The sequence below is a fragment of the Chelativorans salis genome, from assembly GCF_025336525.1.
In the GTDB taxonomy this organism is placed as follows: Bacteria; Pseudomonadota; Alphaproteobacteria; order Rhizobiales; family Rhizobiaceae; genus Chelativorans; species Chelativorans salis.
This window is the reverse complement of record NZ_JAOCZP010000002.1, coordinates 667,753-722,847: the sequence shown is the minus strand read 5'-3', so window position 1 is coordinate 722,847 and position 55,095 is coordinate 667,753. Positions and strand designations below refer to the sequence as shown.

Sequence of the window (55,095 nt, the reverse complement as noted above, 5' to 3'; positions counted from 1 at the left end):
GCTTCCGCGCCGGCGCTCGCCCTTGCTTGAATACGTCATCGGGATGTCGCTTCTCTTGCGCTTTCGGTCGCCGCTTCGTTGTCCGCGCACCGCGCGACCGGTCATGATACCGGTCAGCGCAACGCATAGCGAGGCATCCCATGACCATCCCCGACGCAGCCGCCGAGGCACAACCCGAGGCCGGCCGCACACGGCGTGGCGGCCGTGCGGCAAAGCGGGGTGGCGGTGCCGGCGCTTTCGACCAGCCTCCTTTCCGACAACTGACGGTTCCCTTCCCGCCGACGGAGATTGTCTCCGAAGACGAGCTGGAATCGATCCACCTTGCCTCGCTGCGGGTGCTGAAGGAAATCGGCATCGAGGTGCTGCACGACGAGGCGCGCGCCATCATGCGCCGCCATGGCGCGGATGTGCGCGAGGACACGCACCGGGTGCATTTCGACGCCGACATGGTGCTGGAGCTGATCGCCCATTGCCCGTCCGAGTTCACCGTCCACGCACGCAATCCGGCGCACAACCTGCGCATGGGCGGCAACAATATCATCTTGGCGCAGATCGCCTCCGCGCCCAACTGCTCCGATACGGACCACGGGCGGCGGCCGGGAAACCAGGCCGACTTCCGCAATTTCGTGAAGCTCGCCCAGATGCACAACATCATCCACTGCCTGGGCGGCTATCCGGTGGAGCCGATCGACATCCACGCCGGCATCAGGCATCTGGAATGCCTGCGCGACATCACCACGCTGACCGATAAGACCTTTCACATCTATTCGCTCGGCAAGGAGCGCAACCAGGATGGCATTGAGATTGCCCGCATCGTCCGTAGCGTGAGCGCCGAACAGTTGCGCGACGAGCCTTCCTGCTTCACCGTCATCAACACCAACTCGCCACTGAAGCTCGACATCCCGATGTTGGAGGGCGTCATCCAGATGGCGGCCCACGGCCAGGTGGTCATCGTCACGCCGTTCACACTCGCCGGCGCCATGGCGCCCATCACCGTGGCCGGGGCCCTGGTTGAGCAGAACGCCGAGGCGCTCGCCGCCCTTGCCTTCGCGCAGATGGTGAGGAAGGGCGCGCCGGTCGGCTATGGCGGCTTCACCTCCAATGTCGACATGCGCTCCGGCGCGCCGGCCTTCGGCACGCCAGAATCCATGAAGGCGCAGCTCATCGGCGGCCAGCTCGCCCGCCGCTACGGCATTCCCTATCGCAGCTCCAATGTGTGCGCGGCCAACACGGTGGACGCGCAGGCCGCCTATGAAAGCGTCTTTTCGCTATGGGGCTGCATTCACGGCGGCGCCAACCTCGTCAAGCACGCGGCCGGCTGGCTCGAAGGCGGACTGTGCTGCTCCTACGAAAAGATGATGCTCGACATCGATCTGTTGCAGATGGTGGCGGAGTTTCTCACCCCGCTCGATCTTTCGGAGGACGCACTCGGCGTGGAGGCTATCCGCGAGGTGGGTCCGGGCGGCCACTTCTTCGGCTCGCCCCACACCCAGGCGCGCTACAAGACAGCCTTCTATTCGCCGATCATCTCCGACTGGCGCAACTATGAGACCTGGGCGCAGGCCGGCGGCCCTACCTCCATCGAACATGCCAACCGGCTGTGGAAGGAGCGCCTGAAGACATACGAGAAACCGCCGATGGACGAGGCGATCCGCGAGGAGCTGGATGCGTTCGTGGAGCGCCGCATCCGCGAGGGCGGGGCGCCGACGGATTTTTGAGATGAAGCGGAATGGTCGACCCCCCACTCCGAGCCGCTCCGCGGTGGAACCAACGTCTTCAAATACGGACATAAGCAAATGAAAACCCATGCAAAAGCGGTGGTCATCGGCGGCGGCGTGGTGGGCTGCTCGGTGCTTTATCATCTGGCGCGCGCAGGCTGGACGGATGTGCTTCTCATCGAGCGTTCGGAGCTGACGTCCGGCTCATCCTGGCATGCCGCCGGCGGCTTCCACACGTTGAACGGCGACCCGAACGTGGCGAAGCTGCAGGCTTATACCGTGCAGCTTTACAAGGAGATCGAGGAGATCTCCGGCCAGTCCTGTGGGCTGCATCTGACGGGCGGCGTGATGATGGCTGACAGCCCGGAGCGTATGGACTTCCTGCGGCTTGCTCACGCCAAGGGGCGCTATCTGGGCATGGAGACGGAGCTGATCACCCCGTCCGAGGCCAAGGCCATGTTCCCGATCATGGACGAGACCAACTTCGTCGGTGCCATGTGGGACCCTGTCGAAGGCCATCTCGACCCCTCCGGCACCACGCACGCCTATGCCAAGGCAGCGCGCAAGCTGGGGGCGGAGATCGAGCTGAGGAACCGGGTGGTGGAGCTGGCGCAGGAGGCCGACAGCACCTGGAACGTCGTCACCGAGAAGGGCACGGTGAAGGCCGAGCATGTGGTCAATTGCGGCGGCCTGTGGGCGCGCGAGGTGGGGCGGATGGTGGGCCTGGAGCTACCGCTGCTTGCCATGGAGCATATGTACCTGCTCACGGAGCCGATGCCGGAGGTCGAAGAATTCAACCGCGCCACGGGGCGCGAGATGATCGGCGTCATCGACTTCAAGGGCGAGATTTACACGCGGCAGGAGCGGAACGGCATCCTGCTCGGCACCTATGAGAAGGCCGCAAAACCGTGGTCCGAACGCGAAACGCCGTGGGACTTCGGCCATGAGTTGCTTCAGCCTGACATCGACCGCATCGCGCCCTCTCTGGAGGTTGGCTTCCGCCATTTCCCCGCACTGGAAAAAGCCGGCATCAAGCAGGTGATCAACGGCCCCTTCACCTTCGCGCCCGACGGCAACCCGCTGGTGGGTCCCGTTCAGGGGCTGACGAACTTCTGGTGTGCCTGCGCCGTCATGGCCGGCTTCTCGCAGGGCGGCGGTGTGGGGCTGGCGCTTGCCAACTGGATGGTCGACGGCGATCCGGGCTTCGACGTGTGGGGCATGGACGTCGCCCGCTTCGGCGAATGGGCCACGTTGCGCTACACCAACGCCAAGGTGCGCGAGAACTATTCGCGGCGCTTCTCCATCCGCTTCCCCAACGAAGAGCTGCCAGCCGCCCGGCCGGCGCAGACGACGCCGCTCTATGATATCATGGTGCGGGACAACAACGCCGTGATGGGCGATAGCTGGGGGCTGGAAACGCCGCTCTGGTTCGCGCCGGAAGGCACGGAGGCGAAGGACATCGTCTCCTTCCACCGCTCCAACGATTTCGAGCATGTCGGCAACGAGGTGCGCGCCGTCAGGAACGGTGTCGGCGTCACCGAGATCGCGAACTTTGCCAAATACCAGGTCTCCGGACCCGGCGCGGCGGCCTTCCTCGACCGGCTGATGACCAACCGCATGCCGAAGACGGGCCGCATCGTGCTGTCGCCGATGCTCAATGCGTTCGGCAGGCTGATCGGCGATTTCACCATCGCCCGGGCCGGCGACGAGCGCTTCATGATCTGGGGCTCGTCGGCCGCGCAGGTCTACCACAAGCGATGGTTCGAAAAGCACCTGCCGAAGGACGGCTCGGTGCGCATCCACCGCTTCGACCAAACGCTAGTGGGGCTTTCCATCGCCGGGCCGAAGTCGCGCGCGGTGCTGGAGAAGCTTGCCGACGTGGACGTTTCCAGGGAAGCCTTCCGCTTCATGGATTTCCGCGAAATGGCGGTTACGGGTGCGCCATGCGTGGTCAACCGGCTCACCTATACCGGCGATCTCGGCTACGAGATCTGGATGCCGCCAGCCTATCAGCGGCGCGTCTATGACGGCATCAAGGAGGCGGGTGCGGAGTTCGGCATCGTCGATTTCGGCATGCGGGCGCTTCTGTCCATGCGGCTCGAAAAGAACTTTCCCACCTGGTTCCGCGAGCTTCGCCCCATCTACGGGCCTTTCGAGGGAGCGATGGAGCGCTTCGTCAGGCTGGAGAAGAACGACTTTATCGGCCGCGAGGCGGCGGCGAGAGAGAAGGCGGAAGGACCCAAGCTGCGCCGCGTCTCCTTCATCGTCGAGGCGCTGGACGCCGACGTGATGGGCGATGAGCCGATCTGGGCGAAGGTGGGGAGCGAGGATTTCGGCACGGTGGAGAAGCCGCATGGCTTCGGGGCACCGCGGTTCGAGGCCGGCGGCGAGGCGGTTCGAAGAAGCGGGACTGCTGCGTTGAGCGGCGAGGATTCGGCGCATATCCGCGGGATTGAAGACGGCGAATGGCGCGTCGTCGGTTGGGTCACCTCCGGCGGCTATGGGCATTTCGTCGAAAAGTCCATGGCGCAGGGCTATGTGCCGGCGGAACTGGCGGAGGATGAGAGCGAGGGGCTGTTCGAGATCGAAATTCTTGGGGTACGCCGCCCGGCGCGCATCAACCTTCTGCCGCCGTTCGATCCGGAAGGGGAGCGGATGCGGGGGTAGGCCGCCCCGCCCCTAACAGTTGAAATCAGGATGGTCAGCGCCCCCCTCTGTCCTGCCGGACATCTCCCCCACACGGGGGAGACTGCGCTGGCCGCTTTGCCGGCGCTTCCCCGCAACACAGGCGACTGGGCGAAACCTTCTCCACGGCCAATCTCCCCCTCGTGGGGGAGATGTCCGGCAGGACAGAGGGGCGCGAAGGGGCTCGGCGGTAAACCACACCTGTAAAATCAAGCAGGAGAGAGATGACCGAGCGTGCGCCGGAGGATCGCCAGGTGCTCCCCACCTGTCGCCCTGCTCGTGATGAAAGGCAATCCCTTCCGCCGCGCCGTCCACCCGACGACCACCAGGCCGGCGGATGCGGGCCTGAAACGCCGGATGAGCGCCCAGGTCCGGCAGTCGACAGCGCAGATGTCCGCCCTGCCCTCGGCCACCGCAAGCGCGGCGGCGCCGTGCGAGCCTGTTTGCACACACTCGGAAAACAGCGATACCCCCTCACCCATCGCCTCCAGATCGCGCTTGAGAGCGAGGAAACCTGACATGGAATGGGGTTCGTTATAGGCAAGGCGCTTGCCGAGCAGAGTCTCCAGCGGGATTGAGGCGCACCCGTCGGCGGGAGGCGCCACCGCCGGCGCATCTTGGCGCCGCATCAGGATGGCGCTTGAATAGAGCGGCCCCTCGCCGCCCTCGTAGACTGAATACGCAGGCTGGCCGACCACCTGCACATCCGATTCAAGCCCTGCCTCCATCGGCCCCCAGCAGGTTTGCGCCAGGAGGAGCCGCGGATGCCGCCACAATGTTGCAAAGTCGAGCTCGTCCGGGGGCAGCGTCGCCGGGTCCGGTGCGATCTGTCGGCCTTCGGCATCCCGTATGCCGCCAGGCACCGCCGGCAAATCCGCGTTGCGGCGGGCAAGCCGCACGGGTGCATCGATGCCGACCATCTGCAGAGCGTCGCGGAACCGCGCCCACTCGGCATCGGTTTCGGCCCTGGCCTCAGGCCAGTCGTACATCGGAAGGGCGGCGATGAGACTGCTCATGATGCGTTATCTTCCGACAGCGCCGGAAAGGGCAAGGCTGGCCTCTATTCTTTCACGGGCCTCGCCGGCACAGGCACGGTACCCGCTCCCGTCAGCGAGCGGCCGCGGGCGCGCGGGCGGAAGGCGCGCGGGCTGTGCGGCTCGCGCTGCAGGACGGGGTGCGGCACCGGTTCCTTGGCGCGGAAGGCGAAGTCCCTCAAAAGCGCGAAATAGCTCGGATAGGCGTAGCCGCCGTTCATGGACAGCCACTCTGTGCGCTTTTCCCAGTAGTTCTCGGGAAGCCGGTACCATGGGACGGTAGGCAGCTTGTGGTGGACGAGGTGCAAGTTGTTGTTGAGGAAGAGGAACGACAGCGGCGAGCGCTCGACGATGATGGTCCGCCCGTCCGGCCGCTCCGACCACTGATGCTCGGCGAAGGTGCGCACCGAGATGAGCGACTGGCCAAGCCACGCCGGCACCAGGACGTAGAGCCACAGAGGCATGCCGAAGCCGTAGACAACGATGGGCAGGACGACGGCCAGCCCCGCCGCATGCAGCGCCCAAGCGCGGCGCACGTCGCGGTCGCCCCCGGCGATCAGCTTCGTATCCGAGGCGAAGAAGGCGGCGTTCATGATGAGCGGGCCGAGGATGAAGCGGCCGATCATCGTGTTGTTGATCTTCAGGACGAATTTGATCGCCGCCGGCAACTCCTCATATTGCCACAGCGCACGATAGTAGCTCTCCGGGTCCTCGAACGGATCGGTGAGGCGCTCATCGGCGTGGTGGCGCAGGTGCAGCGCCTTGAAACGGCGATAGGGATAGACGAGGCCGATGGGCAGGCCCACCAGCGCCTCGTTGACGAGCGCGTTGCGCGTCGGGTGGCCGTGCAGGCATTCGTGCATGAGTGAGGATTGCAGGGCGATCGTCACCGTGAGCACGGCAAGCGCGGCGAGCGGCCAACCGGGCCACAGAAGGACGCCCGCCGTGCCCCAGGCGGCATAGCAAAGGAAAATCAAGACAATAGTCGGCCATTCAATCGCCGGACGGCCGCGCCGGCGCTTGTCTCTCGGTTTCATTGCTATCTCTGATCTGCGGCGCCAAACCCCATGCCCGGCACCGCGTCCGATTCCTGACACATTGATGTCAGGAGGGGCAAAAACAGGCAACGCGAGAACGCGCACAAAACGTTGCTTTTCGAAAGCATGCACCGCAATTGTTGACTTAAGTGAACAAATGCGGGAGTTTAACCAGCCGCGCCTATTGCAATTCGGCAGGAGACGGCAATGGAAAAGATCGTCGACAAGCGCGACCTGTCCGGCACGTTCCGCGAGCGGCTGAAGGTGCTCATGCTGCGCTCGGGCCTCAACCAGTCGGCTTTCGCTGCCGCCGTCGGTATCGACCGCTCGGCACTATCGCAGCTTCTCGCCGGCAGCTCCACGCGCCTGCCGCGCGCCGAGACGCTGATGAACATCGCCGCCCGGCACCAGGTCTCGCTCGATTGGCTTCTGGGCCTCAGCCAGGACGAGGGGATCACCGGCGAGCTGCGCGAGAACATGGAAATCGCGCAAGCCGAGGGCGGCTTCGACAGCACGCTGCTGGCCAAGTGGCACGCAGAGGCGGTGGGCACGAAGATCCGTTACGTGCCGTCGGGCATCCCGGACCTCCTGAGAAGCGAGGACGTGATCTACTTCGAGGCCGACGCCGCCAAGGTCAACCGTGAAGCCCAGCGCGACGAGGCGCAGTACCGGGTGGACTACAACCGGCGGCCGGAGACCGATATGGAAGTGTGCATGCCGCGCCAGACGCTAGAGCTTTTCGCCAGTGGCCTGGGCCGCTGGCACGGCCTGCCTCGGGACGTGCGCGCCGCGCAGCTTACGCATATGGCGACCCTCATCGACGACCTCTATCCGACCTTCCGCCTGTTCCTCTTCGACTGGCGCGAGCGCTTCTCCGCCCCCTACACGATCTTCGGCCCTTATCGCGCAGCGATCTACATGGGCGGCATGTATCTGGTCTTGAACACGCGCCAGACCGTCACCACGCTGACGCGCCACTTCGACGGCCTGATCCGCATAGCCGAGGTGAACGCACACGAGACAGCGGCCTTCGTGAGGCGCCTGGAGTTGGAATAGGCCGCGGTTTCGCACGCGCCGGTGCGGAGATTTCATTGACGACACATAAAGACTTCTTTATATCCTTATCCAAGGACCGAACGCGCTGGACACGGTTGAAAAGGCAGCTCCCATGCAAAATCCCATTGATGCGCTGATTGCCGAAAAGGGCGTGCTCTTGGCCGACGGTGCGACGGGCACCAATCTTTTCGACATGGGGCTGGAGTCGGGCGAAGCGCCGGAACTTTGGAACGAGTCCGCTCCCGAGAAAGTGGAGGCCCTGCACCAAGGATTCATCGATGCAGGCGCCGACATCATCCTCACCAATTCCTTCGGCGGTACCCGCCATCGGCTGAAGCTGCATCATGCCCAGGACCGGGTGTTCGAGCTGAACAAGAAGGCGGCCGAGATCGCCTGCCGGATGGCCGCAAAGGCCGGACGGCGCGTCATCGTCGCCGGTTCCGTCGGCCCCACCGGAGAGCTTCTGGTGCCGCTCGGCGCCCTCACCTATGAAGAGGCGGTGGAGGCTTTTGCCGAGCAGATCGAAGGGCTGAAGGCGGGTGGCGCCGAGGTCGCCTGGATCGAGACCATGTCGGCGCCGGACGAGATCCGCGCAGCGGCCGAAGCCGCCATCCGCGCCGGCCTGCCCTACACCTATACCGGTTCCTTCGACACCGCCGGACGCACCATGATGGGTCTGGCCCCGAAGGACATCCACGGTGTGGCCGAGGTGCTGCCGGTGAAGCCGGTCGCCGTCGGCGCCAATTGCGGCGTCGGCGCGCCGGACATCCTCGCCGCCCTCCTCGACATGTCGGAGGCGCGGCCCGACAGCACCATCGTCATCAAGGGCAATTGCGGCATTCCCGAATTCCGCGGCACGGATATCCATTATTCCGGCACGCCGGAGCTGATGGCCGACTATGTGCGGCTGGCGGTCGACGGCGGCGCCAGGATCGTCGGCGGCTGCTGCGGCACCTCTTTCCAGCACCTGGCTGCCATGCGCAAGGCGCTCGACGAACACAAGAAGGCCGCCGTCCGGCCCACCGTCGCCGACATCGAGGCGCGCGTCGGCCCGATGCGCAACAAGGGCGCGGCCCAGAGCGGCGCGGGAAGCGTTCCCGCCGGCCGGCGGGAACGTCGCCGCGCGCGCGGCTGAGGGTCGGGCTCGCGCAGCACCCGGAACTAAGCGTTCTCATCTGTGCCTTGGTAACGCCTTACAAATCGTTCAGCTCGTCGCGCGCCTTCTTCAATATCTCAAGCGCCTTCTTTGCCTGTTCGGTGCTCATTTCGCCGCTGCGCACCTTTTGGAAGAGCGTGTGGCGTAGGGACGTAAAGGCTTCGCCGAGCGCAATACCCTGCATATCGGCCGAGACCTCGTCGAGTTGCGCATTGATGCGCTCGAGTTCGTCCTTGTGTTGGTCGAGAAAGGCGCGGCCCTGCTTCGTGATCGTGAAGAGGCGCTTGTTTCCCTCCGTCTCGGAAGAAACGAGGTCGGCCTCCTCCAGCATCTGAAGCATCGGATAGATTGCGCCCGGGCTGGGGCTGTAGGCGCCCTGGAAGCGAGCTTCCAGCGCCTTGATGATGTCGTAGCCATGGCGCGGCTCTTCCGCGATCAGACCAAGGACGACGAGGCGCAGAGCACCCGAATCGAACACCCTCCTGCCGCCTCCGCCGAATGGTCCGCCGCGGTGGCGGCCGAACGAACCGCCCCTGCCGCCTTTGAAACCGCCGTGACGGCCACGCGATGCCGCAAGTGCCCAAGCCTCCCGGCATCCGCGGTGTGTGTGTCCATGCATACCGTGCATGAAATTTCTCCTAAGCTATGCCTTACATGAGCTATATCTACCAAACGATATATCTTTTGCAAGAGACATCTCCAGCAATTTCCGGGAAAATGGAAAACCTGTTTTTACGTCCGTGATCGCGGCAAGGCAGAGGGTTGAAATCGGATCATCGATCCGTGAAACGATGATCCGATCTGACGGACGCGCGTCGGCTCACCAAGGGCTCATGCCGTCCATCTCGATGCGCTCGTCGGATTTCAGGTCGAAAATCTCGAACAGCCGCGCGTTAACGCGGAGCTTGGTATTATACTCACGTGAACGCGTCCGGCATCGATTCCTTGCGTTTGGCGATGAAGTCCCGGAGCGCCTCGTCCACGCCTTCGTCAATCGGCGGCGCCTGATAGGTCTCCAACCAGCTTCTGGCGAGCTGGTTGGCGCGCTGGGCCGCGGTCTTCTCGCCTTCCGCCTGCCACTGCTCGTAGGAATTGTTGTCGGCGATAGACGAGCGGTAGAAGGCGGTCTGGAAATTGGCCTGAGTGTGGGCGCAGCCGAGATAGTGGCTGCCCGGCCCCACCTCACGGATTGCATCCATCGCCAGGCCGTTCTCCGACATGTCGATCGGCTCGCACAGGCGCTGCTGCATGCCGAGCTGGTCGATGTCCATCATGAATTTTTCGTAGGAGGAGACGAGCCCTCCCTCCAGCCAGCCAGCCGCGTGCAGCACGAAGTTGGTGCCTGCGAGGATGGTCGAATTCAGCGTGTTGGCACTCTCGTACGCCGCCTGCGCATCCGCCACCTTGGAGGCCGTCAGCGAGCCGCCGGTGCGGAACGGAAGCCCCAGCCGGCGGGCGAGCTGGGCTGCGCCGTAGGAAACCAGCGAGGGCTCGGGCGTGCCGAAGGTGGGAGCGCCGGACTGCATGGAGATCGACGAGGCGAAGGTGCCGAACAGAACCGGCGCGCCCGGCCGCACGAGCTGCGTGAAGGCGGCACCCGCCATCACCTCCGCCAGTACCTGGGTGAGCGTGCCGACCACCGTCACCGGGCTCATGGCGCCGGCCAGGATGAAGGGCGTGACGATGCAGGCCTGGTTGGCGCGGGCGTAGGTCTTGGCCGCGCCCAGCATCGTCTCGTCGAAGACCATGGGCGAGTTGGCATTGATGAGGTTGATGACGACGGTGTTGTTGTCGACGAAATCCTCGCCGAACAGGATCTTGGCCATCGCCACCGTGTCCTCGGCACGGTCGGGCGCCGTCACCGACCCCATGAAGGGCTTATCGGAAAAACGCATGTGCGCGTAGACCATGTCGAGATGGCGCTTGTTGACCGGCACGTCCACCGGCTCGCACACGGTGCCGCCGGAATGATGGATGGACGGTGCCATATAGGCGAGCTTCACCAGATTGCGGAAATCCTCCAGCGTGGCGTAGCGGCGAACGCCGTCGAGATCGCGCACGAAGGGCGGCCCGTAGACCGGGGCGAAGACCGTGGTGTTGCCGCCGATCTCGACCGAGCGCTCGGGGTTGCGCGCGTGCTGAGTGAAGGAGGCGGGCGCGGTCTTCAGGAGTTCACGGCAAAGCCCCTTCGGAAAGTGAACGCGGTCGCCCCGCACATCGGCGCCGGCCTCCTTCCACAAGGCAAGCGCCTCCGCATCGTCGCGGAACTCGATGCCTATCTCCTCCAGCACCGTATCTGTGTTGGCTTCGATGAGGGCGAGCGCTTCCTCATCGAGCACCTCGTAGGGCTGCCGGGCGCGCCGGATATAGGCGAGCTGCTGACCGGGACCACCGCCACTGCGCGCCGCGCGCCTGGCGGCTGCGCCGCCGCGCTCTCCACGGCCACCACGGCCGCGCCTGCCCTCGCTCGCCTCCGCCGGCATATCCTGGTCCATCGGCACGCTCTGATTCATCGTTCTCATCCTCAATGCGAATGCGCCGCACGCTTCGCCTCATTTAGGGCGAAGCACTATCGAGTACATCGTATCCAGCCAAACGGCGGCAAACGTTCCGCAAGCGCCAGACCGTGTCGCATTGAGAGCGTTGGCCGGGATGGACTGCAGTCGGTGCGGTTATTTGCGGTCGCCGGTCGTCCAGCCGTCGTCGCTTGCCCACTCGGCATCGTTGGTGGTGGGCGCGCTCATGCGCGGGTCGAGGCCGCGCTTGAGAAGCTCGACCTCGAGCTCCAGCCGTTGCAGCTCGAGCTGGTAAAGGCGGTCGCAATCCAGCCTCGGGGGCCCCTTGCCCATCGGCACGACGACCCGGCCATAGGCCGAGAGCGTGCTGGAATTGTTGTTGAGGCCGCCGCCCACGACGCCTGAATCGAGATAGGCGCCCCGCCCTCCCATGGAAGACCGGCATGTCGTGCCGTCGGCGGCCCTGATTTCATCGAAGCCGTTTGGCATGGTGACGCCCGGCAGGTTCAGCCCCGTCTGGTTTTGGTTGATGATGTACTGGCCGCTGTCGGCCAATGCGGCGCCCGGCACCAGCCATCCCATGAAGAGCGCCGTTATCAGCGCAAACGACGGGCGACAAAACGTCCGCATATCTGGGCCTTTATCCTGGTTTTCTCATGTGGAAAGGGAACGCTTTCGGCACACACCCTGACGCGCCTTTGGCCTGCACCGTCGAACTTCACCATGGCGACCACCCGACGCGAGGCGCGGCTTCCCAGCATGATCTTGGCGGGCGTCACTTTCGCAGCGACCGGGCGGAAGTGCTCGTCATAGACGCGCACCTCCACCTGGATGCGGTGCGGGTATGGGTTATAGGGGGTGACCCGCACGGCGAATTCATCCGTAAAGCTGGTGATTTCGCCGCGCATCGGCGTCATCGACTGTGCCTGCGCCTGGCTGGCGGCCATAAGCGCCGCCAGCACCGCCGCGATCCCCCCTCGCCCGCTGCCGGCACCCATCGCCCGGTCCTATTCGCAGGTGACCGTGACCTCGGCCATGTAATCGCCGGCGGGGAAGGTTCCCGTAGACTTCGTCGCCATCAGATCGACACTAAGGTTGGTCAGTCCCAGGCCGAGCGGCGAAGCAAGCGAGCCCACGACGTCGGTGAGCGAGGTCACGCCGTTGGCGCTGTAGCTGGAGGCGAAGGTGACGGAATCGCCGCCGCCGGCGGGCGCTGTGGCAAAGGCGCTCGGCGAGTCGGTGGAAACTTCGTATCCTGCGCCCGTGGTCAGGATCGTCACCGTGCCGGAAGTCCCGCCTGCTTCGGTGGAACTCAGTTCCGTATAGTCGGCGCTCGCCACCAGCGTGCCCGGCGTGCCGACGTTGATAAGGCAGGTGGACGTGATCAGGCCGTTGAAAATGACTGTTTCGGCATTGGCCGGCTGAATTGCGATTGCTGCGAGGAACGCGGCACCGAAAAGCGGCTTTGTCAGAGGTCTCATCATTGTCTTCTCCATACGAAAGACGATGCATGCCCCCAAAAAGATATTAGCAGTCACTCTATGGGCGGTCTCGTTAAATAAACCTTAAATTGTAGAAGCAATCGCTATACGCCTTTGAAACAGGTGTTCTTTGGCGAATTTCTTGACTATAGATAAATGACAATTTCTCCTAATGGGTGTACCACCCGCGCCGCGCCGAAAAGCACCAAGAGCGGGATTTCCAGTCGCTTTCCTTTTGCATCACGTCGCAATTTGGCTATGGAAGCCGGCAAAAAGCGGATTATGTACGTGCGAACATGCATTTGGCCGATTTGCGCGCGGCAAGAACGGCAGGAGCCAGCGAATGTCCGATGAAGAAATCATCCTTTCCGAGCTTCCCGACGACGAGCTCGTGCAGCAGATGCACGACGACCTTTACGACGGGCTGAAGGAAGAGATCGAGGAAGGCACGCGCATTCTCCTCGACCGGGGCTGGTCGCCCTATGAGGTGCTGACGCAGGCTCTCGTCGAAGGCATGCGCATCGTCGGCGAGGATTTCCGCGACGGCATCCTCTTCGTGCCGGAGGTGCTGCTATCAGCCAACGCCATGAAGGCCGGCATGAACATCCTGCGCCCGCTCCTGGTGGAGACCGGCGCGCCCAAGCAGGGCAAGATGGTCATCGGCACCGTGAAGGGCGACATCCACGATATCGGCAAGAACCTTGTCGGCATGATGATGGAAGGCGCCGGCTTCGAGGTGATCGACCTCGGCATCAACAATCCGGTCGAGAATTATCTCGACGCCATCGAGAAGCACCAGCCGGACATCGTCGGCATGTCGGCGCTTTTGACCACCACCATGCCCTATATGAAGGTGGTCATCGACACGCTGAAGGAAAAAGGCATCCGCGACGACCTGATCGTGCTCGTCGGCGGTGCACCGCTCAATGAGGAGTTCGGCAAGGCCGTCGGCGCCGACGCCTATTGCCGCGATGCGGCCGTGGCGGTCGAGACGGCCAAGGAACTGATGAAGCGCAAGCACAATGTGAGCGCTGCAGTCTAGAACGGCTGTCGGTAGCTATATGCGGCCGGCGGTCAGTACTCTGCCGCGCCACCGACATTTTGGCCCGCCTGTTGCGTGGCGTCGACCACATTGGCCGTATCCTGCCCGACGCCGCGGATGGTGTTGGCGCAGCCGCCCGCGAGGCCGATGATGGCGATCACGATGGCGATGCGCGAGAGAAAGCCCGTGTACATGACGCGTCTCCCATTCGGTATGCGCTATTATGGTGCGCGGAAAAAAGATGGCAATGACCGAAGAACGAACCCGGCCTGAAAAGGTTCTGGTTATCGCCTGCGGGATGATCGCCCGCGAGGTGCTGGCCGTGCGCGAGCGGCTGGGGCTCGACCATCTGGAGCTCACCTGCCTGCCAGCGGAATTCCACTACCGCCCCGACCGGATTGCACCCGCCATGGACACGGCCATCGCAGAGGCCAGGGAAGAAGGCTACAGTCATATCTTCGTCGGCTATGCCGACTGCGGCACGGGCGGCCGGCTCGACCGCGTGTGCGAGAAGCATGGCGTCGAGCGTATTGCCGGACCGCACTGCTTTGCGTTCTATCAGGGACTGGAGGCCTTCGCCGAGATCGGCGAGGACGATATGACGTCCTTCTACATGACCGACTTTCTGTGTCGGCAGTTCGAGGCGTTCTTCCTGAAGCCGTTGCGCCTGGATGAGCATCCGGAGCTGATCGCGGATTACTTCGGCAACTATGAAAAGCTCGTCTATCTGGCGCAGACCGACGATCCCGCGCTGGAGACGGTGGCCCAGGATGCGGCAAAGCTGCTCGGCCTGTCCTACGAGCGCCGCTTCACCGGCTACGGCGACCTGGCCAGTGCCCTCGTCGAGGCGGCAGGCAAGGCGCCAGTGGAATGAGCGCGCTACCACAAAAAGGCTCCAATCGGCGGCTTGTCTGGTATGATGAAGACAATGCCCTCCAGCGCCCCCTCCGCTTTCCTTGCGACCACCCTCAGCGGCCGCGATAGCTTGCCCTGCCTGTCATGAAGACTTAACTGCTGCAGGGGAAAATGTTTTCAGACCACATGACAGGAAAAACGGATGTGAAGGCGGAGGGAACGGGTCTGGGCATGGTGTCACGACGGGTTGCCGCAGACCTGCCGCCGCGCCGCCTGTCCATGATTTTCGAGGAGCTGGCAAGCAACGCCGAGGGCACGGTGACGGTGGAGCAGCTTCGCCAGGCGCTGGGCGACCGCAGCTTTGCGACGCTTCTGGTGTTCTTCTCCTCCATCAATTTGCTTCCGCTGCCGCCGGGCAGCACGCTGGTGCTGGGCATTCCGCTCCTGCTTTTGTCCATCCAGATGGTGTTTGGCCAGCGCACGGTCTGGCTGCCCCGCTTCATCCTTCAAAAATCGCTGAGTGCTGCACAATTCCGCGGCATGAGCGAGCGGCTCATCCCCAAGATCAAGTGGGTCGAGCGGCTCATCCGTCCGCGCTACTGGCCCTTTGCACGCGATCATGCCGACCGCTTCATCGGCATCATCGCCCTCATCCTGGCCATCGCCGTGACCCTGCCGATCCCACTCGGCAACTGGTTTCCGGCGTTTTCCTGCGCCCTGGTCGGCCTGGCGCTTTCCGAGCGCGACGGTATCCTTCTGACGGTTGCCGTGGCTAGCGGCGCACTTTCCCTCATCGTCATCGCCGTCGTCATCGGCGCGGCCGGCATGCTCGCCAGCGCCCTCATGGGCTAGCTGCCTCGACGCCCCGTGGCGGGCGTCGTTTTTGAAGGCACGCGCGTCGTCTCGCAGCAAGCGGGCCCATGGCGCTTGCGGCAATGCTCCACTCAATCAAGGGAACAAAGGCAAGATGGCCGATCTGATCGTGGTTTACTGGCGCGACATTCCTGCACAAGTCATTGTCAGGATGGGACGTAAAACGGCCAAGCGCGAGCTGCCCCTGCGCTTCACCGAGGCAATCGACATGTGCGCCATGCGCGTCGGCGCCCGCGACACCGATGCCTATCTCGCGGAATGGCGGCGCGGCACGCCCCAGGCGGTCAGCGACGATCTCGAGGCGGAGGCGGACAAGGCGCTGGCAAGCATCGAACGGGAATTTTCCGACGAGCGGCTGAAGGCTCTCGTCAAGGCAGGCGGACATGTCGCGGACTGACGGGCGGCCAACGCGGAAATCCCGCGTCACACAGGCGACGCTGGTCAGAAAGGCGCGCGCCCTTCTGGCCTACAAGCCGGCGGACGTTTCGCCCCAGCGGCGCGTGCAGCGGCGCTACACGATGCGGCTTTGGTCGGTGCGCCATGCGCGTTTCCTCGAATGGTTCTATGCACGGTTCGCGGACCTCTTCCTGACGCTGCATCCCTTGTGGAACGCGATCGGCTACCGCCGCGCCGAAAAGCCGGTGAAATTCGTCGAACGGAATGTGAAGGGGCTCATGTTCGACTGCCGCATGTGCGGCCAGTGCATCCTTTCCTCGACCGGCATGTCGTGCCCCATGAACTGCCCCAAGCAGCTGCGCAACGGCCCCTGCGGCGGCGTGCGCGCCAACGGCAACTGTGAGGTCGAGCCAGACATGCCCTGTGTCTGGGTGAAGGCGTGGGAAGGGTCGCAGAAGATGCGCAATCACGACGCCATCCTCGCCGTGCAGAAGCCTGTCGACCAGTCGCTGCGTGAGACATCCGCCTGGCTGCGCGTAACCGCGCAGGCTACCGCCCAGCGCGAAAAGGCACGGGAGACCGCATGACACGCCGCCCGCCTCAGCCCGATGAGAACCCGCATGGCGTCGACCTGCCGCTCGAGCCGCTGCCCGGCCACTCCTCGCGCGGGCGGTTGGAGCGAATCCTGAGACGCGGCGAGTTCGCCGTCACCGCAGAGCTCAACCCGCCCGACAGCGCCAATGCGCAGGACGCCTATGAGCGGGCAGCGGTGTTCGACGGCTGGGTGGACGGCATCAACGCTGTCGATGCTTCCGGCGCCAACTGCCACATGTCGTCCATGGGCATCTGCGCACTGCTCACCCGCATGGGATACGCGCCGATCATGCAGATCGCCTGCCGCGACAGGAACCGCATAGCCATCCAGGGCGACGTGCTGGGCGCGGCGGCGATGGGTGTGGGCAACATCCTGTGCCTGACGGGCGACGGCGTGCAGGCGGGCGACCAGCCGGGTGCCAAACCGGTCTTTGACCTCGATTGCATGTCGCTTCTGGAAACCGTGCGCACCATGCGCGACGAGGAAAAATTCCTCTCCGGCCGCAAGCTCTCCACGCCGCCCGCCGTCTTCCTGGGCGCGGCCATCAACCCCTTCGCCCCGCCTTACGATTTCCGCCCCTTGCGGCTTGCCAAGAAGATTGCCGCGGGCGCGCAGTTCGTCCAGAGCCAGTACTGCTTCGACGTGCCGATGCTGAGGGAATACATGAAGCGAGTGCGCGACATGGGCCTTCACGAGCAATGCTTCATCCTCGTCGGCGTCGGGCCGCTGGCTTCGGCCAAGACGGCACGTTGGATCCGCTCCAACGTGCCCGGCGTGCATATTCCCGATTCCATCATCGCCCGCCTCGAAGGTGCGGAGAAACAGAAGGACGAAGGAAAACGCCTGTGCATCGACATCATCAACGAGGTGAAGGAGATCGAGGGCGTTTCCGGGGTTCACGTCATGGCTTACCGGCAGGAGGAATACGTGGCCGAGATCGTCCACGAATCGGGCGTCCTGAAGGGCCGCCGTCCGTGGAAGCGCGAGCCGGGCCTGGACGACGCCCTGGTGGCCGAGCGCCTGGACCACATTCTGGAGACGCCAAGCGAGAAGCCGATCGACATGGTGAAGGACGCGGCTGGATGAGAGGGAATAGCGAGATAGGGAGCAGCGAGTGGGGGAAGCCTCAATTGCCGTTTTCCAGACGGGTTTGCTGTTCGATCGCCGCCCGGCTCCCCTACTCACTCTCCCGCTTGAAACCCATCAGATAACGATATAAAGAAGTCTTTATATCCCTTGGAGGACTGTGAATGACCCGCACTATCGTTGCCTCTGCGACCAAGGAAGTCGTCATCGGCTTCGACCAGCCCTTTTGCGTCATCGGCGAGCGCATCAACCCGACCGGCCGCAAGAAACTCGCCGCCGAGATGGTGGCCGGCAATTTCGAGACGGTGAAGAAGGACGCGCTCGATCAGGTCGCCGCCGGCGCCACCATGCTCGACGTGAACGCCGGCGTGACGGCGGTGGACCCGAATGCCACCGAACCGGATCTGCTCGTGCAGACGCTCGAGATCGTGCAGGGACTGGTGGATGTGCCGCTTTCCATCGATTCTTCGGTCTCGGCGGCCATCGAGGCAGCGCTCAAGGTGGCCAAGGGCCGGCCGCTGATCAATTCCGTGACGGGTGAGGATGAGAAGCTGGAAGCCATCCTGCCACTCGTCAAGAAATACGACGTGCCGGTGGTGGCGATCTCCAACGACGAGACCGGCATTTCGGAAGACCCGGATGTGCGTTTCGAGGTGGCCAGGAAGATTGTCCAGCGCGCTGCCGATTACGGCATTCCCGCCCATGACATCGTCGTCGACCCCTTGGTCATGCCCATCGGCGCCATGGGCACGGCGGGCAAGCAGGTCTTCGCGCTCTTGCGCCGGCTGCGCGAGGAACTGAAGGTCAACACCACCTGCGGGCTTTCCAACATCTCCTTCGGCCTGCCGCACCGCCATGGCATCAACGCCGGCTTCATCCCCATGGTCATCGGCGCCGGCATGACCAGCGCCATCATGAATCCCTGCCGTCCGCAGGAAATGGAGATGGTGCGCGCGGCCAACGTGCTGAACGGCACCGACGCCAACTGCCACACCTGGATCATGACCTACCGCGACCACCAGCCGGCCGCCGCCGGGAACTCCAGCGCTTCCGGGGAGTCTTCCCAGGGAAACGGCAATCACGCCGCTTCCGCCGGCCGGCGCCGCGGCGGGCGCGAAGCACGCATGGCGCGGGTGGGGCGGAATTGAGATACGTTCGGAGGTGACAGTGCCCTTTTGCGCCCCCCTCTGGCCTGCCGGCCATCTCCCCCACGAGGGGGGAGATCAGCTGGCCGCGACCACGGCACTTTTCCAGGCGCGCTTGCCGGAAAGGCGGGATGGGCATGACGGTCAATCTCCCCCCTCGTGGGGGAGGTGGCCGGCAGGCCGGAGGGGGGCGCGAAGGGGCGCCATCCGTCGGCGTATTCCGGAACGCCGACTCCAATGAACGCGCCGCCCAACATAGCGGACCACCTGGTCCTCTTCATGCCCTCGGGCAAGCGCGGACGGTTTCCGAAGGGCACAACGGTACTGGATGCTGCGCGGCAGCTCGGCGTCTATGTCGAGAGCGTGTGCGGTGGGCGGGCGACCTGCGGGCGCTGCCAGATCGAGGTGCAGGAAGGCCACTTCGCCAAGCACAAGATATCCTCGTCCAAGGACAGCATTTCAGCAATTGGGCCGAAGGAGGCGCGCTATGCCGAAAAGCGCGCGCTGCCGGTCGGCCGGCGCCTCTCCTGCTCGGCGACCATCGAAGGCGATCTCGTCGTCGACGTGCCGCAGGATGCCATCGTCAACGCGCAGGTCGTGCGCAAGGACGCCGACCAGAGGGTGATCGAACGCTATCCGGCGGTGCAGCTATGCTATGTCGAGGTGGACGAGCCCGACATGCACAAGCCGCTGGGCGACCTCGACCGCCTGAAGGCGGCGCTACGCGAGGATTGGGGTTTTAACCGCCTGGAGGCGGACGCTCATCTTCTGAGCGAAGTTCAAAGTATCCTGCGCCAGGGTAAATGGGCCGTCACCGCCGCCATCCATCACGACGACGAGGGGGATGCGGCGCGCATCATCGCGCTCTGGCCGGGCCTGAAGAATGAGGCCTACGGCATCGCCTGCGACATAGGCTCGACGACGATCGCCATGCACATGGTCTCACTGCTGTCGGGCCGCGTCGTGGCCTCGGCCGGCGCGTCGAACCCGCAGATCCGCTTCGGCGAAGACCTGATGAGCCGCGTCTCCTACGTCATGATGAACCCGGACGGCAGGCAGGCCATGACCAAGGCCGTGCGCCAGGAGGTCGGCAAGCTCGTCGACAAGGTGGCGACCGAGGGCGGCGTGGATCGCTCCGACATCCTCGACGCCGTCTTCGTCGGCAATCCGATCATGCACCACCTGTTCCTCGGCATCGATCCGACGGAGCTCGGCGGCGCACCCTTCGCGCTGGCCGTTTCCGGCGCGGTCAAGGCGCGGGCGGGCGACCTGCGCCTGAACCTAAACCCCGGCGCGCGCCTCTACATGCTGCCCTGCATTGCCGGCCACGTGGGCGCCGACGCGGCGGCCGTCACCTTGTCGGAAGGCCCGCACCGTCAGGACGAGATGATGCTGATCGTCGATGTCGGCACCAACGCCGAAATCGTGCTCGGCAACCGGAAGCGCGTGGTCACCGCCTCCTCCCCCACCGGACCGGCCTTCGAAGGCGCGGAAATCTCCTCGGGCCAGCGTGCGGCCCCCGGCGCCATCGAGCGCGTGCGCATCGACCGCGAGACATTGGAGCCGCGCTTCCGCATCATCGGTTCGGAATTGTGGTCGGACGAGCCGGGCTTTGCCGAAGCCATTGCCGCGACCGGCGTCAGCGGCATCTGCGGCTCCGGCATCATCGAGGTGATCGCCGAGATGTATCTTTCCGGCATTGTCTCCGAGGACGGCGTGATCGACGGTGCGATGGCCGCCAAAAGCCCGCGCGTCTTTTCGGAGGGTCGCACCTTCTCCTACCTGCTCCACGACGGCGAGCCGCGCATCGCGGTGACGCAGAATGACGTGCGCGCTATCCAGCTCGCCAAGGCGGCGCTCTATGCCGGCATAAAGCTGCTCATGGAAAAGCAAGGCGTGGAGACGGTCGACACGATCCGCTTCGCCGGCGCCTTCGGCTCTTTCATCGATCCTACCTATGCCATGACGCTAGGGCTGATCCCGGACTGCGAGCTCGACAAGGTGTCCGCCGTCGGCAACGCCGCCGGCACCGGTGCGCGCATGGCGCTGCTCAACCGGAACCACCGCCGCGAGATCGAGGAGACGGTGCGCAGGATCGAGAAGATCGAAACCGCGCTTGAGCCGAGATTTCAGCAGCATTTCGTCTACGCCATGGCGCTGCCCAACAAGGTGGATCCCTATCCGAAGCTCGCCGGCCAGGTGACATTGCCGCCGCGCAAGGTACTCAGCGACGGCGGCACGGAAGGGCCGCGCCGCCGCTCGCGCGAGGAACGGGCGGCGCGCAGGCGGCGGTAGTAGCAGGCTGAAATTGCAAAAGCCTCAGAACCGCCCCGTATCGTGAAACAGCTCGAAAGCGGCGCGGATGTGGTCGGCGGCGGCGCGCACCGGGGCCGAGGCGTCGGGCGCGACCACCATGCCGATATGATAGTTGCCCATCTTCGGCAGGCCATCCTGCGGGCCGAGCTCCACGAGATCGCCGCCGATAAAGGACTTCGGCAGCGGCGCCACGGCGAGCCCGCCGAGGATCGCTGCCCGCTGGCCGGCCGTATGCGCGCTCATGTAAGCGACGCGGTACTCGCGCCCCTGCTCGCTCAACGCCTTCACCGCCGCATTGCGCCAGGCGCAACCTTCCTCCCATAGTGAAATAGGCAGCGGCTCGCGCAGGTGGGCGCAGCCGCCCTTGGTGCCGGCCCACACGATGGGCTCGGTCAAGAGAATTTCTACGCCCGGCTCCTGCTCCACATCGCCGGAGCACGACAAAAGCGTGATGTCGAGCTGGCGGCTTGCCATGCGCTTTCTCAGGTTCACGCTCTGGTCGATCACCACGTCGACGGCGATTGCCGGATGCGACTGCGAGAAGCGCTTTAGGACGCTCGGCAGCACCCGTTCGCCAAAATCGTCCGGCGAGCCCAGCCGCACGATGCCGCTGATGTCCGGCATGACGAATTTGGAGACCGCCTCGCGGTTGAGCGCCAGGAGGCGCCGCGCGTAGCCTAGAAGCAGATCTCCATCCGCCGTTAACGTCACCGAACGCGCGTCGCGCGTGAAGACGGCGCGTCCCAGTATGTCCTCCAGCTTCTTGATCTGCATGGAGACGGCCGATGGCGTGCGGTAGACGGCATTGGCGGCGGCGGTGAAGCTGCCGGTCTCGGCGATCGCCACGAAAGTGCGCAGAACATCGAGCTCGAGCAGCGGCAGGGGGTGGTTGAGCGGGGCGTTCATCTCTCTTCCTTCAATTTCCCTGAACCAAAGCATCATTTCATTGCGTTTGATTGAACACAAGAAAAGCGGGATAGTCAACACCGAAGCCGCAGTGAGGCGTGAAGAGAGACGAAGAGAGGAGCATCCCATGTCTGTTCAAACCGCAGTGAGCAACTATCTGCGCCGCCGGATCGCGCTCTGGGAGCGCCAGCGCACAGACCGTTTCATCAGCAACCTGCCGCTTGAAATCCAGAAGGATATCGGCTGGCCCGGCGGCGAGACCCGCCGCGCCCCGTTGCGTACGAAGGATTCGCTTTGGGAGCGGCGCTGGTAGCCGCCTCCCAGGCGTTGCGGAGGAAGGGAAAGAACCATGTTCAACATGTTCAGCCACTACGTCACCGGGTATGTCGAAGTCATGCAGCATCGACGCACCGAACGGGTCGTCCGGAGCCTTCCCGCATATATCCGGCCCGCAGACACCCGGAACGGGATCGCTTCGTCGCCGGCGAAGCGCTCCGACGAGACGTTGCCGCGACACCGTGAAGAAAAGGAGGCCTTGTGATGAGGTATCTGAAGACACTGGTCGATTTCGCCCGCGAGTTCCAGGACATTAGCGAGCATGCGCGCACAGGCCGCAAGCCGGTGCGGCGCAAACCCGACACCGAAAGGCGATGATGTTGCCAGCCCGTGTCGCATTTCCTAACGGCCGCTTCGCATTTTCCGCGTCGGTCAGTCTCGATGGGGCTTAGAAGGGCCGGCAAGACGAGCCGCCCCACTCCATCGCACGCGTGAGAAGGCGCTCGTTCGAGAGCCGATACGATATGATGGAGACGAGCATGAAACTCATCCACTTCCTTCGCGGGGGCAGACGCGAACAACGCCGGACGCCCCGCGAGCGCCTGCAAAACACCATGCCGGGCGAGACAGGAGCCCTGGCGGCCCTACGCCTGGGCTTCCTCATCAACTGACAGTTTTCGTGCTGGCAGACGGCACCAGCGAAAACGCCGCATCGGATGGCCGGTGCGGCATTTTTGCTGCCTGCAAAAAATCCTCTTTATGCGCTTGCGCACTGCATTGACAGACAAGGCTTTTCCGGCGCAGGCTTTTCTGTTAGCGACATCACGTTCGGCGCGCGAGGACACGCAGGAGGCCGGGATGCAGGACGAAAAGCAGTTTAAGAGATCGCTGGTGTTCTTCCTTGTGCCCGACTTCACGATGGTCGCCTTCGCGACCGCGCTGGAGCCGCTCAGGGCAGCCAACCGCATGGCCGGTTACGAGGCCTATGGCTGGCGCCTTGCCAGCGTCGACGGCCGGCCGGTGCGGGCGTCCAACGGGGTTGAGGTGGCGGTCGATTCCTCCCTTGCCGACGAACGGCAGAAGATGACCGGCCGCGACAGACCCACCATGGTGGTGGTGTGCAGCGGCCTCGGCATTGAGAACTATGTCAACAAGTCGGTCTTCGCCTGGCTGCGCGAGGAATATAACCGCGGTGTGGCGCTTGGCGGCTTGTGCACGGGCGCGCAAATCCTGGCCGCTGCCGGGCTGCTCTCCGACAAACGCTGCGCCATCCATTGGGAGAACCTGCCGGGCTTTGCCGAAAAGTTCCCCAAAGCCAACGTCTTCGCCGATCTCTTCGAAATCGACGCCAACATCTATACCTGCGCCGGCGGCACGGCGGCCATGGACATGATGTTCCACCTTATCGGCGAGGATTTCGACGACAACATCGTTAATCGCGTGTGCGAGCAACTGCTGACGGACCGGGTGCGCAGCCCCTCAGACCGGCAGCGCCTGCCGTTGAGGGCGCGCCTTGGCGTGCAGAACTCGAAGGTGCTGACCATCATCGAGTTGATGGAAGCCAATCTTTCGGAGCCCCTGTCGCTGGTGGAAGTGGCGGAGGCGGTCGGTCTGTCGCGACGCCAGATCGAACGCCTGTTCCGCCAGGAGATGGGCCGGTCGCCGGCGCGCTATTATCTGGAGATCCGGCTGGACCGCGCCAGGCATCTGCTCATCCAGTCGACGATGCCCGTGGTGGAAGTGGCGGTTGCCTGCGGCTTCGTATCCGCTTCGCATTTCTCCAAGTGCTACCGGGAGCTCTACGCCCGCTCACCGCAGCAGGAGCGCGCTGAACGCAAGCAGCTTATCGCGGCGTAGCCCCTTCTCCGAGGCGGCGGAGGCGCCTTATGGCTCCCGCCAAATCCAACTGCGGTTCTGCCACATCCTCTCGCCGACCATACAGTCATAGGACGGCGCCGCCTGCGCCGCGACCACTGGTGGGCGGAGGGAGCGTGGGGTTTTGCCTGCAAGCTCGATCACCAGCTTGCGGCGAACGGCCTCGGGAAAATGCGACCACTCGTTGACCGGGATCATGAATGCGCCCGGTCCGCCGATCACGCACTCGCGGTAATAGATGTCCAGATCCTCAACGTCATAGGCGGTGGTGAGCCCGTCATTGGTCATCAGCGGCAGGCCGTTGATGGTGATGCCAGCGGCCACAAGGCGGTCGCGCGCCTCTGTAACGGGTGGGCCCTGGTTGTTGGGCCCGTCGCCGGAAATGTCGAGGATGCGGCGCTCACCACGGAAGCCGCTTTCGGCGAAGAGATCTGCAGCGAAGTGTATGGCACCGGAGATCGAGGTGCGCCGGGCGCTGGTGGGCGGATTGACGTTGAGCCGTTCGGATACAAGCGCCGCGTCCTCGGCCGACGCGATGACCGTCCACGGCACGACGACGCGGTGGGAGAAGTCCCCCGCCCACTCGAAATACGCAATCGCGATGCGGCCGTGCATGCCGGCTTCGATGGCCTGGATCACCGTTTCATGGGTAAGCGCGGCCGCATAACCCTCGCGCTGAATGCTCATCTCGGCCGGCGACATGGACAGCGATACGTCGACGCCCAGCGCGAGTTCGACATCCACGGCTTCCTGCGCATGGGCGCAAGCCGGAACCAGCGCGACGAGCGCGCCAAAGAGCAGCTTGCGCCAGTACCATCCCGCAGTCGACATGGAACGAGTTTACGTGAAGCGCGGAACGCGGCAATCCGCTACGGCGAAATCCCGTTCACTTTTGCGAGATGTCTGGAAAGCCACGCCTCAGCCGTCTGCCCTCAACGCCATATTTTCCGGGTCGAACGGGCTTTCCGCGATCACGGTCGCCGCGTGGAGCTTGCCTAGAATCTTAATATCGAGCCGCGTCCCCTCGCCCGCGTGCTCCGGCCGCACCATGGCGAGCGCCAGCGATTTTCCCACCCGCCAGCCGTAGGCGCCGTGGGTGGCGCGGCCGACGAGCTGGCCGTCACGGTAGATCGCCTCGTTGCCGCGGGCGTCGGCGTCGGTCACATCGTGCACCTCGAGCGTGACGTATTTCCAGCCAAGCCCTTTCTCGCGCTGGGCGACAAGCGCTTCGCGGCCGATGAACTCCCCCTTGTCGGGATGCACGAAGCGGTCGAGCCCGCTTTCCCAGGCCGTGTATTCGATCGAAAGTTCACGTGGGATGAGCCGGTAGCTCTTCTCGATGGCCATCGCTGTCATAGCGCGGATGCCAAACGGTTTGATGCCGAACCGCGCACCGGCCTCCATCACCATGTCGAAGATGGTGTTCTGCATCTCCATGGGATGGTGCAGTTCCCAGCCGAGCTCGCCCACGAAATTGACGCGCAACGCATGCGCCGTTGCATTGCCGATGGAAACCCGCTGGCCGGTGAGCCACGGGAAGGCGGCGTTGGAGAGGTCGGCGCGGGTGAGCTTCCCGAGCACGTCCCGACTCTTTGGCCCTGCCAGCACAAGCACGCCCCAGTGGGTGGTGACGGGAACCATGCGCACGCTGCCGTCGTCGGGCAAAAGTTTCATCAGCGTGTCGTGGTCATGCGCCTCGAAGGCGCCCGCCGAGACGAGATAGAAGCCCTGCGGCTGCCGATAGACGGTGAATTCGGAGCGCACGCCGCCGTTCTTCGTTAAAAGATGGCAAAGGGCGATGCGCCCGTTCTTCTTCGGAATGCGGTTGGCGAAGATGCTGTTCAGCCACGCCTCTGCGCCGGGTCCGCTGACCCAGCATTTGGCGAAAGCCGACATGTCGAGCAAGCCGACGTTCTCGTGAACGTTCCTCACCTCGTTGCCGACATGTTCGAAATAGTTGGAGCGGCGGAACGACCATTTCTCCACGATGCGACCGTCTTCGAGCGCGGGCGCATGATTGTGCTTCATGAGCACGTCGGCGCCGACACCCAACTCCCCCTCGGGCACGCGATAGCCCGCCGGAGCGAACCAGTTGGGCCGCTCCCAGCCGTAGACGGAGCCGAAGACGGCGCCATGTTCCTTCATCCGGCCATAGCAAGGCGTCGTCTTCAATGCCCTTGCAGCCGCCCGCTCCTCGTCCGGATAGTGCACGGTGAAGACGTTGGCATAGGCCTCCTCGTTCTTCTCCCTGAGATAGCCTTCGGTCGCATAGGGGCCGAAGCGGCGCGGGTCGACGCCCATCATATCGATGGACGGCTCGCCCTCGACGATCCATTCGGCAAGCTGCCAGCCGGCGCCGCCGGCGGCGGTGACGCCGAAGGAGTGCCCCTCGTTGAGCCAGAAATTCTTCAGCCCCGGCGCCGGCCCGATGATGGGTGAGCCGTCGGGCGTGTAGGCGATGGCGCCGTTGTAGATCTTCTTGATGCCCACCTCGCCGAAGGCCGGCACACGCTCGATGGCCGTCTCCACATGCGGCATGAGGCGGTCGAGGTCCTCCTGAAAAAGCTCGTACTCGCTGTCCTCGGATGGGCCGTCGACATAGCAGCAGGGAGCGCCAGCCTCGTAGGGGCCGAGCAAAAGGCCACCATTTTCCTCGCGCATGTACCAGGAGGAGTCGCTTTCCCTGAGCACGCCCATCTCCGGCAGGCCCTGTTTCTTGCGCTCAACGATGGCCGGGTGCGGCTCGGTGACGATGTACTGGTGCTCGACCGGGATGACCGGGACATCGAGCCCCACCATCTGGCCCGTCTTCCGGGCGAAGTTGCCGGTGGCCGTGACCACGTGCTCGGCAAGGATATCGCCCTTGTCGGTCTTTACCAGCCACTGCCCGTCCGGCTGCTGCTCGATGGCGGTGACGGCGGTGTTGCGGTAGATGGTTGCACCGTGATCGCGCGCGCCCTTGGCGAGCGCCTGCGTGAGGTCGGCAGGCTGGATATAGCCGTCGTCGGGATGTTGGATGGCACCCAGGAGGCCCTCGGTCTCGCACAGCGGCCAGATCTCCTTTACCTGGCTCGGCGTGAGGATATTGACGGGTATCCCGATCGTCTCGGCGATGCCGGCGTAATACATGTACTCGTCCCAGCGGTCCTTGGTGCGGGCCAGCCGGATGTTCGAGCACTGGGTGAAGCCGACATTCATGCCGGTCTCGCGCTGAAGTTCCTGGTAGAACTTCACCGAGTATTTGTGGATCTGGCCGACCGAGTAGCTCATGTTGAAGAGCGGCAGGAGACCGGCGGCATGCCAAGTGGAGCCGGAGGTCAGCTCCTTGCGCTCGACGAGGACGACATCCGACCAGCCTTTCTTGGCCAGATGATAGAGCGTGGAGACGCCGACCACGCCTCCACCAATGACGACTGCGCGTGCCTGGGATTTCATGATGCCCTTGTCCTGGTGAGTTGAAACCGCAACCCGATCTTTTCGACAACCAGTATGTCGACGCCGGTCCATGCGGCAATCGCTTGTTTGCGACACGCCGCAACCGCCCTACGACTTGGGCACCGGGCGACGTGGCAGACGTACAGCGGCGGCAGGTCGTCCCTGTGAAAACCCATGGCGTATTATTTGCCTTCGCGCCCGCTGCTGCCCTATAGCTTCCTGACCCGTGGGAACAGACGGCGGCCTCCATGGCAGAATATTCTGCGCTTTCGCTTCTAAAAAACGCACTGACCGGCAATCGGAACTGGAAGCCGGCCTGGCGCAAGCCGGAGCCGAAACCGGGCTATGACGTCATCATCATCGGCGGAGGCGGGCATGGCCTAGCGACGGCCTATTATCTTGCCAAGGAGCACGGCGTTGCCAACGTCGCGGTGTTGGAGAAGGGTTGGCTCGGCTCCGGCAATATCGGCCGCAACACCACCATCGTGCGCTCGAACTATCTCCTGCCCGAATCCGTCCGCTTCTACGATTTCTCGGTGAAGCTGTGGGAAAACCTGTCGCACGAACTGAACTACAACGTGATGTTCTCCCAGCGCGGCATCCTGAATCTCGCTCATTCGCCATCCCAGGCCGACGACTATATCCGCCGCGGCAACGCCATGCTCCACGGAGGCGGCGACGGGGTGTGGCTGACGCGGGACGAGATCGCCCGCAAGGTGCCGGGCGTCGACCTTTCACGCTCCGCCCGCTTCCCCGTGATCGGCGGCCTCCTGCAGCCGCGCGCCGGAACAGCGCGGCACGACGCGGTGGCCTGGGGCTACGCGCGGGCGGCTGACCGGCGTGGCGTCGATATCGTCGAAAACTGTGCGGTGACGGGTTTCCTGCGCGAGGGCGAGAAGATTGTCGGCGTCACCACCACGCGCGGCGAGATACGCGCCAGGAAAGTCGCCGTCGCCGTCGCGGGAAGCACCAGCCACCTGATGGCGATGGCGGGCATAGACCGGTTCCCCATCGAGAGCCACGTGCTGCAGGCCTTCGTCACCGAGGCCATAAAGCCCTATGTCGACTGCGTCGTCACCTTCGGCGGCGGCCATCTCTATATGTCCCAATCGGACAAGGGCGGGCTCGTGTTCGGCGGCGACCTCGACGGCTACAATTCTTATGCCCAGCGCGGCAACCTGCCGCTCGTCGAGGAGGTGATGGGTGAGATGGTGGCGATGTTCCCGGCCGTCGCCCGCCTGCGCCTCCTGCGCTCCTGGGGCGGTGTCATGGATATGTCCATGGACGGCTCGCCGATCATCACCAAGGGGCCGCTGCCGGGCATGTATCTGAATTGCGGTTGGTGCTACGGCGGCTTCAAGGCAACGCCCGCCTCGGGCTTCTCCTTCGCCTGGACCATCGCCAAGGACGAGCCGCACGTGATCAACGCGCCCTTCACGCTGTCGCGCTTCGAGCGCGGCGCCATTCTCGATGAAAAGGGCCAGGGGCCCACGCCGAAGCTGCATTGAGGTAAGAAGCATGCTGATCCCCTGCCCCCATTGCGGCCCTCGCGACGTGTCGGAGTTTTCCTACCAGGGCGACGCCACGCGCACACGCCCCGACCCCGCTTCCACCGATGTTAAGGCCTGGCACGACTACGTCTACAACCGGTCGAACCCTGCAGGCCGACACAGCGAATACTGGCAGCACGCGGGTGGCTGCCGGACGCATCTCCTCGTCACGCGTGACACGCTGACCCACGAGATCCAGGCCGTCGCCTTCGCCCGCGCGGCGCTGAACGAAGGTGCCGGGAAGCCATGAGCGCGCGCCGCACTTCAACCGGCGGGCTCATCGACCGCAGCCGCACCGTCCGCTTCACCTTCGACGGCAAGACCTATACCGGCTGTGCCGGCGACACGCTCGCCTCCGCCCTCCTGGCGAACGGCATCACGCTTGTCGGCCGCTCCTTCAAGTACCACCGACCCCGCGGCGTCTACACCGCCGGCGTCGACGAGCCGAACGCGCTGGTGACGGTCTTCAAGGACGGCGTGCGCGAGCCGAACATCCCGGCAACGCAGATCGAGCTTTACGAGGGTCTGGAGGCCGAGAGCCAGAACCGCTTCCCTTCGCTCGACTACGATATCAGCGCCCTGAACCAGCTCGCCGGGCCCCTCTTCGGCGCCGGCTTCTACTACAAGACCTTCATGGGCCCGGTCGTCGGCCCGATCAAGGGCACCCGCTTCTGGATGGTCTGCGAACATTTCATCCGCCGAGCGGCGGGGCTCGGCCGTGCCGGCTACGACAAGGATCCTGTCCGCTACGAGCGCATGAACGCCTTTTGCGATGTGCTGGTGTTGGGTGCCGGGCCGGCCGGACTGATGGCGGCCGAGGCTGCCGCCAAAGGGGGAAGGCGCGTCATCCTGGCCGAGCAGGAGCCGCGCGCCGGCGGCGCCGCCAACTGGTCGGGTGAAACGATCGACGGCAAGCCGGCGGCCGGATGGGCAAAGACAATGGCGGAGCGGCTCGCCGCCATGGACAATGTCCGGCTTCTGACGCGCACCACCGTCTGGGGCTATTACGACGGTAACAATCTGGCCGCGCTCGAGCGTGTCGGTGACCATTTGGCCGCGCGCCCCCCAGGCGCGCCGCGCCACCGGCACTGGTCGATACGCGCGGAGAAGGTGGTGCTCGCCACCGGCGCATTCGAGCGGCCGATTGTCTTTCCCGGCAACGACCGGCCGGGCGTCATGCTTGCCGGGGCGGCCGAGCGCTATGCCAACCAGTTCGGCGTCGTGCCGGGCGAGAAGGTCGCCGTCTTCACCAACAACGACAGCGCCTATCGCGCCGCCGCGGCCTTAAAGAAGGCGGGCGGTGCTGTGATCGCCATTATTGACGTGCGGCCGGAGATTTCCGCTGCGGCGCGAGGGCTCGCCGAGGAAGCGGGCGTGGTGCCGCTTCTTGGCCACGCGGTGGTGGGCACCGCCGGCAAGCGGCTGACGAAGATCATGGTGCAGCGTTTCGACGCCGCCACCGGCCGCCTGTCCGGCGACGTGCGGCCCGTCGAGGCCGATTGCCTTGCCGTTTCCGGTGGCTGGTCGCCGGCGATCCACCTGGCAAGCCAAGCCGGCCGCAACCCCGCCTGGGACGGCAGGCTCAACGCCTTCCTGCCGCCGGAGCCGACGCAGGAATGGACGGGCGCCGGCGCCTTCACCGGAGCGATGACGACGGCGGAAGCGCTGTCGACGGGCCGCGACGCCGGTCTGGCCGCCGCAAGCAAAAAGGCCTCGCGCGCCAAGCTGCCGGAGGTCGCCGCGCCTGCGCTTGAGGTGAATCCCGCCCCGGTCTTTGAAATCAAGGCGGACGGCAAAGCCTTTGTCGACCTGCAGAATGACGTGACGGCCGACGATGTGCGGCTCGCTCACCGCGAGGGCTTTGTTTCCGTCGAGCACCTGAAGCGCTACACCACGCTGGGCATGGCAACCGACCAGGGCAAGACCTCCAACGTGCCGGGGCTCGCCATCATGGCCGACGCACGCGGCCTGCCAATCCCCGATGTCGGCACCACCCGCTTCCGGCCGCCCTTTTCGCCCGTTTCCATCGGCTCCCTGGCGGCGGAGAAGCACCAGCACTTCAAACCCGACCGCCTCACTCCCATACACGACTGGCACGTTGAGCGCGGCGCGCGCATGATGGAGGTCGGCCTGTGGCACCGGCCGATGATCTATGGCGATCCTGGTGAGACGGTCGAACAGGCTTACATTCGCGAGGCCGCCGCCGTGCGTGCCTCGGTCGGCATCGTCGACGTCTCCACGCTCGGTAAGATCGCCGTCAAGGGGCCGGACGCGGCGGAATTCCTCGACCGCGTCTACACCAACATGTTTTCCACGCTCGCCGTCGGCAAGGCGCGCTACGGCCTGATGCTGCGCGAGGACGGCATCGCATTCGACGACGGCACGACATGGCGGCTCGGCGAGCACGACTTCCTGATGACCACCACGACGGCGAACGCCGGCAATGTGATGCAGCATCTGGAATATTTCCTCGATGTGGTGTGGCCGGACCTGAGGGTGCACCTTACCTCCGTCACCGACCAGTGGGCGGGTGCCGCGGTGGGCGGGCCGAACGCCCGCAAGATGCTGGAAGCTTGCGTCACCCGCTCGAAGGTCGACAACGAGACCTTGCCTTTCATGGGAATCGTGCATGGTGAGATCGCCGGTGCGCCGGTGATGATCTGCCGCCTCTCCTTCTCCGGCGAGCTTGCCTACGAGGTCTATTGCGGCGCCGGCCACGGCACACATGTGTGGGAGGCGCTGATGGAGGCCGGTGAGCCTTTCGGCATCACGCCCTACGGGATGGAGGCGCTGGGTACGCTGCGTATCGAGAAGGGCCACGTGACAGGCGCGGAGATCGATGGCCGCACGACGGCGCGCGACCTTTATCTCGACTGGATGCTGTCCAAGAAAAAGCCCTTCATCGGCTCCGCCCTCATGGACCGCGAGGGCCTCATCGACAAGAACCGCATCCGCCTCGTTGGCGTCGTCTCGCTGGACGGCCAGCCGCTCGGCGGCGGCGCGCATATTGTGGAAAAAGGTAGCCTTGAGGATTTGGGCGAAAGCATCGGCCACATCACCGCCTTCTGCTATTCGCCGGCGCTTTCGAAATATATAGGCCTGGCGCTGGTCAAGGGCGGCAAGGCACGGCATGGCACGCGCGCCTTCGTTTCCGATGCGCTGAGAAAGCGCTTCGGGCCGGTCGAGATCGTCAGCCACCACTTCTTCGATCCGGAAGGGAGCCGCATGCATGGTTGAGCGCATCTCCCCCCTGGGCGAGGCCTTCCGCCCCGGCACCTATGGCAATCTCGCCGAAGGTCCCGGCGTGACGCTCACCGAGGCCACTCCCGTCACGATCGCCGAGGCCGCAGCCTGGCCTGGCAGTGCCGTGGCACTTTCGGGTGCCATCGAAACGGTCACCGGTCTCTCACTTCCCGCCGCGCCGGGTGCCGGGGTGGTGGGCGGCGGCGCTGTGGCGTTCTCCATCGGGCCGGGGCGCTATCTCGTTGCCGGGGCTGAAGGGCTGAGCACGAAGCTGCAAGCTGCCATATCGCTCGACATGGGCACCGTCACCGACCTTTCCCATGGCCGTGCTGCGCTGCGTATCGCCGGCCCGCGTGCCGAATGGGTGCTTTCGAAACTCTTCGCGCTCGATTTCTCGCCCGCCGCCTTTCCTGTCGGAGAAGGCCGCGCCACCGCCCATCATGACATCTTCGCCCAAATCCAGCGAACGGGCGGTGAGCAGTTCGACATCTACGTCTTCCGCTCCTTCGCCCGCGCTTTCTGGCAGGAGCTGTGTGCGGCGGCGGAGGAGACGGGCTACGAGGTGCGATAAGGGCTGCAGTGGTGCAAAAAAGCCTGCACCGCCTTCACTTTCGTCAATGATGTTCAGCAGCGGGAGTCTTTGCTCGGCTCGCCCATCCTCAATCCCTCCCCCAAGGGGGAGGGAAGCACGGTCGAGCGCGACATGATCCCCCTCCCGTTTGTGGGAAGGGCGAGGCTCAACCTTCGGCGGCGTCGTCCAGATCGTCGTCGCCGCGGGCCTCGTCGAGGAACTGCTCGGCGATCAGCCCGGCATTCTGCCGCAAGGTCAGTTCGATTTCACGCGCAACTTCAGGATTATCGCGCAGGAACTGCTTGGCGTTCTCACGCCCCTGGCCGAGGCGCTGGGAGTTGTAGGAGAACCAGGCGCCCGATTTTTCGACCGTGCCGGCTTTGATGCCGAGATCGATCAGTTCGCCTGTCTTCGACACGCCCTCGCCGTACATGATGTCGAACTCGACCTGCTTGAAAGGCGGAGCCAGCTTGTTCTTGACGACCTTGACGCGGGTCTGGTTGCCGACGGTCTCGTCCCGGTCCTTGACCGCACCGATGCGGCGAATGTCGAGGCGCACGGAAGCATAGAACTTCAGTGCGTTGCCGCCCGTCGTCGTCTCCGGCGAGCCGAACATAACGCCGATCTTCATGCGGATCTGGTTGATGAAGATGACCATGGTGTTGGAGCGCGAGATGGAAGCCGTCAGCTTTCTGAGCGCCTGGCTCATCAGGCGGGCCTGCATGCCGGGGAGTGAATCGCCCATCTCTCCCTCGATCTCGGCGCGCGGCGTGAGCGCAGCCACCGAATCGACGACGATGATATCGAGCGCGCCCGAGCGCACCAGCGTGTCACAAATCTCCAGCGCCTGCTCACCCGTGTCGGGCTGCGAGATGAGCAGGTTTTCCAGATCCACGCCCAGCTTGCGCGCATAGACCGGATCGAGGGCGTGCTCGGCGTCAACGAAGCCGCAAATGCCACCCTTCTTTTGCGCCTCGGCGACAGTGTGGAGCGCCAGCGTCGTCTTACCCGAGCTTTCCGGGCCGTAAATCTCGATGATACGCCCGCGCGGCAGGCCGCCGACGCCGAGCGCGATATCGAGGCCCAGCGAGCCGGTAGGGATGGTCTCGATCTCGACGACCTTGTCATTGGCGCCCAGCCGCATGATCGAGCCCTTGCCGAAGGCCCGCTCGATCTGCGAAAGCGCCGCGTCCAATGCCTTGGATTTATCCACCGACTTTTCCTCTACAAGCCGCAACGAATTCTGAGCCATGTTACAACACCCCTCTAACGTCAATGGAAGCCGCGCGGGCCAATTTCCCTATATTTTTGTGTACCTCTTTTGTTCCGTTTTGGCAATAGGGAACATGTTTCTGTTTTCAAAGGGTAATCTCATCTTGTTCTATTTTTGTTTCCGCCTCGGAGCGAAAAATGCGCAGTGTTTTTGAGACAAATGAACGCGTTTCCAACGCAAGCGGGATAACGCCATGACGCAGCCGCGCCTTCTCGCCGTCGGCGGTGCGCATGTCGACCGCAGGGGCCGTGTCACGGGTGCCCATGTGGCCGAGGCCTCAAATCCAGGCATCATGCGCGAGGAGATCGGCGGCGGCGCCTTCAATGCCGCACGGGCGGCCGTGCAGCGGGGGGCGGCGGTTTCGCTTCTGTCGCTCAGGGGCGGCGATGCGGCGGGCGAGACGGTGGCCGAGGCTATCGAGGCGGCGGGCATCGAGGATCTTTCGGCAACCTTCCTCGATCGCACGACGCCGAGCTATACGGCGATCCTTACCGAATCTGGCGATCTCGTTACCGGGCTTGCCGACATGGCGCTCTACGAGCACGGCTTCTTAAAGCAGGTGCGGCGCTCCAAGGTGCGCGATGCGGGCGCCGGGGCCGAGGCGCTGCTCTGCGATGCCAATATGCCGGCGGAGGCGATCGAGAGGCTCGTCGCGCTGGCGGCGGGAAAGCCGATCCATGCGATCGCCGTCTCGCCGGCCAAGGTAGTTCGGCTGGTGCCTGTCATCCCCTCCCTTTCCTGCCTATTCATGAATCGGCGGGAAGCCTGCTGCCTGGTGGGCGTGGCAGAGGAGACACCGCCGCTCGCCGTGGCGAAGGCTCTTGCGGAAATGGGGCTTCAGGCTGGCGTGATCACGGCCGGCGGGGGGCCTGCCCTTTGCTTCCGGCATGGCGACTTCTTGGAGATCGCCCCGCCGCCCGTCGACCGCATAGCCGACGTGACTGGCGCGGGAGACGCGCTTGCCGGCGCGACGGTGGCCGCCCTGATGCGCGGGCTTGCATTCGCGGAAGCGGTGCGCGAAGGGATGGCGGCGGCGAAGCTCGCCGTGGAGAGCGAGGACGCCGCGCCGCGGATGGACGACGAGGTCTTCCGGTCTGCGCTCGCCCGCGTGCCGCGGCCAAAGCCCGTCTGACAGACATCGAAGCAGGAGAACCCATGTCGCTCACCGCGCATATCGACATCCATCCGCCGGTCGCCGAGGCGCTTGCCGGTGGCCGAGCCGTGGTGGCGCTGGAAAGCACCATCATCACCCACGGCATGCCCTGGCCGCAGAACGACGAGATGGCGGCGGAGGTGGAGGCGATCATCGCCGAAGGAGGCGCCGTGCCGGCCACGATCGCCGTCATCGACGGGCGGCTGAAGATCGGCCTTTCCGAAGGCGAGCGGCAGGCGCTGGCGCAGCGCAAAGATGCCATGAAGCTGTCGCGCGCCGACCTCGCTTTCGCGGTCGCCGAGGGGCGGAGTGGCGGCACAACGGTGGCGGCCACCATGATGGCCGCGCATCTGGCCGGCATCGCCGTCTTCGCCACCGGCGGCATCGGCGGCGTGCACAAGGGGGCGGAGACGAACTTCGATATTTCGGCGGACCTCGACGAACTGGCGCGTACGCCGGTCATCGTGGTCTCGGCCGGCGCCAAGGCCATTCTCGACGTCCCCAAGACGCTGGAGGTGCTGGAGACGCGCGGCGTGCCGGTGGTGGGGTTCGGGACGGACGTGATGCCCGCCTTCTGGTCGCGCGGCTCGTCGCTACCGGCGCCCTTGCGGCTCGACACGCCGGAGGCAATCGCCCGCTTCCAGAAAACGCGCGCAGCGCTGCAGATCGGCGGCGGCATGCTTGTGGCAAATCCGGTGCCGCAGGAAGACGAGATAGCGGCGCCGGAGATGGAGGGCTTCATCGCCCGTGCCCAGGCTGACGCCGTGGCCGAGGGCGTGACGGGCAAGGCCGTCACACCCTTCCTGCTCGCTCGTATCCTGGAGATCACCGACGGCCGCAGCCTGAAGACGAACACCGCGCTCGTCAAAAACAATGCGCGCCTTGCGGCGCGCATTGCCAGGGCGCTTTCAGCGCAGGATGGATAAGGCGATCGGCTAGCCGGCGGTGAGCGGCGCCAGGCGGATTTCCACGCGCCGGTTCTGCTGCCTGCCCTCCTGGGTATCGTTGGAGGCGACGGGCTGGGTCGGCCCTTGGCCGATGACGGCGAAGCGCTGCGAGTTCGTGCCCTGGGCGACGAGATAGTCAGCCACCGACTGAGCGCGCTGGCGCGAAAGCTGCATGTTGTGCTCGTAGCTGCCGGTCGAATCGGTGTGGCCGTAGACGTCGACCAGCGTCTGGTTGTAGCGCTTCAAGACCAGCGCCACCGAGTTCAGCGTCGGGTAGAATGCCGGCTGGATGGAGGACGAATCGGTGGCGAAGGTGATGTTGGAAGGCATGTTCAGAACGATGTAGTCACCCTGCCGGGTCACGCTGACGCCGGTGCCCTGGAGCTGACCGCGAAGCTGCGCCTCCTGCTGGTCCATATAGGCGCCGATGCCACCGCCGGCCAAAGCGCCGATGCCAGCGCCGATCAGTGCGTTGCGCCGGTCATCGCCGCCGGCGAGCAGGCCCGCGCCTGCCCCCGCCAGTGCCCCGAGCGCCGCACCCCCTGCGGTGTTGGAAACCTTCTGCTGCCCCGTATAGGGATCGGTGGTGCAAGCCGCTGCAAAACCCGCCACAGCGGCGACCACAATCACTTTCCTGAACATAAGCTCATCCTCTCCTGACAAATATCGACCCGCAACCGCGAAAGCGACGAATCCCAATGAACGTCCCCCGGGCAGCCCTTTTAACACAAATGCGGCGAAATACGGCAAGGCCCCTAATCGGCCCGGTACAGGAGCCAGTTTTTCGTCAATTTGCCAGATGAAAGTGTGGAGAAACAGGTGACGCGGTCGCGCCCGCCGATCTTGGAGGCATAGAGCGCGCGGTCGGCCTTGGCGTAAAGGTCCTCGGCATCGCTGGCCTCGGCAGCCATGCACAGGCCGAGCGAGACGGTGATGGGGCCGAAGCCGCGCGAGGACGGGCCGATGACGAAATCGGCCTCGCCGATCGCCGTGCGCACGCGTTCGGCCGTCTCCTCGGCCGCCGCTTCCGAAAGCCCGTCGAGTACGATGGCGAATTCCTCGCCACCAGTACGCGCCACAAAGCTCCCCGCCCCGCTCTTGGTATCGATAAGCTGCGCCACCATCTGCAGAATGCGGTCGCCGACGGGATGGCCGTAGCGGTCGTTGAAGGCTTTGAAACCGTCGATATCGGCCAGGACCAGGGCGTGGAACATGACCGCCCGCTTGTCCGAACATACTCCGGCCAGCTTGCGGTCGAAGGCGCGGCGATTCCATATCTTGGTGAGCGGGTCGGTGTCGGCCAAGCGCTTGTACTGTTCCAGCTTGGATTTCACCTTCGCCAATTCGGCGCTCTTCTCGGCCATCGCCTGGCTGATCTGGCGCCCCTGGTCGAGCGTGGTCTGGGTGGCGGTCGCCATGATGCCGACGATCTTCTGCAACAGGTCGCCCGAAATCTCCTGCCGACGGCCGAGGCCGCCGGAGGTCTGGTCCAGGATGAGGCCGAATTTCTCCAGCGACGTGCGCTCACGGCCCAGGAGACCGAGGATTTCCTCGGCCCGCACGGCAATCTGCTCCTGAGCGTTCTCGACAATGGCCTGGCGGCTGCTCTGGGCGAAGTACTTACGCGACAACTCGTCGAGGGCGGCCTGTGTGGGACGGTTGCCGAGCGCGGCGAAGGCGTCGCACATTTCCCGGTTGGAGCCGGTCAGCACCTCGTAGAAGATCTCGTAATTGCGCGGCAGGCCGACGACGCCCATGCGGCGCATGGACGCCGCGATGGTTGTGGCAATGTCGGCCCTTCCCTCCGAAACGCTTGCCGTTTGCGACATGCCCTACTTCACCTTCCACGAAGTCGTGGCCCCGCCCCGAGGCACGAAGCTGAATTACGAAGGCGGTACGGTCCCCGCCGCACCACCCCCGACTGACAATTGTTTCAAATTAACGCAGCCGATCTAACGCGGAGTTAATCATGGCCGCCCGCCCGCCGCGCCTCCACCGGATCGTGGTAAACCGCGCCTTCCTCACACGATCGCTTGATCGCGCCGCGTTCTGCGGCTAGGCGTTCTCGCGTGCGGACGTGGCGGAACTGGTAGACGCAAGGGACTTAAAATCCCTCGGGCTTTGCCCGTGCGGGTTCGATCCCCGCCGTCCGCACCACCTTTTGCTCCTAAAGCTTCGGGTGCAGGCCGCCCTGCCCCCGAGCCTTCAGGAACGAGCGTCCCGGCGGCCGCCCGCAAATACCGGAGATCAGGCCGCCAGCTTCGCGGTGATCTCGGCCATCCGTTTGCCCTGGAACTTCGCACCCTCCAATTCCTGCTCGGACGGCATGCGCGAGCCGTCGCTGTTGGTGCTCGTCGTCATCCCATATGGTGAGCCGCCACGCACTGTGTCGTTGCCCGATTGCCCCTGGTAGGCGTAGGACAAGGGGACGATGATCATACCCAGATGCTGCAGGGGAATCTGCGACGTCACCACTGTCATCTCCGCACCGCCGTGCTGTGTGGCGGTGGAGCTCATGATGGTGGCGGTCTTGTTGACCAGCTTCCCCTCCATCCACAGCGGGCCCATCTGATCGAGGAAATTCTTCATCTGCGAAGACATCAGGCCGAAGCGCGTCGGTATGCCGAAGATGACGCCGTCATAATCTGCCACTTCCAACGGCTCGGCCACCGGCGCTTCCTGGTAAAGCTTGTAGCCGGCTTTCTCGGCCACTTCCCGGGGCACCAGCTCAGGCACGCGCTTGACCGTCACATCGGCGCCCGCCTCGCGAGCGCCCTCTGCCGCCGCCCGCGCCATCTGCTCCATGTGGCCCCAGCTCGAATAATAAAGAACCAAAATTTTCGTCATCGTCTTTTCTGCTCCTTGAAAATCTCATGGGCGGCGCCGGGTGCGGCGCCCTTGCCCGATGTATGCGCAGCAGCAGGCGATGAAACGCCATCGTCGGTCGACACAGTGTTCACCATTTGCCGTCCATTGCCGCGGAAGCGCGATGCAGCTATCTGACGGAGGTTGACGGAGAAAACGCGCGATGAGCGAAATCATTACGGCGGCAATGGTGGTGATCGGCGACGAAATCCTGTCCGGCCGTACCAAGGACAAGAACATCGGGCACCTGGCCGACATGCTGACGGCCGTCGGCATCGATCTCAGGGAAGTGCGCGTCGTCCCCGACGATCAGGAAGCCATCGTCGAGGCGGTCAACGGGCTGCGCGCGCGCAACACCTACGTCTTTACCACCGGCGGCATCGGGCCCACCCACGACGACATCACAGCCGACGCCATCGCCGCCGCCTTCGGCGTGCCTTGCGGCTACGAACGGGAGGCATATCGCCTTCTGGAGGAGCATTTCGCCAAGCGCGGCATCGAATTCTCCGAAGCGCGCAAGCGCATGGCACGCATGCCCGAGGGTGCCGCCCATATCGCCAATCCGATCTCCGTGGCCCCGGGCTTTTCCATCGGCAACGTCTACGTGATGGCGGGTGTGCCGGCCATCTTCCAGGCCATGCTCGACAGCGTGATTCCAAGCCTGAAGACAGGCGCAAAGCTGATCTCCGTCGCTATCCCCTCGCCACTGCCCGAAGGCACGATCGGCGGACCACTGGGCGACATCCAGACGACGCACGGCGAGACCATCATCGGCTCCTACCCGAAATACGAGGATGGCCGGTTCTGGACGGAGATCGTCATCCGCTCCCGCTCGGAGGAGGCGCTAAGGGCAGCCAAGAAAGCAGTCGAGGAGATGCTGGAGACCCTGCTGAAACGAAATTGAGCCGGCGCCGTTGACATAAGGCAAAGGCAAACGCGGGCGGGTCGTCTCTAATGGCGCCCCACGTCGCCGTCCATGGAGGCTTACATGGTCTACAAGACACTGCTCGTCATCTTGAAAGGCGAGGCCGATACGCCGCGGGTGCTGGATTTCGCCCTGCCCTTCGCCGCGCGTCACAACAGCCACGTCATCGGCCTCCATGCTGAAGCGCTGCCTATCGCCATGGCCACCCCCATGGGTGGGTCGATGGCGGACTTTACTGTCGAGATGGAAGCGGAGGCCGCCCAGCGCCACGCCGCGCTGCGTGCCATCTTCGAGGAACGCACCCAGGCCGAAGGCGTAGCGGCGGAATGGCGCGGTTATGAAAGCGTTTCAGGCGATTCGGCCGTCTCCGGCATAGAGAGCGCGCGCACGGCCGATCTGGTGATCGTCCAGCAGAACGACCCCGACGCCGACAGCCGAATGACGGCTGACGTCGAGGCGCTGATATTCGAAAGCGGCCGACCCGTCCTGCTTGTGCCCTACACCTTCAAGGGCCGCAGCGTTCCTTTCAAGGAGGTGGTCGTGGCCTGGAACGGCAGCAAGGAAGCAGCCCGCGCGGCCTTCGATGCTCTGCCGCTCATGAAGGAGGCTGGCAAGGTCGAGGTGCTGACCGTCGACGCCCGCGACACGCTGCAGCAGGACGCCGGCCTTGCGGGCGCGGCAATCGCCGCCTCGCTCGCCCGCCACGACCTCGATGTGACGACGCGGGCCGAGCACTCGGCCGGCCTGTCCCACGGCGACGTAATCGCCAACCGGCTGGCCGAAACGGATGCCGATCTCCTGGTCATGGGCGCTTTCGGCCGCTCCAGACTTTCCGAATTCGTCTTCGGCGGCGTCACCCGCACCATGCTGCAGTCGATGACAGCGCCGGTTTTGATGGCGCGGTAGTCAGTTTTGACCTTGCTCTGAATCTTTTATGACGATGGAGACCGGGGCATCCACAATGCTGTTTTCCAGGCCCGTAACGAGCCCCGTCTCTCTTGCTTGGGCGGGCGAGAGAACAAGCCTGTCGTTTTCGCTGTAAAGGAGCTTTTCTATCTCCTCGCCGGAAACCGACAGGCATTCTCTATAAATGTCGGCAATCGAATCCCTGTAAGCATTCAGAAGTTCCTGGGCGGCGTTCAATCGATCAGGCTGTATGTAGGCGGCGTCGACCCAGGTGCTTGGGGGATGAAGAAGGAAGGTTCCGCCCCTCAGCGAAAGCCTCTCCTCCGCACCACAGAACATGACCGAGGCGGCGGAAGCGACCATAGACAGATTTACAACGGTCACCGGCGTTTGAGAACTTTTGATTGCCCAGTACGCCATCTTTCCGGCATCAAGATCGCCGCCATAGCTGTTTATGTAAACATATATCTTCTTTAGGGATTTGTAATTCTCATTTAATCTGTCAATAGATTGCACGAGCTCTGAAGCGTTGCCAACCGTCATTTCCACTAAATAGTATATCTTTGCGATCTCCGCCGCCTTACGAATATCGTCATCTTCAGGAGTGGAGGCTATAACCTCGGACCGCGACGAAGAAGAGGCAAGGATCGCAGCCAGCATATACATTATAAATGAAAAAATTTTCATTTTTAATCCATTAAATTATATAAATATATTATTATTCACATATATATGGAGCGACTTTACCAACCCTCTAAACATGTCTATATTTTGACATCCCTCCATCCCGCTTGAGATTGTCGATACTGCCGATGGATCGCGACATCACCGAAATCGACGGCGCATGCCACTGTGGAGCGGTGCGCTTTCGCGTCCGGCTGAGCGAGGGCCTTCATAGCGCCCGCCGCTGCACATGCTCCTATTGCAGCATGCGCGGTGCCGTCGCCGTCACGGCCAATGTCGGCGGCATCGAGATCATCGAAGGCGAAGACGCGCTCAACCTCTACCAGTTCAACACCGGGACGGCGAAACACTACTTCTGCTCGAAGTGCGGCATCTACACCCATCATCAGCGGCGCTCGAACCCCAACGAGTACGGCGTCAACGTCGCCTGTCTTGAGGGCATTAGCCCCTTCGACTTCGAGGAGGTGCCGGTAAACGACGGCGTCAACCACCCCTCCGACGGAGGAAAGGCCAACGGCCTTGCCGGTGTCCTTCGGTTCATTCGCAACGCATAGACATTTTCCCGGCCCGATGACGATGAACGGACCTCCATCTCAAATGCCGCCCTTCGCAATCCGCCGCTTGGGCAGGGCCGACGCGGAAGGCTTCCGCATCCTGCGGCTCGAAGGCCTGCGCGCCCACCCGGAGGCTTTCGGCGCTTCCTGGGAGGAGGAGAAGCAAAGGCCGGCGGCATGGTTTGCCGACAGGTTGGAGCGCAGTGCCGTCTTCGGTGGGTTGGCGAACGACGGGAGCTTGGTGGGGGCGGCCGGTCTGGCGGTGCAGGGAGGCCTGAAGGAAAGGCACAAAGGCATCCTTTGGGGCATGTATGTGCGCCCGCAGGCGCGCCGAACCGGTCTGGCGGATGCTCTCGTGGCCCGTGTGATCGAGGAGGCCAGGGGCGCGGTCGAGGAGGTGAAGCTCACGGTCGCCACTTCCAACGAAGCAGCAATCCGCCTCTATATCCGCGCCGGCTTCGTCCAGTACGGCATGGAAAAGCGGGCGCTGAAGGTGGGTGCGCACTACCACGACGAGCTTTTGATGGCTCTGCCGCTATACGCACCCGCCTGAAACGCCCAGTTCTCCTGCCGCCTATCTCAGCGACCGCGGCTTGTCTTCTGCCTGCCACAGCCCGAGGCCAAAGCCATCCGGATCCAGAAAGTCGGCGCTCCAGCCACCAGGCGCCTCTGATACCGGTGTGACGATGGTCACGCCTTTGGCGGCGAGGTCGGCGACGATGTCGTCGATACCCCCTTCCGTCACGTCGAAGACCAGAGCTGGCGTGTCGCCGCGCCGGCCCTCCATCTGGAAGAACACGATCTCAAGTCCGTCTTCAAGGGCGCCCGACAGCCAGAAGGGCTCAGCGCCCTCCTGGCGCTGGAGGTCGAGGCCGAGGGTTTCGTTGTAGAAGCTTTCCGTGCGCGCGATATCCGAGACGTAGAAGACGATACTGGCACGTTTTGGTTTGAAGGCCATTTGCAAGGCTCCTTTTGTTTCTGCTACGCCCTCGGTTGCCGCCGCTATGGATTTTGTGAGCGCTTGACGATGAAAAGATGCCCGTCGGGATCGTGGCTGGCAAACATGCCGCCGTGCCTCAGGAGACCTGGCAGAAGGGCATCACGGATGCGGCCATAGTGGAGATCGAGGCTGAGCCCCGGCATATCCCGGGGCATTTCGATGCCCCGGCTTGCGAGATGGCGCTTCAGGGCGGCAATGCGCTGCCTGAGCGCTGTATCGGACAGGTTGAGAAGATAGGCGACCTCCCGCCGGTTATGCCCGCTGAGCGCCAGTGCCGCCACCGCCTTCAGCGCGCGGGGCAATCCGTCGAGGATCGCCATCGGCTTCTCCGGCACACCCTGCACTGCCGTTTCCGCCTGAAGCGCATGCCATGCACCCTCACGGGCCCTCGCCCGTACAGCCCCGCGTGCATTCATGCGCGCGCGGTTGCAGATGACGCCGGCGATCCAGCTCATGTTCCGGGCTTCGGCCAGATCGTGCCGGCCGTGCCTGACAGCTTCGAGCAGAGCGTCCTGCACCAGGTCCTCCGCCCCGTCCGCGCGCCGCACACAGCGCCGGGCGACGGCGAGAAGCCTCCGGTAGTGCTCAGTCCTCATCTAACCCCGTTCCTTCGGCAAATCCGTCGTCAAGCATAACCCACCGCCCTTGCGCTTCACCCCCCTTTCCGGCTAATTCCCCCTGCATTCCCGGCGCGGTACGTGCGTCGCAGCGGAGTGCGTAAGATGGCCCTTCCCGAAAAAGCCTTCCCCGTCTCGTGGGACCAGTTTCACCGCGACGCGCGAGCGCTTGCCTGGCGGCTTTCCAGCGCCAACGGCCGCTGGAAGGCGATCGTGTGCATCACCCGCGGCGGGCTGGTGCCGGCGGCCGTGATCTCGCGTGAACTCGGCATACGCCTGATCGAGACGGTCTGCGTGGCCTCCTATCACGACTACACCGAGCAGGGCGAGCTCAACATCCTCAAGGAGATCACGCCGGCGCTCCTGGAGAACGAGGGTGAGGATATCCTCATCGTCGACGACCTGACGGACACCGGCAAGACGGCAGCCATCGTGCGCGCGATGATTCCGAAGGCGCATTTCGCCACCGTCTATGCAAAACCCAAGGGCCGCCCGCTGGTCGACACCTTCATCACCGAGGTCTCGCAGGATACCTGGATCTATTTTCCCTGGGACCTGGGTTTTTCCTACCAAAAACCCATCGCCGAAGACCATATCGGCTAACGCAGAAACGTTCGGGAAAGCCGGCTGAGGGGCCTCTCCAGCCTCGCTTCTCCTTGTCTGCCTCTCGTTGCGACATACTTTGAGGGAAAGATGGTAGATTCGTGAGCGATTCTCTTTGGAAGAAACGCACCGGGTGGTGAACGGATGATTTTTACCCACGCAACGCGCATCAGTCTTGCCGAGCGTCTGCGCCGCCTTTTCGGTGGTAATCCGCCGCGCGTGCAGGCGGCGGCTCTGCCGTGGCGGCGGGAGGGCGAGCAGATCAAGGTATTGCTGGTGACGAGCCGAGGCACCGGACGCTGGGTCCTGCCTAAGGGCTGGCCGGAAGGAGGCGAAAGTCTGGACGGCACGGCCGCACGCGAGGCGCGCGAGGAGGCCGGCGTCGAGGGGTCGACGGCGAAGACGGAGATCGGCCGCTATCTCTACGGCAAGGAAACAGGCAGCGGCCTCACCTGGCGCTGCGAGGTGGCTGTCTTTCCGCTACAGGTGGAGCGGGAGGCCAAGCGCTGGCCGGAGAAGAAGGAGCGAACCCGCCGTTGGGTGAGTCCGGAAGAGGCCGCCGGCATGGTGCAGGAACCGGATTTGGCCGAACTTATCGCCACTTTCGAGGGTCATCCACGGAAAATCGCGGCTTGAAGAGCGCGATACACGGTTAATGTCAACCTGACACTTGTGCCGGTCTTACGCTTTGCCTAGGCGGTGAATATCCGCGCAGCGCAGAGGCTGCCTGGGAACTAAATCAATGCCCGGGCTCTTTGCGGTAGCAAGACGCCAACGGCCGCTGGAACCTGAGATGGCCTCGACGACCGACACCACTGCCAGAGTAAAAAAACGCACCCTCGACAAGGATCTGGACAAGCTGGTCCACGTCGAGGAGGCGACGAGCCTTGTCGCGCGCGGCCTTGTGGCGCCGGGACTGGGTCTCCTCTTCCTGGCGCTGGCCGCCGTCTTCGCCTCCGTCTACGTGATCGGCGAGCCGCGCGCCGTCATCATCATCGCCGCCGCCGCCATCGGCGCCTATATGGCACTCAACATCGGCGCCAACGACGTTGCCAACAATGTCGGCCCAGCCGTCGGCGCCAAGGCGCTGACGCTCACCGGTGCGCTTGTCATCGCCGCCATCTTTGAGACGGCCGGCGCACTTATCGCCGGCGGCGACGTGGTCAACACCGTCTCCAAAGGCATCATCGCACCCGAATCAGTGGCAAGCCCGGACATCTTCATCCGCGCCATGATGGCCGCTCTCATCTCGTCCGCCCTATGGGTGAACCTAGCGACCTGGGTCGGCGCCCCCGTCTCCACCACCCACTCTGTGGTCGGCGGCGTCATGGGGGCGGGCATCGCCGCGGCCGGCTTTTCCAGCGTCCATTGGCCCACCATGGCGCAGATCGCCGCAAGCTGGGTCGTCTCGCCCGTCATGGGCGGCCTCATCGCCGCCCTCTTCCTCGCCTTCGTCAAGACGGCGATCATCTATCAGGACGACAAGATCACCGCCGCGCGACGCTGGGTGCCGCTGCTGATCGCCATCATGGCCGGCACCTTCGCCGCCTATCTGGCCACCAAGGGGCTGAAGAAGGTGATCAGCATCGACAACGGCACCGTCGCCGCACTCGGCTTCGGCGCCTTCGCCCTTGTCTGGGCGCTGGCCCACGTCCATGTGCGCCGCCAGTCGGAGGGCATGGAAAACCGCAACCAGTCGCTCCGGCGCCTGTTCAACGTGCCGCTGGTTATCTCGGCGTCTCTTCTCTCCTTCGCCCACGGCGCCAACGACGTGGCCAACGCGGTGGGGCCGCTCGCCGCCATCGTCTTCACCGCCGAGGCGGGCGCGGTAACGACCACGGTCACGATTCCGCTGTGGGTGATGGTGATCGGCGCCTTCGGCATTTCGCTTGGCCTGGTGCTTTTCGGGCCGAAGCTCATCCGCATGGTGGGCGAGCAGATCACCAAGCTCAACCCAATGCGCGCTTTCTGCGTGGCGCTGTCGGCGGCGATCACCGTGATCATCGCCTCCGGCCTCGGGCTGCCGATAAGCTCCACCCATACCGCCGTCGGCGCGGTCTTCGGGGTCGGGTTCTTCCGCGAGTGGTACACCGCCCGCTCCAAACGCCGCCGCGCCTATCTGGAGCGAAAGGGGCTGAAGGTGAAGAACGCCCGCCCGGCAGGGAGCAAGGTCGGACCGTTCCATGTGCTGTTCGAAAACGATGAGAACGGCGGCGCCGGCGTTTCACGCGAGGAAATCGTCCGCCGCAAGCTGGTGCGTCGGGCGCATGTGCGCACCATCGTCGCCGCCTGGATAACCACCGTGCCGGCCGCGGCAGCGCTGGCCGGCGGCGTTTTCCTGTTCCTCAACGCATTCGGCTAGCAACTGCCGAGCGCCACCGGTTCGGATGGGATGGGCGGCATCGGCCCGCCGAGTGAATAGCGGCGGGAATCGCCGGCCCCCGGTTTCCGAAAAAAAAACCGCCGATCTCCCCGATATCCACATGCGTGACACACAACATATAGCGGTCACAAAACTTATAAGAAACGAATCCTTGACGGGCGAAAACGAGTCGCCTTTTAATGGCGTCGTGCCTCTTTTTGCGAGGTGCAGCCGGAGAGTCCACAAGTCGGTCAGTTTTCCAATCGGTTGTCGCGTTTGCGCATCCGCCCGTCGTCGTCGCGGGCGGAAGGAGGGCGTGTTTTCTCAAAAAAGGCGACGGGGGCGCTAGTGTCGAGGGTGGCGTAAGCAATCTGTTAATACTATATTTAGCGTTTGCAGAGATGCTCGGCACTAAATAATGTGAGATTTCTCCTCTCGGAGAACAACCACAGGAAGCGTCAGAACGGACCAGCCGGATCCCCCCGGCGGGGCCCTTGCCCGGGCGGCAACGCCATACGGGCGAGATGGGGATCAGGTGTTGGAGAGCCGCCGTGACACGGGGCGCGGCGGCAGTCGGCGGACCCGGTGTCCGCGGGGGCAGATGTGATGAGCATCGCCCCGTGAAGGACGCTATATATAGGAATTGAAGAGGGCAAAGATGCGCATCGAACGTCGGTTCACCAAGGAAGGCCAGTCTCCCTACGCGGATATCGCCTTCCGCAAGGCCTTGAGCGAGATCAGGAACCCGGACGGCTCCACCGTTTTCCGGCTGGAGAACATCGATGTGCCGGCGCGCTTTTCCCAGGTCGCCAGCGACATCCTGGCGCAAAAATATTTCCGTAAGGCCGGCGTGCCCGCACGCCTGAAAAAGGTCGAGGAAAACGACGTTCCCTCCTTCCTGTGGCGTTCGGTGGCCGACGAGGAGGCACTCGCCGAACTGCCCGAGGACGAGCGTTATGGCTCGGAGACGAGCGCTGCGCAGGTCTTCAACCGGCTCGCCGGTACCTGGACCTATTGGGGCTGGAAGGGCGGTTATTTCGACACGGAGGCCGACGCGCAGGCCTTCATGGACGAGCTTTGCTATATGCTCGCCACCCAGCGCGTGGCGCCCAATAGCCCGCAATGGTTCAACACCGGCCTGCACTGGGCCTACGGTATCGACGGTCCCGGCCAAGGCCACTATTACGTCGATCCCTTCACCGGCAAGCTCACCAAGTCCAAGTCAGCCTACGAGCACCCGCAGCCGCACGCCTGCTTCATCCAGTCTGTCGGCGACGACCTCGTCAACGACGGCGGCATCATGGACCTTTGGGTGCGCGAGGCGCGGCTTTTCAAATACGGCTCGGGCACCGGCTCCAACTTCTCGCACCTGCGCGGCGAGGGTGAGCGGCTTTCGGGCGGCGGCAAGTCTTCCGGTCTCATGTCGTTCCTGAAGATAGGCGACCGCGCGGCGGGCGCCATCAAGTCCGGCGGCACGACGCGGCGCGCCGCCAAGATGGTCGTCGTCGACGTCGACCACCCGGATATCGAGGACTACATCGATTGGAAGGTGAAGGAGGAGCAGAAGGTCGCAAGCCTCGTCACCGGTTCAAAGATCGTCAAGAAGCACCTCGAGGCGATCATGAAGGCCTGCGTCAACTGCGAGGCCGACAATGACGACTGTTTCGATCCCACCAAGAACCCGGCGCTTAAGCGCGAGGTGAAGGCGGCCAAGCGCAACGCGGTGCCCGAGAACTACATCAAGCGCGTCATCCAGTTCGCGCGCCAGGGCTACACGAAGATGGAGTTCAAGACCTACGACACGGACTGGGATTCGGAAGCCTATCTCACCGTCTCCGGCCAGAACTCCAACAACTCCGTCTCGCTGAAGGACGATTTCCTGCGCGCTGTTGAGAACGACGGCGAGTGGACGCTGATCAACCGCATCGACGGCAAGCCGGCCAAGGTGCTGAAGGCGCGCGACCTGTGGGAGAAGATCGGCTACGCCGCCTGGGCCTCGGCCGATCCGGGCCTGCACTTCAACACGACGATGAACGACTGGCACACCTCACCGGCGGCCGGTCCCATCCGCGCGTCGAATCCGTGCTCGGAATACATGTTCCTGGACGACACGGCCTGCAACCTTGCGTCCATGAACTTGCTGCAGTACCGGCAGAAGGATGGAACCATCGACATCGCCGCCTACGAGCATACGGTGCGGCTGTGGACGATGGTGCTGGAGATCTCCGTCATGATGGCGCAGTTCCCGTCCAAGGAAATCGCCAAGCTCTCCTACGAGTACCGCACGCTGGGGCTGGGTTACGCCAATATCGGCGGCCTGCTCATGACCTCCGGCATTCCCTACGATTCGGACGAGGGCCGCGCCATCTGCGCCTCGCTCACCGCCATCATGACCGGCGTCGCCTATGCAACCAGCGCCGAGATGGCCGGCGAACTCGGCCCCTTCCCCGACTATGAGCGCAACGCCGAACACATGCTGCGCGTCATGCGCAACCATCGCCGCGCCGCCCATGGCGAGGAGGACGGCTATGAGAAGCTCGCCGTCAACCCGGTGCCGATCAAGGCGGAAGATTGCCCGCAGGCCGAGCTCGTGGAGCATGCCAAGGCCGCCTGGGACCGGGCGCTTGAACTCGGCGAGAAGCATGGCTACCGCAACGCGCAGGCGACCGTCATCGCGCCCACCGGCACGATCGGCCTTGTCATGGATTGCGACACCACCGGCATCGAACCCGACTTCGCGCTGGTAAAGTTCAAGAAGCTCGCCGGCGGCGGCTATTTCAAGATCATCAACCGTGCTGTGCCGGAGGCGCTCAGGACGCTCGGCTACTCGGAAGCCCAGATCGCCGAGATCGAGGCATATGCCGTCGGCCACGGCGACCTGAACCAGGCGCCGGGCGTCAACCCGACGACGCTCAAGGCCAAGGGTTTTCCCGACGATAGGATCAAGACGCTGAACGAGGCGCTGAAGTCGGCCTTCGACATCAAGTTCGTCTTCAATCAGTGGACGCTCGGTGCGGACTGGCTGAAGGAGACTTTCGGCTTCACCCAAGAGCAGCTCGACGACTTCTCCTTCGAGGTGCTGCCGGCGCTGGGCTTCTCCAGGAAGGAGATCGAGGCCGCCAACATCCACATCTGCGGTGCCATGACGCTGGAAGGCGCGCCGCACCTGAAGGACGAGCACCTGCCCGTCTTCGACTGCGCCAACCCGTGCGGCAAGATCGGCAAGCGCTTTCTCTCAGTGGAGAGTCACATCCGCATGATGGCGGCGGCGCAGCCCTTCATCTCCGGTGCCATCTCCAAGACGATCAATATGCCCAACGAGGCGACCGTCGAGGATTGCAAGGAAGCCTACATGCTTTCCTGGAAGCTGGCGCTCAAGGCCAACGCCCTCTACCGCGACGGCTCAAAGCTCTCGCAGCCGCTCAACGCCTCGCTGCTGGCTGACGACGAGGAGGATGCCGACGACCTGGTGGAAGAGCTGGTCTCCGCCCCGACGGCCGCCCAGGCCGCGCAGGTGACAGAGAAGATCGTCGAGCGCGTTATCGAGCGCGTGGTGCGCGAGCGCGAGAAGCTGCCGAACCGGCGCAAGGGCTACACCCAGAAGGCGGTGGTCGGTGGGCACAAGGTCTACTTGCGCACCGGCGAGTTCGACGACGGCCGCATCGGCGAGATCTTCATCGACATGCACAAGGAGGGTGCCGCCTTCCGTGCCATGATGAACAACTTCGCCATCGCCATCTCGCTGGGTCTCCAATATGGCGTGCCGCTCGAGGAATATGTGGAGGCCTTCACCTTCACCAAGTTCGAGCCGGCGGGCATCGTTCAGGGCAACGACGCGATCAAGAACGCTACTTCGATTCTCGACTATGTCTTCCGCGAGCTGGCGGTCTCCTATCTCGGCCGCTCCGACCTCGCCCATGTCGACACATCGGACTTCACCAGCACGACGCTTGGCCGCGGCATCAGCGAGGGCAAGGCGACACCCTTCTCCAAGGGGCTTACCCGGGGTGCCGCCCCCTTCAAGGTGGTGGGCAAGACCGAGCCCAAGGGCGAAGCCTCCGGCGGCACCCCGACGGCGCGCGCGGCCTCCAACGTCCGCGCCATCTCCCCGGGCGGCACGGTGACCGCGCTGAAGCCGGTCGTCTCCGAACTCCGCGAAGAAGCCTCCGCCTTCCGCCGCGACTACGAGGAGCGGGCAAAGGAACTGGCCGAGGAAGCGGCCGGGAACGAGGGCGCGGACGCGCTCTTCACCGACGAAGCGGCGGAAGAGGCCGCCGAGGCGAAAAAGGTGGAAAGCCACCGCCGCCAGCAGGCCATCGCGCAGGGGTATACGGGGAATATGTGCTCCGAGTGCCAGAACTTTACGATGGTGCGGAACGGGACTTGCGAGAAGTGCGATACGTGTGGGGCTACGAGCGGGTGTAGTTGAGTTTCAATGCCCGACCAGTTCGTTGGTCGGGCTTTTTCTTAAGTAGCAATTTCACCTGCAGGTGAAAAAACAGTGGGGAGAGGACATGGCAAATCTGACAGTCTTTGGATCAACATGCAGAGACATTCGCATGAAGACGAAAAAGCGCATGATCGACCAAGCGCAGGAATTTGGTTGTTCTCCATCATTCATCTCCGCAGTCGAGACTGGAGAAAAGCAAGTACCAGAAGGGTATGTAAAAAAATTCGGCGATTGGCTGAAGCTTGACCTCGTGACGAGGAAGCACCTTCAGCTTTTGGCCGACGCAAGAACGAACGTGATCCGATTTGTTCCAGTAGATAAGGAGCGGGCGGCTCTTGCAAGGCGACTATTCAGAAAAATCAACAAGATGTCGCCGAGTGAAATCCGCAACCTCAACGCATCGCTTCCTGGAGATGATTAATGAGTCACGACTACTGCGTCCCGGCCAAAAGCCGAACCGATATAGAGCAATTGGCCGCGGCTTGGCGAGAGGCCTTGGGTATCCCGACTGCCTGCCAGGCTCCGGATGTGATCCAGGCTCTTGAAAATGAGATGCCACGGCTATTCACAGACTTCGCTCTGTTAAGGAGGATCGTCTTTTGGACGGCGCGGAGGGGTACACGGAGTTCGATCCACCAAGGATCGTTTTGTCGGAATCCAGCTATCAAGCTGCCTGCAGATACCAAGGCCGGGGTAGGTGGACAGCTGCGCACGAGCTTGGTCATTTAGTCCTCCATAAGTCCGCAGTGCCTCTCGACCGCGCTCCGATACGGTATTCGAAGATGAAGGAGCTCCCTTCGTACGCGAGCGCCGAATGGCAAGCAAACGCGTTCGCGGCAGGCTTTTTGATGCCTGATTGGCTCGTGCGCGATTTCGTAGACGCTTCAGAAATAGCCGATTTCTTTTCAGTCAGCCGCTCTGCCGCTAAGCATCGCTTGGCGAATTTGGGCATATCAAAACCGCACGCGGTACCCCCGCAAGTGGTTGCATCAATCAACGCGTGGAAGGAACGGAAATGAACACCAGAGCCGACCACTTCGGATCGGCTCTGGTTACCGCGAAGAAGCCGAAGCCCACGCGGGGCGCAGAGATCGAAATCTCAACACCTGTAGCAAGGTCACATTATCGGGATTTCGCCCTCCGAGTCGAGGTAGCTTCGGTGCATACCAGCTATGAGTAACGACATATGTCAAACAAAGAGCGCAAGACCTTCGACGTTGGCCGCGACTCTCAATCCGGCCGCTTCATTACCGTAGAAGAAGCAGACCAACGTCCCAGCACGACCACGGTTGAACGGGTTCCCAAGCCTGGCCGTGGAGATACAAAAAGCGAACCGTCACGCAGAAAATAGACGATCGCTTCCTTGCCGGCCACCGGTGGTGGCCGGCAAACATCTATCGATCTCGCGCAAGATTGAAGCGCGAACTCGGCGACCATCCTTCCCCTTCGTCATCCTAGGGCGGAGCCGAGCGAAGCGGGGCGCAGACCCCTGGGTTCCATGCCGTTCCCTCTCCGACCGCGCCCGACGCTTCCGGCACTTCGCTCCCCTTGCTTGAAACGCAGCACACATGAAGGTCGTCACGGCATGGATCCTCGGGTCAAGCCCGAGGATGACGAAGCGGAAGGGAACGGCGCCCGACCCTGGCAGCCGGCGGCGGTTGCTGACGTGGTGTCTCGCTGACGCGGCCGCCATCCCCCGCCCGACGGCACAGTTGCACCCCCTTCGTCATCCTAGGGCGAAGCCGAGCGGAGCGAGGCGCAGACCCTAGGATCCATGCCGTTCCCTCTCCGACCGCGCCCGGCGCTTCCGGCACTTCGCTCCCCTTGCTTGAAACGCAGCACACATGACGATCGTCACGGCATGGATCCTCGGGTCAAGCCCGAGGATGACGAAGCGGAAGGGAACGGCGCCCGACCCTGGCAGCCGGCGGCGGTTGCTGATGTGGTGTCTCGCTGACGCGGCCGCCATCCCCCGCCCGACGGCACAGCCGCATCCCCTTCGTCATCCTAGGGCGAAGCCGAGCGGAGCGAGGCGCAGACCCTAGGATCCATGCCGTTCCCTCTCCGACCGCGCCCGACGCTTCCGGCACTGGACACCTTATGCCGGAAAGGCCGAACCCATCATCGCTGTCACGGCATGGATCCTCGGGTCAAGCCCGAGGATGACGAAGCGGAAGGGAACGGCGCCAACGTTGGCAGCCGGCGGCAGTTGATGATGCGGTGTCCCGCCGGCAGGGCCGCCATCCCCGCCATCAGACGCTAGGATGACAAACAGCGGGGTGGCATCACCAGCCCAAGCCTCGTAGCAGTTCCTGCCACTCGGGATTGGTCTTCTCGATGAGCTCGATCTTCCACTGTCGCGGCCAGCGTTTCAGTGATTTCTCCCGCTGGATTGCATCTTGCATGTCGAAATGTTCTTCGTACCAGATAAGCCGCGTGACGCCGTAGCGGCTGGTGAAGTGCGAACCTTTGCCATCCTTGTGCTCGGGAATACGACGGCCGAGATCGTTGGTCACGCCGATATAGATCGTGCCGCGCTTCTGGCTGGCGGCCATATAGACATAGCCGGTCATGAAGAGAACCTACCTCAACGGCTGTCGGAGGCTATGTTCTGCGGTTCCCCTTCACCCAGCGCGGCGGCTCGCCTTCGCAGCCGTCTTCCTCCCCCGCGCCTTCGCCGGCGCCGGCTTCGGCTGCCCTGCTTCCATTTCCAGGCGGGCCTGCCTCAGGCGCTCGGTCTTGGCGTCGCGGCGGGCTGCTTCCGCGTCGATGATCGCGCGGGCGGTGCGGTTGGTGATTTCGGCCTTGGTAGCCGCATTAGGCTTGGTGGGTGGGAAGAGGGTGTCCTTGGTGATGGCTTGGGTCATTTCGTTTCATCCTTTCCGGTGCGCCTGAAAAGCAAAAAGGCCGGGCGCTGCCCGACCTTTCCTCTCATCTCAAAGATCCGTGCCAGTACATCCGTGGTCACGGATCGAGATGAATGCGCTTTACGCGGCGCGCAGGTTGTCCGCGGCATTCTTGCCCGAGCGGCTGTCCCTGACGACGTCGAAGCTCAGCTTCTGGCCTTCCACGATGGTGCCGAGGCCGGCACGCTCGACGGCGGAGACGTGGACGAAGACGTCCGTTCCGCCATCATCCGGCTGGATGAAGCCAAAGCCCTTGGTGGAATTGAAGAACTTTACGGTTCCGGTGTTCATGACGATTTCCTTTCAATCGGTCACGGCGTTTGTCCACCGCGCCTTGGCACGGCAAACGGTTCAGATCGATTTTGAAGGGAAGTTCGTCGAGACGCCCGGAGGCGACAGCAGAGCTTAACAAGCAAGATCGATAGGGTCTTAAATAAGCACTTTCAGTTCTAAAACAAGGCGCTGGTCGAAAAATATTCGCCGGTGATGCAGGAGGCTGTTTGCGCCCCCGTTCGCCGTTTGCCAAGGAACGGATTCCTCCCCTCCCCGTTGGTCAGCCAGACCTCGAACAATGATCAATGGAGAACGCCATGCACCATCTTTCCGGCAAGCGTATCGCCGTCCTCGCCACCCATGGCTTCGAGCAGTCAGAGCTGGAGGTGCCGCTGAAGAAACTGCGCGAGGCAGGCGCCGGGGTTCATGTGGTTTCGCCGGAGGCGGGCGAGATTAGGGGCTGGGACAAGAAGGACTGGGGAGACATGGTGACGGTCGACAAGAGGCTCGAGGACGCGCGTCCCGAGGACTACGACGCCCTCGTGTTGCCCGGTGGCCAGATCAATCCCGATCTCCTTCGCGTGGAACCGAAGGCGCTCGAATTCGTGAAGAGCTTCTGGGCCGACAACAAGATCGTCGGCGCGATCTGCCACGCTCCATGGCTTCTGATCGAGACCGGCATCGCCAAAGGCCGCCGCCTCACCTCCTATCACTCGCTCAAGACCGACGT

The 55,095-nt window shown here is 63.8% G+C and carries 54 protein-coding genes and 1 tRNA gene (1 of these 55 only partly in view); 34 read left to right on the top strand and 21 right to left on the bottom strand.

Going from position 1 to position 55,095, the window contains the following annotated elements:
* Nucleotides 1–140: 140 nt before the first annotated feature.
* Nucleotides 141–1,718, top strand: a complete 1,578-nt coding sequence (locus tag N5A92_RS09500) for a trimethylamine methyltransferase family protein (protein WP_260902100.1) — start codon at nt 141–143, stop codon at nt 1,716–1,718.
* 78 nt (nt 1,719–1,796) lie between these two features.
* Nucleotides 1,797–4,385 (top strand): GcvT family protein, encoded by a 2,589-nt coding sequence (locus N5A92_RS09495; RefSeq protein WP_260902099.1) that lies wholly within the window; start codon nt 1,797–1,799, stop codon nt 4,383–4,385.
* A gap of 227 nt (nt 4,386–4,612) precedes the next feature.
* Here N5A92_RS09495 and N5A92_RS09490 read toward each other — a convergent pair whose 3' ends face one another.
* Both N5A92_RS09490 and N5A92_RS09485 read right to left on the bottom strand, forming a co-directional pair.
* Complete coding sequence (locus tag N5A92_RS09490; protein ID WP_260902097.1) at nt 4,613–5,419, bottom strand: phosphate/phosphite/phosphonate ABC transporter substrate-binding protein; 807 nt, start codon at nt 5,417–5,419, stop codon at nt 4,613–4,615.
* A gap of 44 nt (nt 5,420–5,463) precedes the next feature.
* On the bottom strand, nt 5,464–6,474 hold the full coding sequence (locus N5A92_RS09485; protein ID WP_260902095.1) for a fatty acid desaturase: 1,011 nt from the start codon (nt 6,472–6,474) through the stop codon (nt 5,464–5,466).
* 207 nt (nt 6,475–6,681) lie between these two features.
* Between N5A92_RS09485 and N5A92_RS09480 the strand changes: the two genes are divergently transcribed.
* Nucleotides 6,682–7,530 (top strand): helix-turn-helix domain-containing protein, encoded by an 849-nt coding sequence (locus tag N5A92_RS09480; protein WP_260902093.1) that lies wholly within the window; start codon nt 6,682–6,684, stop codon nt 7,528–7,530.
* Nucleotides 7,531–7,642: 112 nt separating this feature from the next.
* Complete coding sequence (gene bmt / locus N5A92_RS09475) at nt 7,643–8,665, top strand: betaine--homocysteine S-methyltransferase (protein WP_260902091.1); 1,023 nt, start codon at nt 7,643–7,645, stop codon at nt 8,663–8,665.
* Nucleotides 8,666–8,723: 58 nt separating this feature from the next.
* Here bmt and N5A92_RS09470 read toward each other — a convergent pair whose 3' ends face one another.
* From N5A92_RS09470 to N5A92_RS09450, 5 genes are all read right to left on the bottom strand, one after another.
* Nucleotides 8,724–9,164: a PadR family transcriptional regulator gene (locus N5A92_RS09470; RefSeq protein WP_260902089.1), complete on the bottom strand. Its 441-nt coding sequence runs from the start codon at nt 9,162–9,164 to the stop codon at nt 8,724–8,726.
* 439 nt (nt 9,165–9,603) lie between these two features.
* Nucleotides 9,604–11,169 (bottom strand): trimethylamine methyltransferase family protein, encoded by a 1,566-nt coding sequence (locus tag N5A92_RS09465; protein WP_425248562.1) that lies wholly within the window; start codon nt 11,167–11,169, stop codon nt 9,604–9,606.
* A 189-nt stretch (nt 11,170–11,358) separates the two neighbouring features.
* The gene (locus N5A92_RS09460) at nt 11,359–11,832 is read right to left on the bottom strand and encodes a hypothetical protein (RefSeq protein ID WP_260902085.1); all 474 of its coding nucleotides are present in this window, start codon (nt 11,830–11,832) and stop codon (nt 11,359–11,361) included.
* Nucleotides 11,799–12,200: a hypothetical protein gene (locus N5A92_RS09455; protein ID WP_260902082.1), complete on the bottom strand. Its 402-nt coding sequence runs from the start codon at nt 12,198–12,200 to the stop codon at nt 11,799–11,801. The genes N5A92_RS09460 and N5A92_RS09455 overlap by 34 nt, the downstream gene beginning before the upstream one ends.
* A gap of 9 nt (nt 12,201–12,209) precedes the next feature.
* Nucleotides 12,210–12,686 (bottom strand): hypothetical protein, encoded by a 477-nt coding sequence (locus tag N5A92_RS09450; RefSeq protein ID WP_260902079.1) that lies wholly within the window; start codon nt 12,684–12,686, stop codon nt 12,210–12,212.
* Nucleotides 12,687–13,026: 340 nt separating this feature from the next.
* On the opposite strand from N5A92_RS09450, the gene N5A92_RS09445 reads away from it, so the two are divergent.
* Nucleotides 13,027–13,725: a corrinoid protein gene (locus N5A92_RS09445; protein ID WP_260902077.1), complete on the top strand. Its 699-nt coding sequence runs from the start codon at nt 13,027–13,029 to the stop codon at nt 13,723–13,725.
* A 32-nt stretch (nt 13,726–13,757) separates the two neighbouring features.
* On the opposite strand, the gene N5A92_RS09440 is transcribed toward N5A92_RS09445, so the two are convergent.
* Nucleotides 13,758–13,919 (bottom strand): entericidin domain-containing protein, encoded by a 162-nt coding sequence (locus tag N5A92_RS09440; protein WP_260902076.1) that lies wholly within the window; start codon nt 13,917–13,919, stop codon nt 13,758–13,760.
* A 47-nt stretch (nt 13,920–13,966) separates the two neighbouring features.
* On the opposite strand from N5A92_RS09440, the gene N5A92_RS09435 reads away from it, so the two are divergent.
* From N5A92_RS09435 to N5A92_RS09405, 7 genes are all read left to right on the top strand, one after another.
* A complete protein-coding gene (locus N5A92_RS09435; RefSeq protein ID WP_260902074.1) occupies nt 13,967–14,599 on the top strand; it encodes a DUF1638 domain-containing protein in 633 nt (210 codons plus the stop codon).
* Nucleotides 14,600–14,766: 167 nt separating this feature from the next.
* Nucleotides 14,767–15,432, top strand: a complete 666-nt coding sequence (locus tag N5A92_RS09430; RefSeq protein ID WP_260902073.1) for an exopolysaccharide biosynthesis protein — start codon at nt 14,767–14,769, stop codon at nt 15,430–15,432.
* A gap of 115 nt (nt 15,433–15,547) precedes the next feature.
* Nucleotides 15,548–15,850, top strand: a complete 303-nt coding sequence (locus tag N5A92_RS09425; protein WP_260902071.1) for a virulence factor — start codon at nt 15,548–15,550, stop codon at nt 15,848–15,850.
* On the top strand, nt 15,837–16,436 hold the full coding sequence (locus N5A92_RS09420) for a methylenetetrahydrofolate reductase C-terminal domain-containing protein (protein ID WP_260902069.1): 600 nt from the start codon (nt 15,837–15,839) through the stop codon (nt 16,434–16,436). The genes N5A92_RS09425 and N5A92_RS09420 overlap by 14 nt, the downstream gene beginning before the upstream one ends.
* Nucleotides 16,433–17,530, top strand: coding sequence for a methylenetetrahydrofolate reductase (locus N5A92_RS09415; protein WP_260902067.1), 1,098 nt, complete (start codon nt 16,433–16,435; stop codon nt 17,528–17,530). Before N5A92_RS09420 ends, N5A92_RS09415 begins: the two co-directional genes overlap by 4 nt.
* A gap of 164 nt (nt 17,531–17,694) precedes the next feature.
* The gene (locus N5A92_RS09410; RefSeq protein ID WP_260902065.1) at nt 17,695–18,678 is read left to right on the top strand and encodes a methyltetrahydrofolate cobalamin methyltransferase; all 984 of its coding nucleotides are present in this window, start codon (nt 17,695–17,697) and stop codon (nt 18,676–18,678) included.
* A gap of 234 nt (nt 18,679–18,912) precedes the next feature.
* On the top strand, nt 18,913–20,970 hold the full coding sequence (locus tag N5A92_RS09405; protein WP_260902063.1) for an ASKHA domain-containing protein: 2,058 nt from the start codon (nt 18,913–18,915) through the stop codon (nt 20,968–20,970).
* A gap of 24 nt (nt 20,971–20,994) precedes the next feature.
* On the opposite strand, the gene N5A92_RS09400 is transcribed toward N5A92_RS09405, so the two are convergent.
* Nucleotides 20,995–21,897, bottom strand: coding sequence for a LysR substrate-binding domain-containing protein (locus tag N5A92_RS09400; RefSeq protein WP_260902061.1), 903 nt, complete (start codon nt 21,895–21,897; stop codon nt 20,995–20,997).
* Between N5A92_RS09400 and N5A92_RS09395 the strand changes: the two genes are divergently transcribed.
* The 4 genes from N5A92_RS09395 (at nt 21,881) to N5A92_RS09380 (ending at nt 24,030) form a co-directional block, all read left to right on the top strand.
* On the top strand, nt 21,881–22,210 hold the full coding sequence (locus N5A92_RS09395; protein ID WP_260902059.1) for a hypothetical protein: 330 nt from the start codon (nt 21,881–21,883) through the stop codon (nt 22,208–22,210). The genes N5A92_RS09400 and N5A92_RS09395 overlap by 17 nt on opposite strands.
* A gap of 36 nt (nt 22,211–22,246) precedes the next feature.
* The gene (locus N5A92_RS09390; protein WP_260902057.1) at nt 22,247–22,438 is read left to right on the top strand and encodes a hypothetical protein; all 192 of its coding nucleotides are present in this window, start codon (nt 22,247–22,249) and stop codon (nt 22,436–22,438) included.
* Nucleotides 22,439–22,712: 274 nt separating this feature from the next.
* Nucleotides 22,713–22,844, top strand: a complete 132-nt coding sequence (locus N5A92_RS09385; RefSeq protein ID WP_260902056.1) for a hypothetical protein — start codon at nt 22,713–22,715, stop codon at nt 22,842–22,844.
* A gap of 187 nt (nt 22,845–23,031) precedes the next feature.
* Nucleotides 23,032–24,030, top strand: coding sequence for a GlxA family transcriptional regulator (locus tag N5A92_RS09380; RefSeq protein WP_260902054.1), 999 nt, complete (start codon nt 23,032–23,034; stop codon nt 24,028–24,030).
* A gap of 27 nt (nt 24,031–24,057) precedes the next feature.
* Here N5A92_RS09380 and N5A92_RS09375 read toward each other — a convergent pair whose 3' ends face one another.
* Together N5A92_RS09375 and N5A92_RS09370 are read right to left on the bottom strand one after the other, a co-directional pair.
* Nucleotides 24,058–24,879: a DUF1194 domain-containing protein gene (locus tag N5A92_RS09375; RefSeq protein ID WP_260902052.1), complete on the bottom strand. Its 822-nt coding sequence runs from the start codon at nt 24,877–24,879 to the stop codon at nt 24,058–24,060.
* 87 nt (nt 24,880–24,966) lie between these two features.
* Nucleotides 24,967–27,483 carry a GcvT family protein gene (locus tag N5A92_RS09370; protein ID WP_260902050.1) on the bottom strand — a complete coding sequence of 839 codons (2,517 nt, stop codon included), beginning with the start codon at nt 27,481–27,483 and terminating at the stop codon, nt 24,967–24,969.
* Nucleotides 27,484–27,731: 248 nt separating this feature from the next.
* Between N5A92_RS09370 and N5A92_RS09365 the strand changes: the two genes are divergently transcribed.
* Genes N5A92_RS09365 through N5A92_RS09350 form a run of 4 tightly spaced genes read left to right on the top strand, consistent with a single transcriptional unit; the run spans nt 27,732 to nt 32,847 of the window.
* Nucleotides 27,732–28,991: a sarcosine oxidase subunit beta family protein gene (locus N5A92_RS09365; protein ID WP_260902048.1), complete on the top strand. Its 1,260-nt coding sequence runs from the start codon at nt 27,732–27,734 to the stop codon at nt 28,989–28,991.
* A gap of 10 nt (nt 28,992–29,001) precedes the next feature.
* On the top strand, nt 29,002–29,283 hold the full coding sequence (locus tag N5A92_RS09360) for a sarcosine oxidase subunit delta (protein WP_260902046.1): 282 nt from the start codon (nt 29,002–29,004) through the stop codon (nt 29,281–29,283).
* The gene (locus tag N5A92_RS09355; protein WP_260902044.1) at nt 29,280–32,270 is read left to right on the top strand and encodes a sarcosine oxidase subunit alpha family protein; all 2,991 of its coding nucleotides are present in this window, start codon (nt 29,280–29,282) and stop codon (nt 32,268–32,270) included. Before N5A92_RS09360 ends, N5A92_RS09355 begins: the two co-directional genes overlap by 4 nt.
* A complete protein-coding gene (locus N5A92_RS09350; RefSeq protein WP_260902042.1) occupies nt 32,263–32,847 on the top strand; it encodes a sarcosine oxidase subunit gamma family protein in 585 nt (194 codons plus the stop codon). The genes N5A92_RS09355 and N5A92_RS09350 overlap by 8 nt, the downstream gene beginning before the upstream one ends.
* Before the next feature lie 166 nt (nt 32,848–33,013).
* On the opposite strand, the gene recA is transcribed toward N5A92_RS09350, so the two are convergent.
* A complete protein-coding gene (recA, locus tag N5A92_RS09345) occupies nt 33,014–34,099 on the bottom strand; it encodes a recombinase RecA (protein ID WP_260902040.1) in 1,086 nt (361 codons plus the stop codon).
* Between the two features lie 214 nt (nt 34,100–34,313).
* On the opposite strand from recA, the gene N5A92_RS09340 reads away from it, so the two are divergent.
* Nucleotides 34,314–35,252 (top strand): carbohydrate kinase family protein, encoded by a 939-nt coding sequence (locus N5A92_RS09340; RefSeq protein ID WP_260902038.1) that lies wholly within the window; start codon nt 34,314–34,316, stop codon nt 35,250–35,252.
* A 23-nt stretch (nt 35,253–35,275) separates the two neighbouring features.
* Nucleotides 35,276–36,199, top strand: a complete 924-nt coding sequence (locus tag N5A92_RS09335; protein WP_260902036.1) for a pseudouridine-5'-phosphate glycosidase — start codon at nt 35,276–35,278, stop codon at nt 36,197–36,199.
* Between the two features lie 9 nt (nt 36,200–36,208).
* On the opposite strand, the gene N5A92_RS09330 is transcribed toward N5A92_RS09335, so the two are convergent.
* Nucleotides 36,209–36,862 carry a YiaD family glycine zipper/OmpA-like lipoprotein gene (locus N5A92_RS09330; protein ID WP_260902034.1) on the bottom strand — a complete coding sequence of 218 codons (654 nt, stop codon included), beginning with the start codon at nt 36,860–36,862 and terminating at the stop codon, nt 36,209–36,211.
* 113 nt (nt 36,863–36,975) lie between these two features.
* Nucleotides 36,976–38,049, bottom strand: coding sequence for a GGDEF domain-containing protein (locus N5A92_RS09325; protein WP_260902031.1), 1,074 nt, complete (start codon nt 38,047–38,049; stop codon nt 36,976–36,978).
* Nucleotides 38,050–38,291: 242 nt separating this feature from the next.
* Here N5A92_RS09325 and N5A92_RS09320 point away from each other — a divergent pair.
* A tRNA-Leu gene (locus tag N5A92_RS09320) sits at nt 38,292–38,377 on the top strand.
* Between the two features lie 90 nt (nt 38,378–38,467).
* Here N5A92_RS09320 and wrbA read toward each other — a convergent pair.
* Nucleotides 38,468–39,067 (bottom strand): NAD(P)H:quinone oxidoreductase, encoded by a 600-nt coding sequence (wrbA, locus tag N5A92_RS09315; protein ID WP_260902028.1) that lies wholly within the window; start codon nt 39,065–39,067, stop codon nt 38,468–38,470.
* A gap of 181 nt (nt 39,068–39,248) precedes the next feature.
* Here wrbA and N5A92_RS09310 point away from each other — a divergent pair, with 181 nt between their 5' ends.
* Complete coding sequence (locus N5A92_RS09310) at nt 39,249–39,989, top strand: competence/damage-inducible protein A (protein ID WP_260902026.1); 741 nt, start codon at nt 39,249–39,251, stop codon at nt 39,987–39,989.
* An 84-nt stretch (nt 39,990–40,073) separates the two neighbouring features.
* On the top strand, nt 40,074–40,916 hold the full coding sequence (locus tag N5A92_RS09305) for a universal stress protein (protein WP_260902024.1): 843 nt from the start codon (nt 40,074–40,076) through the stop codon (nt 40,914–40,916).
* On the opposite strand, the gene N5A92_RS09300 is transcribed toward N5A92_RS09305, so the two are convergent.
* Nucleotides 40,917–41,603 carry an ATP-dependent Clp protease proteolytic subunit gene (locus N5A92_RS09300; protein ID WP_260902021.1) on the bottom strand — a complete coding sequence of 229 codons (687 nt, stop codon included), beginning with the start codon at nt 41,601–41,603 and terminating at the stop codon, nt 40,917–40,919.
* A 125-nt stretch (nt 41,604–41,728) separates the two neighbouring features.
* Between N5A92_RS09300 and N5A92_RS09295 the strand changes: the two genes are divergently transcribed.
* Together N5A92_RS09295 and N5A92_RS09290 are read left to right on the top strand one after the other, a co-directional pair.
* Nucleotides 41,729–42,154, top strand: coding sequence for a GFA family protein (locus N5A92_RS09295; RefSeq protein ID WP_260902020.1), 426 nt, complete (start codon nt 41,729–41,731; stop codon nt 42,152–42,154).
* A 43-nt stretch (nt 42,155–42,197) separates the two neighbouring features.
* Entirely contained in the window at nt 42,198–42,707 is a 510-nt protein-coding gene (locus N5A92_RS09290) for a GNAT family N-acetyltransferase (protein ID WP_260902018.1), read from the top strand.
* A gap of 21 nt (nt 42,708–42,728) precedes the next feature.
* Here the strand turns inward: N5A92_RS09290 and N5A92_RS09285 are convergent, their stop codons facing one another.
* Together N5A92_RS09285 and N5A92_RS09280 are read right to left on the bottom strand one after the other, a co-directional pair.
* Nucleotides 42,729–43,112, bottom strand: coding sequence for a VOC family protein (locus N5A92_RS09285; protein ID WP_260902017.1), 384 nt, complete (start codon nt 43,110–43,112; stop codon nt 42,729–42,731).
* Between the two features lie 44 nt (nt 43,113–43,156).
* Nucleotides 43,157–43,750 (bottom strand): RNA polymerase sigma factor, encoded by a 594-nt coding sequence (locus tag N5A92_RS09280; protein WP_260902014.1) that lies wholly within the window; start codon nt 43,748–43,750, stop codon nt 43,157–43,159.
* Between the two features lie 126 nt (nt 43,751–43,876).
* On the opposite strand from N5A92_RS09280, the gene gpt reads away from it, so the two are divergent.
* The 6 genes from gpt to N5A92_RS27465 all read left to right on the top strand — a co-directional run bounded on the left by gpt (nt 43,877) and on the right by N5A92_RS27465 (nt 52,205).
* A complete protein-coding gene (gene gpt, locus N5A92_RS09275; protein ID WP_260902011.1) occupies nt 43,877–44,374 on the top strand; it encodes a xanthine phosphoribosyltransferase in 498 nt (165 codons plus the stop codon).
* Between the two features lie 144 nt (nt 44,375–44,518).
* Nucleotides 44,519–45,010: an NUDIX hydrolase gene (locus tag N5A92_RS09270; protein ID WP_260902009.1), complete on the top strand. Its 492-nt coding sequence runs from the start codon at nt 44,519–44,521 to the stop codon at nt 45,008–45,010.
* A gap of 157 nt (nt 45,011–45,167) precedes the next feature.
* Nucleotides 45,168–46,736: an inorganic phosphate transporter gene (locus N5A92_RS09265; RefSeq protein WP_260902007.1), complete on the top strand. Its 1,569-nt coding sequence runs from the start codon at nt 45,168–45,170 to the stop codon at nt 46,734–46,736.
* 658 nt (nt 46,737–47,394) lie between these two features.
* Nucleotides 47,395–51,165 (top strand): vitamin B12-dependent ribonucleotide reductase, encoded by a 3,771-nt coding sequence (locus N5A92_RS09260; protein ID WP_260902006.1) that lies wholly within the window; start codon nt 47,395–47,397, stop codon nt 51,163–51,165.
* An 85-nt stretch (nt 51,166–51,250) separates the two neighbouring features.
* A complete protein-coding gene (locus N5A92_RS09255) occupies nt 51,251–51,607 on the top strand; it encodes a hypothetical protein (RefSeq protein WP_260902004.1) in 357 nt (118 codons plus the stop codon).
* A gap of 178 nt (nt 51,608–51,785) precedes the next feature.
* Complete coding sequence (locus N5A92_RS27465; protein ID WP_425248551.1) at nt 51,786–52,205, top strand: ImmA/IrrE family metallo-endopeptidase; 420 nt, start codon at nt 51,786–51,788, stop codon at nt 52,203–52,205.
* Nucleotides 52,206–53,471: 1,266 nt separating this feature from the next.
* Here N5A92_RS27465 and N5A92_RS09250 read toward each other — a convergent pair.
* The 3 genes from N5A92_RS09250 to N5A92_RS09240 form a co-directional block, all read right to left on the bottom strand.
* Nucleotides 53,472–53,759 carry a GIY-YIG nuclease family protein gene (locus N5A92_RS09250; protein WP_260902002.1) on the bottom strand — a complete coding sequence of 96 codons (288 nt, stop codon included), beginning with the start codon at nt 53,757–53,759 and terminating at the stop codon, nt 53,472–53,474.
* 51 nt (nt 53,760–53,810) lie between these two features.
* Nucleotides 53,811–54,053 carry a hypothetical protein gene (locus tag N5A92_RS09245; RefSeq protein WP_260902000.1) on the bottom strand — a complete coding sequence of 81 codons (243 nt, stop codon included), beginning with the start codon at nt 54,051–54,053 and terminating at the stop codon, nt 53,811–53,813.
* A 120-nt stretch (nt 54,054–54,173) separates the two neighbouring features.
* Nucleotides 54,174–54,383 carry a cold-shock protein gene (locus N5A92_RS09240; RefSeq protein WP_159586594.1) on the bottom strand — a complete coding sequence of 70 codons (210 nt, stop codon included), beginning with the start codon at nt 54,381–54,383 and terminating at the stop codon, nt 54,174–54,176.
* Nucleotides 54,384–54,682: 299 nt separating this feature from the next.
* On the opposite strand from N5A92_RS09240, the gene N5A92_RS09235 reads away from it, so the two are divergent.
* Nucleotides 54,683–55,095, top strand: partial view of a type 1 glutamine amidotransferase domain-containing protein gene (locus tag N5A92_RS09235; protein WP_260901995.1) — the 5' portion only. 148 nt of this gene lie beyond the right edge of the window; the window shows 413 of its 561 coding nt (coding positions 1–413); its start codon is at nt 54,683–54,685; the stop codon falls past the right edge of the window.

What these genes read in the sequence shown, in the direction of transcription:
- N5A92_RS09500 (WP_260902100.1), top strand. Translation starts at nt 141, where the DNA reads ATGACCATCCCCGACGCAGCCGCCGAGGCACAACCCGAGGCCGGCCGC.
- N5A92_RS09495 (WP_260902099.1), top strand. Translation starts at nt 1,797, where the DNA reads ATGAAAACCCATGCAAAAGCGGTGGTCATCGGCGGCGGCGTGGTGGGC.
- N5A92_RS09490 (WP_260902097.1), bottom strand. Translation starts at nt 5,419, where the DNA reads ATGAGCAGTCTCATCGCCGCCCTTCCGATGTACGACTGGCCTGAGGCC.
- N5A92_RS09485 (WP_260902095.1), bottom strand. Translation starts at nt 6,474, where the DNA reads ATGAAACCGAGAGACAAGCGCCGGCGCGGCCGTCCGGCGATTGAATGG.
- N5A92_RS09480 (WP_260902093.1), top strand. Translation starts at nt 6,682, where the DNA reads ATGGAAAAGATCGTCGACAAGCGCGACCTGTCCGGCACGTTCCGCGAG.
- bmt (WP_260902091.1), top strand. Translation starts at nt 7,643, where the DNA reads ATGCAAAATCCCATTGATGCGCTGATTGCCGAAAAGGGCGTGCTCTTG.
- N5A92_RS09465 (WP_425248562.1), bottom strand. Translation starts at nt 11,169, where the DNA reads ATGCCGGCGGAGGCGAGCGAGGGCAGGCGCGGCCGTGGTGGCCGTGGA.
- N5A92_RS09460 (WP_260902085.1), bottom strand. Translation starts at nt 11,832, where the DNA reads ATGCGGACGTTTTGTCGCCCGTCGTTTGCGCTGATAACGGCGCTCTTC.
- N5A92_RS09455 (WP_260902082.1), bottom strand. Translation starts at nt 12,200, where the DNA reads ATGGGTGCCGGCAGCGGGCGAGGGGGGATCGCGGCGGTGCTGGCGGCG.
- N5A92_RS09450 (WP_260902079.1), bottom strand. Translation starts at nt 12,686, where the DNA reads ATGATGAGACCTCTGACAAAGCCGCTTTTCGGTGCCGCGTTCCTCGCA.
- N5A92_RS09445 (WP_260902077.1), top strand. Translation starts at nt 13,027, where the DNA reads ATGTCCGATGAAGAAATCATCCTTTCCGAGCTTCCCGACGACGAGCTC.
- N5A92_RS09440 (WP_260902076.1), bottom strand. Translation starts at nt 13,919, where the DNA reads ATGTACACGGGCTTTCTCTCGCGCATCGCCATCGTGATCGCCATCATC.
- N5A92_RS09435 (WP_260902074.1), top strand. Translation starts at nt 13,967, where the DNA reads ATGGCAATGACCGAAGAACGAACCCGGCCTGAAAAGGTTCTGGTTATC.
- N5A92_RS09430 (WP_260902073.1), top strand. Translation starts at nt 14,767, where the DNA reads ATGACAGGAAAAACGGATGTGAAGGCGGAGGGAACGGGTCTGGGCATG.
- N5A92_RS09425 (WP_260902071.1), top strand. Translation starts at nt 15,548, where the DNA reads ATGGCCGATCTGATCGTGGTTTACTGGCGCGACATTCCTGCACAAGTC.
- N5A92_RS09420 (WP_260902069.1), top strand. Translation starts at nt 15,837, where the DNA reads ATGTCGCGGACTGACGGGCGGCCAACGCGGAAATCCCGCGTCACACAG.
- N5A92_RS09415 (WP_260902067.1), top strand. Translation starts at nt 16,433, where the DNA reads ATGACACGCCGCCCGCCTCAGCCCGATGAGAACCCGCATGGCGTCGAC.
- N5A92_RS09410 (WP_260902065.1), top strand. Translation starts at nt 17,695, where the DNA reads ATGACCCGCACTATCGTTGCCTCTGCGACCAAGGAAGTCGTCATCGGC.
- N5A92_RS09405 (WP_260902063.1), top strand. Translation starts at nt 18,913, where the DNA reads ATGAACGCGCCGCCCAACATAGCGGACCACCTGGTCCTCTTCATGCCC.
- N5A92_RS09400 (WP_260902061.1), bottom strand. Translation starts at nt 21,897, where the DNA reads ATGAACGCCCCGCTCAACCACCCCCTGCCGCTGCTCGAGCTCGATGTT.
- N5A92_RS09390 (WP_260902057.1), top strand. Translation starts at nt 22,247, where the DNA reads ATGTTCAACATGTTCAGCCACTACGTCACCGGGTATGTCGAAGTCATG.
- N5A92_RS09385 (WP_260902056.1), top strand. Translation starts at nt 22,713, where the DNA reads ATGAAACTCATCCACTTCCTTCGCGGGGGCAGACGCGAACAACGCCGG.
- N5A92_RS09380 (WP_260902054.1), top strand. Translation starts at nt 23,032, where the DNA reads ATGCAGGACGAAAAGCAGTTTAAGAGATCGCTGGTGTTCTTCCTTGTG.
- N5A92_RS09375 (WP_260902052.1), bottom strand. Translation starts at nt 24,879, where the DNA reads ATGTCGACTGCGGGATGGTACTGGCGCAAGCTGCTCTTTGGCGCGCTC.
- N5A92_RS09370 (WP_260902050.1), bottom strand. Translation starts at nt 27,483, where the DNA reads ATGAAATCCCAGGCACGCGCAGTCGTCATTGGTGGAGGCGTGGTCGGC.
- N5A92_RS09365 (WP_260902048.1), top strand. Translation starts at nt 27,732, where the DNA reads ATGGCAGAATATTCTGCGCTTTCGCTTCTAAAAAACGCACTGACCGGC.
- N5A92_RS09360 (WP_260902046.1), top strand. Translation starts at nt 29,002, where the DNA reads ATGCTGATCCCCTGCCCCCATTGCGGCCCTCGCGACGTGTCGGAGTTT.
- N5A92_RS09355 (WP_260902044.1), top strand. Translation starts at nt 29,280, where the DNA reads ATGAGCGCGCGCCGCACTTCAACCGGCGGGCTCATCGACCGCAGCCGC.
- N5A92_RS09350 (WP_260902042.1), top strand. Translation starts at nt 32,263, where the DNA reads ATGGTTGAGCGCATCTCCCCCCTGGGCGAGGCCTTCCGCCCCGGCACC.
- recA (WP_260902040.1), bottom strand. Translation starts at nt 34,099, where the DNA reads ATGGCTCAGAATTCGTTGCGGCTTGTAGAGGAAAAGTCGGTGGATAAA.
- N5A92_RS09340 (WP_260902038.1), top strand. Translation starts at nt 34,314, where the DNA reads ATGACGCAGCCGCGCCTTCTCGCCGTCGGCGGTGCGCATGTCGACCGC.
- N5A92_RS09335 (WP_260902036.1), top strand. Translation starts at nt 35,276, where the DNA reads ATGTCGCTCACCGCGCATATCGACATCCATCCGCCGGTCGCCGAGGCG.
- N5A92_RS09330 (WP_260902034.1), bottom strand. Translation starts at nt 36,862, where the DNA reads ATGTTCAGGAAAGTGATTGTGGTCGCCGCTGTGGCGGGTTTTGCAGCG.
- N5A92_RS09325 (WP_260902031.1), bottom strand. Translation starts at nt 38,049, where the DNA reads ATGTCGCAAACGGCAAGCGTTTCGGAGGGAAGGGCCGACATTGCCACA.
- wrbA (WP_260902028.1), bottom strand. Translation starts at nt 39,067, where the DNA reads ATGACGAAAATTTTGGTTCTTTATTATTCGAGCTGGGGCCACATGGAG.
- N5A92_RS09310 (WP_260902026.1), top strand. Translation starts at nt 39,249, where the DNA reads ATGAGCGAAATCATTACGGCGGCAATGGTGGTGATCGGCGACGAAATC.
- N5A92_RS09305 (WP_260902024.1), top strand. Translation starts at nt 40,074, where the DNA reads ATGGTCTACAAGACACTGCTCGTCATCTTGAAAGGCGAGGCCGATACG.
- N5A92_RS09300 (WP_260902021.1), bottom strand. Translation starts at nt 41,603, where the DNA reads ATGAAAATTTTTTCATTTATAATGTATATGCTGGCTGCGATCCTTGCC.
- N5A92_RS09295 (WP_260902020.1), top strand. Translation starts at nt 41,729, where the DNA reads ATGGATCGCGACATCACCGAAATCGACGGCGCATGCCACTGTGGAGCG.
- N5A92_RS09290 (WP_260902018.1), top strand. Translation starts at nt 42,198, where the DNA reads ATGCCGCCCTTCGCAATCCGCCGCTTGGGCAGGGCCGACGCGGAAGGC.
- N5A92_RS09285 (WP_260902017.1), bottom strand. Translation starts at nt 43,112, where the DNA reads ATGGCCTTCAAACCAAAACGTGCCAGTATCGTCTTCTACGTCTCGGAT.
- N5A92_RS09280 (WP_260902014.1), bottom strand. Translation starts at nt 43,750, where the DNA reads ATGAGGACTGAGCACTACCGGAGGCTTCTCGCCGTCGCCCGGCGCTGT.
- gpt (WP_260902011.1), top strand. Translation starts at nt 43,877, where the DNA reads ATGGCCCTTCCCGAAAAAGCCTTCCCCGTCTCGTGGGACCAGTTTCAC.
- N5A92_RS09270 (WP_260902009.1), top strand. Translation starts at nt 44,519, where the DNA reads ATGATTTTTACCCACGCAACGCGCATCAGTCTTGCCGAGCGTCTGCGC.
- N5A92_RS09265 (WP_260902007.1), top strand. Translation starts at nt 45,168, where the DNA reads ATGGCCTCGACGACCGACACCACTGCCAGAGTAAAAAAACGCACCCTC.
- N5A92_RS09260 (WP_260902006.1), top strand. Translation starts at nt 47,395, where the DNA reads ATGCGCATCGAACGTCGGTTCACCAAGGAAGGCCAGTCTCCCTACGCG.
- N5A92_RS09255 (WP_260902004.1), top strand. Translation starts at nt 51,251, where the DNA reads ATGGCAAATCTGACAGTCTTTGGATCAACATGCAGAGACATTCGCATG.
- N5A92_RS09250 (WP_260902002.1), bottom strand. Translation starts at nt 53,759, where the DNA reads ATGACCGGCTATGTCTATATGGCCGCCAGCCAGAAGCGCGGCACGATC.
- N5A92_RS09245 (WP_260902000.1), bottom strand. Translation starts at nt 54,053, where the DNA reads ATGACCCAAGCCATCACCAAGGACACCCTCTTCCCACCCACCAAGCCT.
- N5A92_RS09240 (WP_159586594.1), bottom strand. Translation starts at nt 54,383, where the DNA reads ATGAACACCGGAACCGTAAAGTTCTTCAATTCCACCAAGGGCTTTGGC.